General features: G+C 70.6%; 47 protein-coding genes (2 of these 47 cut by a window edge). 36 read left to right on the top strand and 11 right to left on the bottom strand.

The window, feature by feature from the left end:
• The 10 genes from STRTUCAR8_RS13545 to STRTUCAR8_RS13500 all read left to right on the top strand — a co-directional run.
• Nucleotides 1–903, top strand: partial view of an enolase C-terminal domain-like protein gene (locus STRTUCAR8_RS13545; protein ID WP_006376266.1) — the 3' portion only. Its footprint begins 213 nt before the window's first position; 903 of the gene's 1,116 nt are visible here — the last part of the coding sequence; the start codon falls outside the window, past its left edge; it ends in the stop codon at nt 901–903.
• Between the two features lie 104 nt (nt 904–1,007).
• Nucleotides 1,008–2,372, top strand: a complete 1,365-nt coding sequence (locus tag STRTUCAR8_RS13540; protein ID WP_006376332.1) for an ABC transporter substrate-binding protein — start codon at nt 1,008–1,010, stop codon at nt 2,370–2,372.
• Nucleotides 2,373–2,384: 12 nt separating this feature from the next.
• Nucleotides 2,385–3,305 (top strand): carbohydrate ABC transporter permease, encoded by a 921-nt coding sequence (locus STRTUCAR8_RS13535; protein WP_006376324.1) that lies wholly within the window; start codon nt 2,385–2,387, stop codon nt 3,303–3,305.
• 77 nt (nt 3,306–3,382) lie between these two features.
• Nucleotides 3,383–4,267: a carbohydrate ABC transporter permease gene (locus STRTUCAR8_RS13530; protein ID WP_006376237.1), complete on the top strand. Its 885-nt coding sequence runs from the start codon at nt 3,383–3,385 to the stop codon at nt 4,265–4,267.
• A gap of 67 nt (nt 4,268–4,334) precedes the next feature.
• Nucleotides 4,335–4,697, top strand: a complete 363-nt coding sequence (locus STRTUCAR8_RS13525; protein ID WP_006376295.1) for an L-rhamnose mutarotase — start codon at nt 4,335–4,337, stop codon at nt 4,695–4,697.
• Nucleotides 4,694–5,398: an SDR family NAD(P)-dependent oxidoreductase gene (locus STRTUCAR8_RS13520; RefSeq protein WP_006376223.1), complete on the top strand. Its 705-nt coding sequence runs from the start codon at nt 4,694–4,696 to the stop codon at nt 5,396–5,398. Before STRTUCAR8_RS13525 ends, STRTUCAR8_RS13520 begins: the two co-directional genes overlap by 4 nt.
• A gap of 2 nt (nt 5,399–5,400) precedes the next feature.
• Nucleotides 5,401–6,429 (top strand): aldo/keto reductase, encoded by a 1,029-nt coding sequence (locus STRTUCAR8_RS13515; RefSeq protein WP_044472131.1) that lies wholly within the window; start codon nt 5,401–5,403, stop codon nt 6,427–6,429.
• A gap of 142 nt (nt 6,430–6,571) precedes the next feature.
• Nucleotides 6,572–9,154 carry an excinuclease ABC subunit UvrA gene (locus STRTUCAR8_RS13510; RefSeq protein ID WP_006376314.1) on the top strand — a complete coding sequence of 861 codons (2,583 nt, stop codon included), beginning with the start codon at nt 6,572–6,574 and terminating at the stop codon, nt 9,152–9,154.
• A 301-nt stretch (nt 9,155–9,455) separates the two neighbouring features.
• Nucleotides 9,456–9,836 carry a VOC family protein gene (locus STRTUCAR8_RS13505; protein WP_006376259.1) on the top strand — a complete coding sequence of 127 codons (381 nt, stop codon included), beginning with the start codon at nt 9,456–9,458 and terminating at the stop codon, nt 9,834–9,836.
• Nucleotides 9,837–9,940: 104 nt separating this feature from the next.
• Nucleotides 9,941–10,366, top strand: a complete 426-nt coding sequence (locus tag STRTUCAR8_RS13500; protein WP_006376216.1) for a PPOX class F420-dependent oxidoreductase — start codon at nt 9,941–9,943, stop codon at nt 10,364–10,366.
• 36 nt (nt 10,367–10,402) lie between these two features.
• Here the strand turns inward: STRTUCAR8_RS13500 and STRTUCAR8_RS13495 are convergent, their stop codons facing one another.
• Together STRTUCAR8_RS13495 and STRTUCAR8_RS13490 are read right to left on the bottom strand one after the other, a co-directional pair.
• Nucleotides 10,403–10,897: a MarR family winged helix-turn-helix transcriptional regulator gene (locus STRTUCAR8_RS13495; RefSeq protein ID WP_044472130.1), complete on the bottom strand. Its 495-nt coding sequence runs from the start codon at nt 10,895–10,897 to the stop codon at nt 10,403–10,405.
• Between the two features lie 338 nt (nt 10,898–11,235).
• Nucleotides 11,236–11,676, bottom strand: a complete 441-nt coding sequence (locus STRTUCAR8_RS13490) for a hypothetical protein (RefSeq protein ID WP_006376194.1) — start codon at nt 11,674–11,676, stop codon at nt 11,236–11,238.
• Nucleotides 11,677–11,838: 162 nt separating this feature from the next.
• On the opposite strand from STRTUCAR8_RS13490, the gene STRTUCAR8_RS48215 reads away from it, so the two are divergent.
• Both STRTUCAR8_RS48215 and STRTUCAR8_RS13480 read left to right on the top strand, forming a co-directional pair.
• Complete coding sequence (locus tag STRTUCAR8_RS48215; RefSeq protein ID WP_048818754.1) at nt 11,839–15,411, top strand: ATP-binding protein; 3,573 nt, start codon at nt 11,839–11,841, stop codon at nt 15,409–15,411.
• A gap of 222 nt (nt 15,412–15,633) precedes the next feature.
• Nucleotides 15,634–17,112: a ricin-type beta-trefoil lectin domain protein gene (locus tag STRTUCAR8_RS13480; protein ID WP_044472129.1), complete on the top strand. Its 1,479-nt coding sequence runs from the start codon at nt 15,634–15,636 to the stop codon at nt 17,110–17,112.
• A gap of 90 nt (nt 17,113–17,202) precedes the next feature.
• On the opposite strand, the gene STRTUCAR8_RS13475 is transcribed toward STRTUCAR8_RS13480, so the two are convergent.
• On the bottom strand, nt 17,203–18,264 hold the full coding sequence (locus STRTUCAR8_RS13475) for a LacI family DNA-binding transcriptional regulator (RefSeq protein WP_006376335.1): 1,062 nt from the start codon (nt 18,262–18,264) through the stop codon (nt 17,203–17,205).
• Nucleotides 18,265–18,477: 213 nt separating this feature from the next.
• On the opposite strand from STRTUCAR8_RS13475, the gene STRTUCAR8_RS13470 reads away from it, so the two are divergent.
• The 5 genes from STRTUCAR8_RS13470 to STRTUCAR8_RS13450 all read left to right on the top strand — a co-directional run bounded on the left by STRTUCAR8_RS13470 (nt 18,478) and on the right by STRTUCAR8_RS13450 (nt 23,335).
• A complete protein-coding gene (locus STRTUCAR8_RS13470) occupies nt 18,478–18,741 on the top strand; it encodes a hypothetical protein (RefSeq protein ID WP_006376264.1) in 264 nt (87 codons plus the stop codon).
• Nucleotides 18,741–21,056: a heavy metal translocating P-type ATPase gene (locus STRTUCAR8_RS13465; RefSeq protein WP_006376265.1), complete on the top strand. Its 2,316-nt coding sequence runs from the start codon at nt 18,741–18,743 to the stop codon at nt 21,054–21,056. Before STRTUCAR8_RS13470 ends, STRTUCAR8_RS13465 begins: the two co-directional genes overlap by 1 nt.
• A complete protein-coding gene (locus tag STRTUCAR8_RS13460; protein ID WP_006376226.1) occupies nt 21,053–21,577 on the top strand; it encodes a copper chaperone PCu(A)C in 525 nt (174 codons plus the stop codon). Before STRTUCAR8_RS13465 ends, STRTUCAR8_RS13460 begins: the two co-directional genes overlap by 4 nt.
• Before the next feature lie 172 nt (nt 21,578–21,749).
• Nucleotides 21,750–22,415 carry a hypothetical protein gene (locus STRTUCAR8_RS13455; protein ID WP_006376289.1) on the top strand — a complete coding sequence of 222 codons (666 nt, stop codon included), beginning with the start codon at nt 21,750–21,752 and terminating at the stop codon, nt 22,413–22,415.
• Nucleotides 22,416–22,645: 230 nt separating this feature from the next.
• Nucleotides 22,646–23,335: a sigma-70 family RNA polymerase sigma factor gene (locus STRTUCAR8_RS13450; RefSeq protein WP_006376192.1), complete on the top strand. Its 690-nt coding sequence runs from the start codon at nt 22,646–22,648 to the stop codon at nt 23,333–23,335.
• Between the two features lie 86 nt (nt 23,336–23,421).
• Here STRTUCAR8_RS13450 and STRTUCAR8_RS13445 read toward each other — a convergent pair whose 3' ends face one another.
• Entirely contained in the window at nt 23,422–23,949 is a 528-nt protein-coding gene (locus STRTUCAR8_RS13445; RefSeq protein ID WP_044472128.1) for a copper chaperone PCu(A)C, read from the bottom strand.
• Nucleotides 23,950–24,120: 171 nt separating this feature from the next.
• Here STRTUCAR8_RS13445 and STRTUCAR8_RS13440 point away from each other — a divergent pair, with 171 nt between their 5' ends.
• The 12 genes from STRTUCAR8_RS13440 to STRTUCAR8_RS13385 all read left to right on the top strand — a co-directional run bounded on the left by STRTUCAR8_RS13440 (nt 24,121) and on the right by STRTUCAR8_RS13385 (nt 38,546).
• A complete protein-coding gene (locus tag STRTUCAR8_RS13440; RefSeq protein WP_006376293.1) occupies nt 24,121–24,876 on the top strand; it encodes an aspartyl/asparaginyl beta-hydroxylase domain-containing protein in 756 nt (251 codons plus the stop codon).
• Between the two features lie 235 nt (nt 24,877–25,111).
• Nucleotides 25,112–26,473: an MFS transporter gene (locus STRTUCAR8_RS13435; protein WP_006376217.1), complete on the top strand. Its 1,362-nt coding sequence runs from the start codon at nt 25,112–25,114 to the stop codon at nt 26,471–26,473.
• Nucleotides 26,474–26,543: 70 nt separating this feature from the next.
• Nucleotides 26,544–27,587: a beta-ketoacyl-ACP synthase III gene (locus tag STRTUCAR8_RS13430; protein WP_006376299.1), complete on the top strand. Its 1,044-nt coding sequence runs from the start codon at nt 26,544–26,546 to the stop codon at nt 27,585–27,587.
• A complete protein-coding gene (locus tag STRTUCAR8_RS13425; protein WP_006376224.1) occupies nt 27,584–27,823 on the top strand; it encodes an acyl carrier protein in 240 nt (79 codons plus the stop codon). Before STRTUCAR8_RS13430 ends, STRTUCAR8_RS13425 begins: the two co-directional genes overlap by 4 nt.
• A 30-nt stretch (nt 27,824–27,853) precedes the next feature.
• Nucleotides 27,854–28,744 (top strand): (3R)-3-[(carboxymethyl)amino]fatty acid oxygenase/decarboxylase, encoded by an 891-nt coding sequence (gene scoE / locus STRTUCAR8_RS13420; RefSeq protein WP_006376255.1) that lies wholly within the window; start codon nt 27,854–27,856, stop codon nt 28,742–28,744.
• Nucleotides 28,741–29,238 (top strand): (2E)-enoyl-ACP glycyltransferase, encoded by a 498-nt coding sequence (gene scoD, locus STRTUCAR8_RS13415; RefSeq protein ID WP_006376328.1) that lies wholly within the window; start codon nt 28,741–28,743, stop codon nt 29,236–29,238. The genes scoE and scoD overlap by 4 nt, the downstream gene beginning before the upstream one ends.
• Nucleotides 29,239–29,257: 19 nt before the next feature.
• Nucleotides 29,258–30,820 (top strand): fatty acid--CoA ligase, encoded by a 1,563-nt coding sequence (locus STRTUCAR8_RS13410; protein ID WP_006376310.1) that lies wholly within the window; start codon nt 29,258–29,260, stop codon nt 30,818–30,820.
• Nucleotides 30,821–30,893: 73 nt separating this feature from the next.
• Nucleotides 30,894–31,139, top strand: a complete 246-nt coding sequence (locus STRTUCAR8_RS13405; RefSeq protein ID WP_006376302.1) for a phosphopantetheine-binding protein — start codon at nt 30,894–30,896, stop codon at nt 31,137–31,139.
• On the top strand, nt 31,136–35,569 hold the full coding sequence (locus STRTUCAR8_RS13400; RefSeq protein ID WP_006376317.1) for a non-ribosomal peptide synthetase: 4,434 nt from the start codon (nt 31,136–31,138) through the stop codon (nt 35,567–35,569). Before STRTUCAR8_RS13405 ends, STRTUCAR8_RS13400 begins: the two co-directional genes overlap by 4 nt.
• A gap of 105 nt (nt 35,570–35,674) precedes the next feature.
• Nucleotides 35,675–36,718, top strand: coding sequence for an ABC transporter substrate-binding protein (locus tag STRTUCAR8_RS13395; protein ID WP_006376204.1), 1,044 nt, complete (start codon nt 35,675–35,677; stop codon nt 36,716–36,718).
• A gap of 56 nt (nt 36,719–36,774) precedes the next feature.
• Nucleotides 36,775–37,749: a FecCD family ABC transporter permease gene (locus STRTUCAR8_RS13390; RefSeq protein WP_044472127.1), complete on the top strand. Its 975-nt coding sequence runs from the start codon at nt 36,775–36,777 to the stop codon at nt 37,747–37,749.
• Nucleotides 37,746–38,546, top strand: coding sequence for an ABC transporter ATP-binding protein (locus STRTUCAR8_RS13385; protein ID WP_044472126.1), 801 nt, complete (start codon nt 37,746–37,748; stop codon nt 38,544–38,546). The genes STRTUCAR8_RS13390 and STRTUCAR8_RS13385 overlap by 4 nt, the downstream gene beginning before the upstream one ends.
• A gap of 581 nt (nt 38,547–39,127) precedes the next feature.
• Here STRTUCAR8_RS13385 and STRTUCAR8_RS13380 read toward each other — a convergent pair.
• Entirely contained in the window at nt 39,128–41,224 is a 2,097-nt protein-coding gene (locus STRTUCAR8_RS13380) for an RICIN domain-containing protein (protein ID WP_006376245.1), read from the bottom strand.
• Nucleotides 41,225–41,617: 393 nt separating this feature from the next.
• Here STRTUCAR8_RS13380 and STRTUCAR8_RS13375 point away from each other — a divergent pair, with 393 nt between their 5' ends.
• From STRTUCAR8_RS13375 to efeB, 4 genes are all read left to right on the top strand, one after another.
• The gene (locus STRTUCAR8_RS13375) at nt 41,618–42,646 is read left to right on the top strand and encodes a LacI family DNA-binding transcriptional regulator (protein ID WP_006376294.1); all 1,029 of its coding nucleotides are present in this window, start codon (nt 41,618–41,620) and stop codon (nt 42,644–42,646) included.
• Between the two features lie 111 nt (nt 42,647–42,757).
• Complete coding sequence (locus STRTUCAR8_RS13370) at nt 42,758–43,018, top strand: hypothetical protein (RefSeq protein ID WP_006376201.1); 261 nt, start codon at nt 42,758–42,760, stop codon at nt 43,016–43,018.
• A 167-nt stretch (nt 43,019–43,185) separates the two neighbouring features.
• Nucleotides 43,186–45,210 (top strand): iron uptake transporter permease EfeU, encoded by a 2,025-nt coding sequence (efeU, locus tag STRTUCAR8_RS13365; RefSeq protein ID WP_006376262.1) that lies wholly within the window; start codon nt 43,186–43,188, stop codon nt 45,208–45,210.
• Between the two features lie 38 nt (nt 45,211–45,248).
• Nucleotides 45,249–46,529: an iron uptake transporter deferrochelatase/peroxidase subunit gene (gene efeB, locus STRTUCAR8_RS13360; protein WP_006376208.1), complete on the top strand. Its 1,281-nt coding sequence runs from the start codon at nt 45,249–45,251 to the stop codon at nt 46,527–46,529.
• A 206-nt stretch (nt 46,530–46,735) separates the two neighbouring features.
• Here efeB and STRTUCAR8_RS13355 read toward each other — a convergent pair whose 3' ends face one another.
• From STRTUCAR8_RS13355 to STRTUCAR8_RS13340, 4 genes are read right to left on the bottom strand one after another with little or no spacing between them, the layout of a single operon-like run.
• Nucleotides 46,736–47,515: a D-Ala-D-Ala carboxypeptidase family metallohydrolase gene (locus tag STRTUCAR8_RS13355; RefSeq protein WP_006376193.1), complete on the bottom strand. Its 780-nt coding sequence runs from the start codon at nt 47,513–47,515 to the stop codon at nt 46,736–46,738.
• 45 nt (nt 47,516–47,560) lie between these two features.
• Nucleotides 47,561–47,977 carry a hypothetical protein gene (locus tag STRTUCAR8_RS13350; RefSeq protein ID WP_006376233.1) on the bottom strand — a complete coding sequence of 139 codons (417 nt, stop codon included), beginning with the start codon at nt 47,975–47,977 and terminating at the stop codon, nt 47,561–47,563.
• A gap of 33 nt (nt 47,978–48,010) precedes the next feature.
• Entirely contained in the window at nt 48,011–48,394 is a 384-nt protein-coding gene (locus STRTUCAR8_RS13345) for a hypothetical protein (protein WP_006376219.1), read from the bottom strand.
• Between the two features lie 26 nt (nt 48,395–48,420).
• Nucleotides 48,421–49,779 (bottom strand): GH25 family lysozyme, encoded by a 1,359-nt coding sequence (locus STRTUCAR8_RS13340; RefSeq protein WP_006376260.1) that lies wholly within the window; start codon nt 49,777–49,779, stop codon nt 48,421–48,423.
• A 585-nt stretch (nt 49,780–50,364) separates the two neighbouring features.
• On the opposite strand from STRTUCAR8_RS13340, the gene STRTUCAR8_RS13335 reads away from it, so the two are divergent.
• From STRTUCAR8_RS13335 to STRTUCAR8_RS13325, 3 genes are all read left to right on the top strand, one after another.
• On the top strand, nt 50,365–50,724 hold the full coding sequence (locus STRTUCAR8_RS13335; protein WP_006376247.1) for a CU044_2847 family protein: 360 nt from the start codon (nt 50,365–50,367) through the stop codon (nt 50,722–50,724).
• Nucleotides 50,664–54,890, top strand: coding sequence for an nSTAND1 domain-containing NTPase (locus STRTUCAR8_RS13330; RefSeq protein WP_234372453.1), 4,227 nt, complete (start codon nt 50,664–50,666; stop codon nt 54,888–54,890). Before STRTUCAR8_RS13335 ends, STRTUCAR8_RS13330 begins: the two co-directional genes overlap by 61 nt.
• Nucleotides 54,891–55,056: 166 nt before the next feature.
• Complete coding sequence (locus STRTUCAR8_RS13325; protein WP_006376189.1) at nt 55,057–56,061, top strand: expansin EXLX1 family cellulose-binding protein; 1,005 nt, start codon at nt 55,057–55,059, stop codon at nt 56,059–56,061.
• Nucleotides 56,062–56,069: 8 nt separating this feature from the next.
• Here the strand turns inward: STRTUCAR8_RS13325 and STRTUCAR8_RS13320 are convergent, their stop codons facing one another.
• The gene (locus STRTUCAR8_RS13320; protein WP_006376301.1) at nt 56,070–56,945 is read right to left on the bottom strand and encodes an LLM class flavin-dependent oxidoreductase; all 876 of its coding nucleotides are present in this window, start codon (nt 56,943–56,945) and stop codon (nt 56,070–56,072) included.
• A gap of 65 nt (nt 56,946–57,010) precedes the next feature.
• Nucleotides 57,011–57,671: the 3' portion of a glycoside hydrolase family 5 protein gene (locus STRTUCAR8_RS13315; RefSeq protein ID WP_044472125.1), read on the bottom strand. 437 nt of this gene lie beyond the right edge of the window; 661 of the gene's 1,098 nt are visible here — the last part of the coding sequence; the start codon falls outside the window, past its right edge; the stop codon is at nt 57,011–57,013.

Below are 57,671 nucleotides of genomic sequence, written 5' to 3'. Positions count from 1 at the left end.
GAGTTGGCGGGGCAGGATCCCCTGCAGCGGGAATGGCTCTGGCACCGGATGTGGGAGCTGGACCGGACGGAGGAGGTACCGCTCTATCTGCTGGGTCTGGTCGACACCGCGCTGTGGGACCTGGCCGGACGACTCGCCGACCGGCCCACCTGGCAGATGCTCGGCGGTTACCGCACCTCGATACCCGCCTACGCCTCCACTGTCACCTACTCGTCGGTCGAGGAGTACCTGGACATCGCGGACCAGGCCCTGGAGCTCGGCTACCCCGCCATCAAGCTGCACGCCTGGGGCGACGCCCGCCGCGACGCCCGCCTGTCGGTGGCTCTGCGGGAACACGTAGGAGACGACATCCCGCTGATGTTCGACGGGTCGGCGGGCTTCGACCTCCCCGACGCGGTCCGTCTCGGGCACGCCCTCTCGGACGCCGGCTACCTCTGGTACGAGGAGCCGATGAGGGAGTTCAGTGTCACCGCGTACAAGCGTCTCGCCGACGCGGTGGCCGTTCCCCTCCTCGTGGCCGAGACCTCCGACGGGGCGCACATGAACTCCGCCGACTTCATCCAGGCCGGCGCCGCCACCTTCGGAGTCCGCGCCTCCACGCAACTGCGCGGCGGCTTCACCGGCGCGATGCGCACCGCCCACCTCGCCGACGCCTACCGGCTGCGCGCCGAGGTGCACGGACCGGAGATCCCCAACCGGCACCTGTGCATGGCCATTTCGAACACCACGTACTACGAGTCGCTGGTCATGGGCAACCCCATCAGCCGCGAAAGTGGCATCGACGCCCAGGGGCTCGTCCATGCCCCCACCGGTCCAGGCGTCGCCCTTCCGGCGGGCCTGGACTACCCCGCCGTCCTGCAGGAATTCGTCGACAAGGAGACCGTCACCCCACCCCGGGCCTGATGTCCGGAGCCCCAGGCCCGACCGCCCGTCCAGAACACCCCGAACACCCCGAACGCGGTGCCTTCCAACCGCTGTGCGCCGTTTCCCAAGATCTGAGGTCAGTCATGAACGACGACGTTCCGGTTTCCTCCCGCCGCCAGCTCAGACACACGGCCGTCGCCGTCCTGGGCGCCGTCTCCCTGCTCGCGCTCGCTGCCTGCGGCAGCGCGGACCCCACACCCGCGGCGACTTCCTCCCCCGCGGCATTCAAGCCCGTGGAGCAGCAGGCAGGCAGTGAGATCACGGTCTGGGCGGACGCCGGCCGTGTACCCGGCGTGCAGGCGTACCAGAAGGCGCACCCGGACGTGAAGATGAAGATCGTCACGTACAGCGGCGACGCGAACGGGGCCAACGACCTGCAGACCAAGGTGCAGCTGTTCGACCGGACCGGCAGCGGCTGGCCCGACGTGGCCTTCAGCGCGAACGTCAACGACGGCAGCTGGGCCTCGCAGGGCAAGACGCCCTACGCCGCCCCCGTCAACCGGGACATCATCCGGAAGACCACCCTCGACGGCTTCGCCGACGGCGCGCTCAACCCGTGCACCTTCAACGGCGACACCTACTGCCTGCGCAACGACCTGGCGCAGAACGTGCTCTGGTACAACAAGAAGCTTCTGGACAAGTTCGGGTACTCCGTCCCGGCCACCTGGGAGGAGTACGAGGCACTCGGCAAGAAGGTCGCCGAGGAGCACCCCGGCTACCTGGTCGGAACCGCCGGGGACGCCTGGAGTCCCGAGGTGTACTTCTGGGCGAGCCAGTGCCCTGCCAGCACGGCGACCGGCGCCAAGCAGGTCAAGGTCGATCTGCGGGCTTCCCAGTGCACCAGGATGGCCGAACTGCTCGACAACCTGATCGCCAAGGGCTCGGTCTCCAAGGACACCGTCTTCAGCGCCGGCTTCATCAAGGACAAGGCGAACAAGGTCCTCATGCTCCCCGGCCCCTCCTGGTTCGGCCAGGTGCTCTTCAACTCCACCTTCAAGATCCCCAAGGGGCAGATTGCCGCCGCCTCACCGCTGAAGTTCGAGAGCGACGCCAAGAACTACACCGGCAACGTCGGCGGTGGTCTGTGGTTCGTCTCCTCCCACAGCAAGAACCTCAAGGCGGCTTCCGACCTGGTGACCTGGATGGCGACCTCCGACGACTACCAGGCCACCGCGGGCACGTATCCCGCGTACAAGAAGGCGGCCGTCGCCTGGCTCGCCGGCCAGAAGGAGACCGGTTACTTCGCCGAGGACGTCGGCCCGGTCTTCCAGGAGGCGGCCGAACTCGTCTGGCCCGGCTGGTCCGCCACCCAGTACAGCCAGGAGGCGATCTACTCCTCCACCGTGATCCCTGCCCTGAACTCGGGCAAGACCCTCACCGACACCCTCGGCACCTGGCAGACGGCCATCACCGACAAGGCCAAGTCCCTCGGCTACACCGTCAACTAGCGAAGCGGACCAATGACCACCCACCCCGCAACGGAGCGGAGCGGCCGCCGACGCGGCCGCTCGGCCCGCAACCCGGTCGGACGCGCCGGTTACGTCTTCGTCTCCGGCTACGTCCTCCTCCTGCTCGCCTTCGGCGTCCTGCCCACCTGTTACGCCGTGTGGCTGGCGCTGTCCAACTCCCGCAACCAGCTCGTCGGGATCGGCAACTTCACCCGCACGTTCACCGACTACCGCTTCGGTCCGGCCTTCCTCCACATCGGCCTGTACCTCGTGGTGTGGCTGGCCAGCCTGATGATCCTGGTGGTGCTGCTCTCCCTGATGCTGCACGGCCGCATGCGCAGGGCCTCCACCGGTCTGCGGTTCCTGTTCTACCTGCCGGGCGCCCTCGCCGGGGTGGCGAGTGTCCTGCTCTTCCTGATCCTTCTCGACCCGGCTGCCAGCCCCGTCGGCTGGCTGCTGAAGAGCTTCGGCTGGAACACCCTCGCCCAGGTCAACGCCCCCGGCCACCTGCCCGTGCTCTTCACCGTCATCGCCTTCTGGACCGGGGCCGGCGGCTGGATCGTGGTCATGTACGGCGCGCTCAACAGCATCCCGGACGAGATCCTGGAGGCCGCCCGCATCGACGGCGCCGGCACGCTCCAGATCGCCCTGCGCATCCAGATCCCCATGATCACCAAGTGGATCGCGTACATGCTGATCCTCGCCTTCGCGGCCGGCACCCAGCTCTTCGTCGAGCCACAACTGGTCTCTCTCGCCAGCTGGGGCATGATCCCCGACAGCTGGTCACCGAACCAGCTCTCCTACCAGTACGCCTTCCAGGCAGGCGACTTCAACGGCGCGGCGGCGCTCTCCGTCGACCTCCTCGTCCTGGGCCTCGCCTGCGCGGCGCTCGTCGTCTTCCGTACCGGCCTGTTCTCCAAGGACGAAGGATGACCACGCCTCCCGCGGCCGCGGCCCGCCGAACCCAGCCGCGTCACACCGCCGGCGACCGCACCAGCCCGAGGAAGCCAATGCGCCGGACGCGCCGCCCACGCCCACTGGCCGCCCGGCTGGCCTGGTTCGTCGTCATGGGCCTGTCCGTGCTGTTCTTCTGTGTGCCGGTGGTGTGGCTCCTGCTGGCCCCGACCAAGTCCGACGGCCAGATCGTGCGGGACAACCCGTTCTCCTTCGGCTCTCCAGGCGCGGTCGCCGACGCCTGGCACCATCTCTACGCGTTCCAGGACGGCGCGATCCTCACCTGGCTGCTGAACTCGGCGCTCTACACGTTCGGCGCACTGGTCATCACCCTCGTGACATCGATCCCCGCCGGGTACGCGCTGGCTCTCACCCGGTTCATCGGGCGCCGGATGCTGCTGACCATCACCATGCTCGTGATGCTCATGCCGACGGCCGCGATGGTGCTGCCCCTGTACCTGGGGATGAACGCCGTGCACCTGGACGGCACGATCTGGTCGGTGATCCTGCCCTTCTCCTTCTTCCCGTTCGGGGTCTACCTCACCTACATCTACTTCTCCGCCAACGTCCCGTCCGACCTGCTGTCCGCAGCACGGATCGACGGCTGCTCGGAATGGCAGGTCTTCCGGCTCGTCGCGATGCCGCTGGCCAAGCCCGTGATCGCCCTGGTCGGCTTCTTCAACTTCGTCGGCAACTGGAACAACTTCTTCCTGCCGTTCGTGATGCTGCCCGACAGCTCCCAGTACCCGGCGCAGGTGGGGCTGAACAACCTGCTCGCCGCCTCACCGCTGTTCAACACCTCCAGCGGCACGGGAAACCAGATCATGCGGCCCGAACTGGCCCTGGCCACCCTGGTGACCATCGTCCCCGTGCTGATCGTCTTCCTCTTCTCCCAACGGGCCCTGGTGTCCGGCATGCTCGCCGGCGCGACGAAGGAGTGAGGCGGCGGCCGCCCCTCGTCGATCCGGGCTGTCCGGCAACGAGGCCCACACCCACCGGAAGGACCCGATGAAACGCGTCGCCCAGACGATCCGCCTGCGGCCGGAGCACCGTGAGCTGTATCTGCGCCTGCACTCCGCGGTCTGGCCGGACGTCGAGACCGCGCTCAGGGCAGCGAACATCCGCAACTACAGCATCTTTCTGCGCGAGAACACGCTGTTCGGCTACTTCGAGTACCACGGCGACGACTTCGAGGCCGACATGGCGGCGATCGCCGCCGACACGGCCACCCAGACCTGGTGGAAGCTCACCGGCCCCTGCCAGGAGCCCTGGACCGACACCGGCACCGGGGGCAACTGGTCCGACCTGACCGAGATCTGGCATCTGCCCAGTCCCGCGAGACCTCCAACCCGCTCGGGCCCCGGCTCGTGACCGCCGACGAGGTCGGCTCCGTCGACGGCCTGGGCAGCCGGCGCCAGACCCTCGCAAGAGTGAAAGGCACCCCTTTGAGCAGTACGAGCGGCCTGTCGGGGCTCAAGGCCGTCATCGACCTCGACCCCCCTGGCGCCCCCGAGCCGTTGATCGCCATCAGGGCCGACCTCACTGACGACACATCGGTACGTACCGCCGTGGACGCCACGGCCGGGCAGCTCGGCGGCCTGGACATCCCGGTCAACAACGCGGGCATCGGCGCCGGCGGTACCGTCGAGGACAATCCGGACGCGGAGTGGCACCGCGTTCTCGACGTCAACGTCCTCGGGACGGTGCGCACCACCCGGGCCGCCCTGCCGTATCTGCGGCGCTCGTCGCACGCGGCGATCGTCAACACCTGCTCCATCGCGTCCGCCGCGGGCCTTCCCCGGCGCGCCCTGTACCCCGTCGGCAAGGGGGCAGTGCTGTCGCTGACCCTGGCGACGGCCGCGGACCGTGTTCGTGAGGGCATCCGCGTCGACTGCGTCAACCCCGGCACCGCCGACACACCCTGGGGGACCTGGCTCCTGGACACCGCGGACGAAGTGGCGGCGGCCGTCGTCCACCTGGCGAGCCCCGCCGCGGCCTCCGTCACCGGCATCGCCCTCGCCGTCGACGGTGCCATGCGGGGGCTGCGGCCGCGCCCGGCGGTCGGCGCATGAGCATGAGAGTGACCACGTTGGGCGCCACCGGTGTCAGGGTCACCGAGCTGTCGTTCGGAGCCGCCGGCATCGGCAACCTCTTCCGCCCGGTCACCGACGAGGCCGCCCACGCCACGGTGGAAGCGGCCTGGGACGCGGGCGTACGCACCTTCGACACCGCCCCGCACTACGGACTCGGGCTGTCCGAGCGACGTCTGGGCACCGCGCTGCGCGACCGCGACCGCGACACGTACACCGTCTCCACCAAGGTCGGGCGGCTGCTCGAACCCAACCCCGAAGGCAGTCGCGACGACGATCTCGCCCACGGCTTCGCGGTGCCCGCCGCACACCGCCGAGTCTGGGACTTCAGCTCCGACGGAGTCCTGCGCTCCCTCGAAGCCAGCCTCGACCGCCTCGGCCTGGACCGGGTGGACACCGCCCTGCTGCACGACCCGGACCACCACGCGGAGCAGGCTCTCACCGAGGCCTACCCGGCGCTGGAACGGCTGCGCGCCGAAGGTGTCGTCAAGGCGATCGGCCTCGGAGTGAACCAGTGCGCGCTCCCCGTCCGCTTTCTGCGCGAGACCGACATCGACGTGGTGCTGCTCGCCGGCCGCTACACCCTGCTGGAGCAGGAGGGGCTCGCTGAGGTACTGCCGGAAGCCGCCGACCGTGGCAGGAGCGTCATCGTCGGCGGGGTGTTCAACTCGGGTCTGCTCACCGACCCCGAGCCCGGGGCGACGTACGACTACGCGCCCGCCCCGCCGCACGTACTGGACCGGGCCCTGCGTATGAAGACGGTCACCGAACGCCACGGCGTACCGCTGCGCGCAGCCGCTCTGCGCTTCCCGTCGGGCCACCCGGCGGTCGCGAGCGTGCTGTCCGGCGCGCGCTGCGCCGAGGAGGTCCGCGACACGGTGGACCAGCTGCGGCGAACGGTACCGGCCGCGGTCTGGGACGGCCTGCGCGCCGAGGGGCTGCTGCCCCCGCACGTCCCCGTCCCCGCCACCCCACCGGTCGAGGAAGCCGGCCATGGGGCCGAACACGGCTGAGGTGCCAGCGCCCGTTGTTTGATTCCATGGAAGTAATATCTTAGGAATCATGTTCCGGTTATGCTGATTCGCCGGATGCTGTGAGCACTCGTCCGTCCCGGAGGCCGAAGACCACCGGACGACACGCTCAGGAGGAGAAGCGATGGCGCACGACGAGGTAGCAGGCGGCGACGGACGACCCGGAGCCTCGGGTGCACAAGGGGCGGGCGCGGCGGATCCGCCACTGTTCATCCAGGTGCACGGGGCGAAGGTCCACAACCTGAAGAACGTCGACGTGACGGTGCCGCTGCGCCGGCTCGTCGCGGTGGCAGGGGTGTCCGGCTCCGGGAAGTCGTCGCTGGCGATGGGGGTGCTGTACGCGGAGGGCTCACGGCGCTACATCGAGGCGCTGTCCACGTACACCCGCCGACGTATGTCGCAGGCGCCGCGTGCGTCGGTGGACAGCGTCGAGCACGTGCCCGCGGCCCTCGCCCTGCGGCAGCGGCCCTCGGTGCCCGGGGTGCGCAGCACCTTCGGCACGTCGACCGAACTGCTCAACGTGCTGCGCCTGCTGTTCTCCCGGCTGGGATCACACCTGTGCCCCAACGGCCACCGGCAGGACCCGACGATCGACGTGGCCGCGGGGCTGGACCTGACCTGCCCTGTGTGCGAGGTGACGTTCTACCCGCCGGGCGCGGAGTCGCTGGCCTTCAACTCGGACGGCGCATGTCCGCGGTGCACCGGTACCGGCACGGTCCGGGAGGTCGACGAAGCGGCTCTCGTCCCCGATCCGCAACGCACCATCGCCGAGGGGGCGGTGGCTCCGTGGTCGATGTTCGGGTTGACGGTGATGCCTCAGGTCGTCGCCGAGTTCGGGGTGCGCACCGACGTGCCGTACACAGAACTGACCGCACGCGAGCGCGACACCGTCATGCACGGCCCCGCGGAGCAGCGGCACATCAGTGTCCGGTCCAAGAACGGCAAGTTCTTCGAGCTGGACTTCACCTACCGCAACGCCCGCCGGGCCGTCGAGGAGGCGCTGAACAACGCCACCACCGAACGCGGGCTGAACCGTGTGAACAGGTTCATCAGCGCCCAGGTGTGTCCGGACTGCCACGGCACCCGGCTCAGCGAGCAGGCCCGTGCCACCCTCGTCGACGGCGTCGACCTCGCCGAAGCCACCGCGAAGACGCTCGACGAACTCGTCGACTGGGCCCCCGGCCTCGCGGATACCCTGCCGCCCGAGATGCGCCAGATGGCACGGAACATCGTCGCCACCCTGCTGGAGACCGCCCGCCGCCTGGTCGAACTCGGCCTCGGCTATCTCGCCCTGGACCGTGCGAGCTCCACCCTGTCGACCGGCGAACGGCAACGCGTCCAACTGGCTCGCGCCGTACGCAACCAGACCACCGGCGTGCTCTACGTCCTCGACGAACCCTCCATCGGACTGCACCCCTCGAACGTGGACGGCCTGCTCGGTGTCATGCGCGACCTGCTCCGCGACGGCAACTCCGTGGTCCTCGTCGACCACGATGTCCAGGTCCTGCGCGAAGCCGACTGGCTCATCGAGATCGGCCCCGGCTCAGGCACCGAAGGCGGGACCGTCCTGGCCACCGGTGACGTCGCCGCTCTCGGTAAGGACCCCGACTCCCTGATCGGTGGATTCCTCACCGGCCGCGAACCCGTCCTCGTCCGCCGACGGGCCGGCCGCGACGAGCTGTTCGACCAAGGCCGCATCCACCTCTCCACCCGGCCCCTGCACACCGTGCACGCCCTGGACGTCGACATCCCCCAGGGCCGCCTGACCGCGGTGACCGGAGTGTCCGGCTCCGGCAAGACCACGCTGATCCTCGAAAGCCTGGTTCCCGCGCTCCAGGCGAAAGCCGCCGGCAGAGCGCTGCCCGACCATGTGGCCGCGGTGGACGCGCAGTCGATCACCCGGGTGAACACGGTCGACGCCACCCCCATCGGCGTCAACGTCCGCTCCACCGTCGCCACCTACAGCGGCATCCTCGACGACCTGCGCCGCGCCTACGCCGCCATCGACGCAGCCAGGCAGCGGGGGCTCACCGCCGCGGACTTCTCCTACAACACCGGCTCCCTGCGCTGCCCCCGGTGCGAGGGCACCGGCCAGGTCTCCCTCGACGTCCAGTTCCTGCCGGATGTCGACATCGCCTGCCCCGTATGCGACGGCACCCGGTACGCCCCCGCAGCCGTTGACATCCGCCGTCCGACCGCCGGGAACCCGGAAGACGGAGTCTCCTTGCCCGAACTGCTCGCCCTCACCGTCAGGCAGGCGATCGAGCTGGTCGGAGACATCCGCCGCGTGAGAACCCGGCTCCAGGCCCTCATCGACCTCGGACTCGGGTATCTCACCCTCGGTGAGGACACGCCGGCTCTCTCCGGCGGTGAGGCACAGCGGCTGAAGCTCGCCACCGAGCTGACCCGGAACCAGTCCGACACCCTCTTCGTCCTGGACGAACCAAGCGTCGGGCTCCACCCCCTCGACATCCGCACGCTACTGAACGTCCTCCAGAGACTGAGCGACAACGGCGCCACGGTCATCGTCATCGAACACGACCTGGACATGATCGCCAACGCCGACCACGTCATCGACATGGGCCCCGGAGGCGGCAGTGCCGGCGGGACCGTCGTCGCCACCGGAACACCCGACGACCTCTCATCCGATCCGCACAGCGTCACCGCCCGCTATCTCAACCGCCATCTGCACCCGGCAGAGAGCTAGACCGAGCGGGGCCGAGCCCTGCCAGCCGGGTCGGCCCAGGCCGTGTCCGTCGCAGGCCGCGTCGCTTCAGTGGTCACGGTCGGAGACCGGTCTCGGCCGGCCACTGTCCGGCCCTCGGCCAGGTCCGGTCCGGTGAGCGGGGCTTCGCCTCGATCTCGGCCCGCTCCACGACCGCTTCCTCCTGTCGGCCCAGCCGGTCCGTTTCCTGTCCATGGAAGAATAATTGAAGGAAGTTGCTTCCATGGAATGTAAATGGTTTGCTGGACGCCGAGTCGACCCGCAGCCCCAAGGAGTGAGTGTCATGACCGCCCCCACCTTCAACTCGGTCGCCTGGTTCGAGTTCGGCACCGACCAGCCGGAGAAGGTCCAGGAGTTCTACGGCGAGCTCTTCGACTGGAAGTACGTCCTCAACACCAACACCCCGGGGGTCACCTATCACTCGGTGATGGCGCCGGGTGCCCCGCAGGTGTCGGGCGGTGTGTGGGACTCGCAGGGCGGCTTCCCCAACTACGCGATCTTCTACGTCCTGGTCCAGGATGTCGCCGCGACCGTCAAGCGCGGCAAGGACCTCGGCGCCGAGGTCCTCATGGAGCCGGTTTCCGACTCTGCCGGCTTCACCTTCGCCCGGCTGCGGGACACCGCCGGCAACCACTTCGGCGTCTTCTCCGCGCCCGCCCCCTGAGCGGCCCCTGGGGACCGCGCCCTCCCCGCTTCACGCTCGTGGCCGACGGCGGCCGCCGAAGACGGCCCACGAGTCAAGTCGTACGCACGCGAAAGGCAACCCCCATGCGGAAGATGACCGAGCAGCAGTGGCGGGCGTTCGTCACGCACGGCACTCGCACCGGCAAGCTGTCCACCGTCCGCGCCGACGGGAACCCCCATGTGACACCGGTCTGGTTCCTCCTCGACGGCGACGACATCGTGCTCACCACCGAGAAGGACGGCGTCAAGGGCCGCAACCTCACCCGCGACGGACGGTTCGCCCTCTGTGTCGACGAGGACCGGCCACCGTACGCTTTCGTCCTGCTCCAAGGACGGGCGGAGATCTCCGAGGACCCCGACGACATGCTGCGCTGGGGCGGACTCCTCGGCGCCCGCTACATGGGTGACGGCCGCGCCGAGGAGTACGCCGTACGCAACGGCGGCCCCGGAAATCTTCTCGTCCGAGGCCGAGTCGACAAAGTCATCGCCTTCGCCGGTATCTCCGACTGAATCGGGGGCTCACCGGCACCGCCGGCCCGCCGCGGCTCACGATGCGGGTCGGCCGGGCTGCTTCGGTGTCCGCGCGGCGGCCTTCCGTTCCGCGTCCAGGGTGCGGCCGGCTGCCCGCAGCGTGCTGAGGACGGCGGTCACCTCGCGTACGGACCGCTCGGGAATCACCGACCCGATACGCAGTTCCAGCTCCTCCTCGAAGACCTTCAACGCCCCGTCCACCAGCTTCCGGCCCGCGGGCGTCAGCTCGACGATCGAGGAACGGCGGTCGTCCGGATTGGCCCGCCGCTCGCACAGGCCGGCCGTCTCCAGACGGTCGACCACCTTGCTCGTGCCGCCCACCGTGATCGAGAACTTCTCCGCGATGTCCTGGATACGGCGACCGGGCTGCCGCAGCAGCAGGTGCAGCACCTCGAACGAGGTCAGCGGCAGGTCGTACTCAACCTTCAACCGCCCCTCGATGCCGTCCCACAGCTCGATCTCCAGCGAGACCAGTTCGCGGTACAGCAGCTTCAGGTCAGCGTCAGCCATCACTCGTCTTCCGGCGAATCATCTTCCATGGATGGTTAATCGTAGGCGTTGGTGATGCACTTCAGACGCATACATGGTGGATTTCGGGAGACGGCCGATGTCGGTCACGCGCCCTGCGGCCGTGGGAACAGCACGTTGCTGCTGGGGTGTTCCACATCTGCGGCGAGACGTGCGGGCCTGATCTCCATGCCGGTGTGCCCGTCCTCCACGCGGAGAACGGGCACACCTGGGCCCCTGCTGCCCCCACCGCACCGGCCCCTCCTCCGGGTGCCGTGGTCCCCGCCGTCACTGTGCGCTACGGGATGTCGCCGCCGGGGCCGGTTCCTCGGGCGGGGTCGCTAGAACAGCGACACGCAGGAGTTGCCGTCACCGACGAAGCAGACGTACAGCTTCACGTCGCGGACGTTGTGCCCGTTGCCGCTGACGGAGGCCGAATTGCCGTTGGCGCCGTCGCTGTCCGAGCCGAGCTTGGTGTAACCGTGGTAGTTCCAGCCTCCGTTCTCCCACTTCTGGTAGGTGGTGTAGAGCCCCGCGCCCTTGCCGTCGGCGCAGTTGTCCGAGACGCTGAAGTTCCAGTTGGTGTCGTAGAGCCCGTAGCCGCCGGCTGATCCGACCTGCCAGTAGTTGTAGGAGCCGTCGACGGAGGCGCACCCGTCCCACGTGCTCTTCCAGTAGTTCGCCGCCTGAGCCTGGCCGGAGAAGGCCATGACCAGGCCTGCGGCGGCGGCAGCGATCGCGATCTTCTTCTTGACGCCTCTGAACGTGATGCCGTTGACCACGGCTGTCCTCCTGGATGTCGATGGGTGAGCGGGGTCTTCGTCGTGCTGTTCCTGTCCTGGACCACGGTGCTCGGCCGACCGTCGGGGAACCTTGTACGAACGTTGAATTGGCTGGTCGAAGGCGCCGTGCCAAGGTGAGCACCTGTGACTCAAGGGGGCGCCGTGACGGTTGAGTTCGATGTGCTCGGCAGCGTCGAGGCGCGGGTGGACGGCCGGATCGTCGACCTCGGTCACGCCCGGCAGCGATGCGTGCTCGCGGTGCTGCTCGTCGAAGCCAACCGGGTGGTCTCGGTGGACCAGCTTCTCGAGCGTGTCTGGGCCGACCGTCCTCCACAGCGGGCCCGGAACACGCTCTACGGTTACGTCTCCCGTCTGCGGCAGGCTCTCGCCGTCGCCGAGGGGGCGGAGATCGTCCGACGGTCAGGTGGCTACGTCCTCGACGTCGAGGCGACCTCGGTGGATCTGCACCGGTTGCACGACCTCGCCGGACGCGCCCGCGTGGCCGTCCGGAACGAGGAGGACGAGCAGGCCGCGGCCCTGTTCGGGCAGGCACTCGGCCTGTGGCGGGGAGACGCCTTCGCGGGTCTGGACACCCCGTGGTTCAACGTCCTGCGCGACCACCTGGACAAGGAACGGACGGCGGCCGAACGGGACCACACCGACGTCCGGCTCCGCTGCGGTCACCACACCGGACTGCCTGCCGAGTTGTCCGCCCGGGTGAGGGCACACCCACTGGACGAACGACTGGCCGGCCAGTTCATTCTCGCCCTGTACCGCGGCGGGCGCCCGGCCGACGCCCTCGGCCACTACGAGCGCACCCGGCTCCTGCTGGCCGACGAACTCGGCTGTGATCCCAGCCTCCCGCTGCAGCGACTGCACCAGCAGATACTCACCGTCGACCCCGCACTGAACGTCCCGGCCGCCGACCCCGAGGCCAGACGCGCCGCGGGATCCGTACGCGCCCTTGTGCCGCGCCCCGCGCCCCTGTCCCTGTCGGCGTCCACCGGGCGCGACGGCGGCGCACCGCCCGGTCCCTCGGCTTCGCGGCGGCTCCGGACAGGGCGTCAACTGATCGGACGGGTAACGGAGTTGGCGCTTCTCGACAGCGCGATCGAAGACGCCCTGGCCGGGGCGCCAGGGGTGGTCGAGGTGGTCGGGGAACCGGGCATCGGAAAGACCCGGCTGCTCGGTGAACTGGGCGAGCGCGCTAGGCGGCGCGGTTTCGTGTCCCTGGCCGGACGCTGCGTGGAGTTCGACCGGGCTCCGTACGGGGCGTTCGTGGACGCCCTGGACGACCACCTCGGCAACGTGGACTTCCGTCGGCTCCGGACGGACGGAGCACCGGCCGGCGCGATGGCCCTGCTGGGCACGGTCTTCCCCGCGATCGGTGAGCGTTTCCCGGCCGGCCCGGAGCCGGTGACGGTCGAACGGTACTGGTTCCACCGGGCGGTGCGGACGTTACTCGAGGCCGTGAGCGCGGACGGCGGTCTCGTGGTCAGCCTGGACGACCTGCAGTGGACGGACGAGGGTACGGCCGAGCTGATCGACCACCTGGTGCGGCACCCGCCGAGGACACCGCTGCTGCTCGCCCTCGCCTACCGGCCCCGGCAGGCCCCGCCGCGACTGGCCGCGGCGCTGGCACGGGCCGGAACGGAGGGACGACTGGCGAGAGTCGAGCTGGGCCCGCTGTCCCCGGCCGAGGGAGCGGAACTGTGCGGGGCCAGAACGGATCACTGGCGTTTCAAGCGACTTTACGAGGCCAGCGGCGGCAACCCGTTCTACCTGGAGGCGCTGACCCGGAGCACCGCCGGTGAAGGCTCGCCGGCGGCCGCGGCCGACCTCGGTCCCCTGACCGGAGATCTGCCGCAGTCCGTGCGTGCCGCACTGCTCGAGGAGTTGGGGTGTCTGTCGGCCACCGCGAGGGTCTGTACCCAGGCGGCCGCGGTGCTCGGCGACTCCTTCGAGGCCGACATGCTGGCGGTCGTGGCCCGGACCGGTGAGGCACAGACCCTTGCCGCCCTGGACGAGATCGCGGAACGGGACCTCGTCCGCCAGATCGGCTCCACGCGCCAGTTCCGGTTCCGGCATCCGCTGGTGCGCGCGGCGGTGTACCAGGGGGCGGGCGCCGGTTGGCGGATCGAGGCGCACACCCGGGCCGCGGAGGGCCTGGCCCTGCACGGCGCACCACTGACCGCCCAGGCCTCGCACGTCCAGCGTTCGGCACGCGTGGGGGACGAACACGCCGTCGACCTACTCGTACGGGCCGCCCGTCAGGTGATGACGATCGCACCGGCCACGGCCGCGCACTGGACGCGGGAAGCCCTGCGGTTGCTCGGCGAGCGGAGCCGGCAGCGGCCCGAACTGTGGCTCCAGCAGGCCAATGCGCTGGGCATGGCCGGACGACTGCTGGAGAGCCGCGACATCCTCCGGACGGCCGCCTCCCTCCTGCCCGCGCGAGCACACGACCAGCGGGCCCGGTTGACCGCCCTGCGCGCCACCATGGAGTGGGCGCTCGGCCGGTACGACGAGGCCACGGCGCTGCTGCTCCGGGAGCTGGCGGACCACGACGGCCGATTCGGTCCCGAGACCGCCGACCTGGAGTTGGGCGTCGCGGTGGTGGCGCTGCGTAAGAACGACTTCTCCACGGCCGTCCACTGGGGCGAACGCGCGTTGCACTCGGCGGAGCGTATCGGCGACCCGCTGCAGACCACGTCGGTCCGCGCGCTGCTGGCTCTGGCGCTCACCTCCGCCGGCGACGCCCGGTCGACCGGCTACCTGGACCTGGTGGTGGAAGCGTTCGACGACGCCGATGACGAGCAACTGGCCGGGCGGTTGGACATCATCGTCATGACGGGCTGGGCGGAGTTGCTCCACGAACGCTACGACACCGCACTGCGCCATCTCGCCCGAGGCCTGGAGCTGTCCCGTCGCACCGGCCAGAGCCTCGTGCTCGCCGATCTGTTCGCCGCCTCCGCCTACGCCCTCATGTGGCTCGGGCGTCTGGACGAGGCGGCGACGTACGCCGACGACGCCCTGGAGGCGGCATCACTCGTCGGCAGCAGCGAGCCACGCTCGCTGGCAGAGGTGGTGAGCGCGGCGGTCCTGATGTGGCGGGGAGACTTCGCCGGAGCACTGAAGATCTGTGAGGAGTCACTCGCCCTGGTCGGCCCCGCACCGGGCGCGCGCCGCTCGGCGATCGTCGGGATGCTCGGCCATACGCTGCTGCTCAACGGCGATCCGGCCGGCTGCGTCAGCAAGGTGCTCGAAGCGGGCGGCGGCCCGCACCTGCTCGGGTTCGAAGCACCTGTCCGCCCGACGTGGTTCCAGCTGCTGACGGTCGCGAACCTGGCCCTGGGTGACGTGACCGCCGCCGAGAGCTGGGCCGACCGCGCAGCCGCCGCCGCAACCCCCGACGGGCCGCCCGGGCGGCGCGGGTTCGCGCTGCTGGCCCGCGCCGAGGTGCAACTCGCCCGGCAGGACCCGGCAGCGGGGCCCACCGCGTGCCGGGCCGCCGCGGAGTTCCGTACGGCCCGGATGCCTCTCAACGAGGCCATGGCCCGGCTGGCAGCCGGGACCGCGCTGGCTGCCTCCGGTCGCCAGGCCGAAGCCGTCGCCCAGGTGGAACAGGCGAAGGCCCTGTCCGTCACCTGCGGGGCTCTAGCCCTGTGTGAACTGGCTGATCAGGAACACCGGCGAATCGCCGGCCCGCCCCTGCCTCCGGCCACCGACAGCTGACGTTCCCGAACGGCGCGGGCCGGCGAAGGAGTCTGTCGCGTTTCGGAAACGTCACGAGTCTTGTCACCGGGGCGGGCGACGTGTCACTGTCCGGCCATGGTTACGTAACCATGGCCGGTTTACACGGGTCCGAGTAGCTGAAACCGGACCATGGTTCATCACCGAGTCGACTCAGGTGACGAACCCGCACTCCGACCTCCGATTTCCGTCACTGGAGACGACATGACCAAGACCCCGACGAGGTCGAGACGACTGGCCAGTGTGCTCATGGCCGGCCTCGGCGCGACCCTCATGTTCCTGACCGCTCCCGCCCCCGCCCTCGCTCAGTCGGCCCCCTCGCACGCGCCGGTGAAGCCTGCGAAGCCCGCGGCCAAGGGTGGTACCAGCGACTTCCGCGGCGTGAACTGGGCGGACCCGCGGGACAACTACGCCAGTGACGCCGTAGTGCCCAGCGGACTGTCGGTCACCGACAACTACCGCACGGTGTACCGCACCACGGACAAGATGGTGCGCGGCTTCAAGAAGAACCTGGGCGCCAACACCCTGCGGCTGCCGATCAACCCGGCGAGCGTGGGCACCACCTGGTGGAAGTCGTACCGCGCGACGATCGACGCGGCCACGGCCTACGGTGACAAGGTCATCGTCAGCTACTGGGAGGCCGACAGCAGCAAGGACGGGCTGGTCGACGACACGGCCGCCTGGAAGAAGATGTGGAACACGGTCGTACGGGAGTACAAGCACAACCCGCGCGTCTACTTCGAGCCCATGAACGAGCCGCACGGCTACACCCTGGACCAGTGGGTGTCCGTCACCAGCGGCTGGCTGGCCCAGCACAAGGACGTCCCGCGTGGCCGTGTCGTGATCAGCGGCACCGGCTACAACGACAACGTCACCGGTGTCGGCGCGGCACCCGCCCTGCGGGGAACGCTGCTGTCGCTGCACTTCTACGGCTTCTGGGCCAGCTACACCACGCAGGCGGAGTGGACCGCCGACCTGGGCGCCCGTCTCGGCAAGTACACCAACCGGACCATCATCGACGAGGCCGGCTCCCCGATGACCATCGGTCTGAACTACGGGGCGTGGAACGGCAACATCTACACCTCGTACCTCGCGGCCGTGGCCAACACCGCCCGCAGCAAGGGCATGGGGCTGGTGTACTGGCCGGGCCTGCGTAACGGCGACGCCTACTCGATCGAGTCGCTGGACGCCAAGGGCAACCTGGTGGACAACAGCGCCACCGGAGTCGCGCTGCTGCGCTGGGGCTACGGCTTCGGCAAGACCCCGCCCGTCAACAACCTGCCGCCCGCGCCTCCCGGTGAGGTCCTGCGCGGGGTGGGCTCCACCCGCTGTGTCGACGTGCCCGGCTTCAGCACGACCAACGGCACCCAGCTCGACCTCTGGGACTGCAACGCCGGCGGCAACCAGATCTGGAACTGGAACGCGGACAACCAGCTCACGGTCTACGGCAACAAGTGCATGACGGTGGGAGGCACCGGCACCACGGCGGGCGACCCCGTGGTCATCACCGACTGCACCGGCGCGGTGGCACAGCAGTGGAACGTGAACGCGGACCTCTCGGTGACCAGCGTCGCCAACCCGGCGCTCTGCCTGGACGCGGCCGGAGCGGGCACCGGCAACGGCACGTCGGTCGACGTCTGGTACTGCAACGGAAGCACCAACCAGCAGTGGGCCAGAAGCTGATTCCGGCACCTGTTCGCCTCGATCACTGATCCGAACCTGACTGATCCGAACCGTACGGGCCCTGAAAGCACATCTCAGGGCCCGTACGGTTCAGCGCCGCCGTGCTTCGCCTTCCGGTGAGGCCGGCGGCGCTTCCGTACTCGCGCGGACCACCAGCCGGGTCGGGACCAGGGTCTTGTCGATCAGGTCGGGCCCGGTGCGTCCGATCTTGTCCAGCAGCTTCTGGAGGCTGAGCCGGCCGACCGCGGCGAAGTCCTGCCGGACGGTGGTCAGCGGTGGCCAGAAGGCATGGGCCTCCTCCATGTCGTCGAACCCCACCACGCTGACGTCCTCGGGAATCCGGCGGCCGAGCTCGTGCAGGGCACGCATGACACCGAGCGCCATGTGGTCGTTCGCGGCGAAGATCGCCGTGACCTCCGGCCTGCGCCCCAGGGCCAGCCCGTGCCGGTATCCGGACCGGGTGGTCCAGTCGCCGTACAGCACCGGGGGCGGCACGATCCCGGCCTCCTCCAGGGTGCGCCGCCAGGACTCGACCCGGTGGGCCGCGGAGAACGAGGCCGGGGGGCCCGCGATGTGCCACACCTGCCGGTGGCCGAGTTCCAGCAGGTGTTCCGTCGCCTGCCGGGCGCCCTGTGCCTGATCGGTGTCCACCACGGTGTAGCCGGGGCCGGTGTCGGAGTCGACGACCACCATCGGGACCCCCGGGGGGAGGCTGAACTCCGCGTCGTCCAGGAAACGCGCCTCGAAGACGAGGATCACTCCGTCGACGGCCGCGTCGCTGAGCCGGTCGTAGGCACCGGAGACCCTGCCCATGGTCGGGTCCGGTACGGGGATGAGGGTGACGGCGTACTTGGCGAGCGCGGCCTCGCTGGTGATGGCGTCGAGCGTGCGTGTGTTCCCGTACGTCCTGAGCGTGAAGGTGATGACACCGATCGTGTTGAACCGCCCGCTCCTGAGCGCGCGTGCGGCTCCGTTCGGCCGGTAGCCCAGGGCCTGCATCGACTCCACGACCCGCTGCCTCGTCGCGGGGTCGACGTTCGTGTGGCCGTTGGACACGCGTGAAACCGTCTGCGGCGCGACACCGGCGTGCCGGGCGACGTCCGCCATCGACGGCCGGGGCCGGCCGGACATGGGCTTTTCCCCAATCGCCATGATCCCTTGATTCCCTTGTTCCCCTGTTTGTCGGGTCCTGACAACCAGCCTAGGCCCACTTCCCGCGCGTTCGCGGGGCGAGACGCCCGCGACCTCTGCTGTGACTGGCGCCACACGAGACCCCCGGAACTCGGTCCGGCCCCGCTCCGACTACTCGTTCGGTACGGCGCGACTCCGAACGACGCCGTACGACATGACCTGGAGACGCGGTTGATGGACGAGTCCCGGCAATCCTCATCGAGCGCGAGCGGCATGGGCGAGGTGGTGCGGAGGGCGGCGCCCCCGCCCGCGCTCTGCGGCTTCCTTCTGCTGCTGGCCCTGATCTTCACGGTGTCCTACGCCGTCGGCGTCGGCGCCGGCCCTGTCGCACCCGGCATGCACGGCACCAGCGGCGGTGACGGCAGCGGTGACGGCAGTGGCGGGGGCGGCACGGGAGGCACCGGGGGTATGGACGACATGCAGGGGGGACACGGCTGATGGGCGCGGAACCGGGGACTGCGGGGACCGTCCTGCTGACGACCGATCTGACCGTCGGCGGCATGACCTGCGGCGCGTGTGTGACCCGCGTCGAGAAGAAGCTCGGCAAGCTGGACGGGGTCACCGCGACCGTCAATCTCGCCACCGGAACGGCCCGTGTGAGTCACCCGGCGGACATCGGCCCGGACGAACTCGTCGCCACCGTCGAGAAGGCCGGATACACGGCCGCCCTGCCCGAGCCACCCGGGAAACGGGAGCCCGCCGACGACGGCGCCGACGACGGCGACGAGTCCGAGGGTGCCCGGCAGGAACGGCACCGGCTGGTCGTCACGGCCCTGTTGTCCGTCCCCGTGCTCGTGCTGTCCATGGCGCCCGCTCTGCAGTTCCGCAACTGGCAGTGGCTGTGCTTCGTGCTCGCCGCGCCCGTCGCCGTGTGGAGCGCCTGGCCCTTCCACGTACGGGCGGTACGGGGGCTGCGGCACTCGGCGGCCACCATGGACACCCTGGTGTCGCTGGGCGTGGTGGCCTCCTTCGCGTGGTCGACGTACGCGCTGTTCCTCGGCGGGGCCGGCGACCCCTGGATGCGGATGCCGTTCACGCTCGTGCCCGCCGCCCCGGACGGGGTCGCGCACCTCTACCTCGAAGCGGCCGTCGGCGTGACGCTGTTCGTGCTCGCCGGGCGGTTCCTGGAGGCCCGGGCGCGGCACGGGACCGGCGAGGCGCTGCGGTCACTGGCCCGCCTCGCCGCCAAGGAGGTGTCCGTCCGGGAGGACGACGGACACGAACGGCTCATCCCCATCGAGGAGTTGAGGGCCGGCCAGGTGTTCGTCGTGCGGCCGGGCGAACGGGTCGCCACCGACGGGCAGGTCACCGGGGGCAGTTCGGCCGTGGACCTCTCCCTGGTCACCGGTGAGAGCGAGCCCGTGGAGGTCGGGCCCGGTTCGGCCGTGGTCGGCGGGGCCGTCAACGCCGGCGGGCTGCTCCTCGTACGGGCCACAGCGGTCGGTGCGGACACGCAGCTCGCCCGGATCGCCCGGCTGGTGACCGAGGCGCAGGCGGGAAAGGCGCGGGCGCAGCGGCTGGCCGACTCCGTCGCCGGGGTGTTCGTGCCGATGGTGCTGGCGCTGGCCGTCACCGCGCTCGGATTCTGGCTGGGCGCCGGAGCCGATCCGCAGGCGGCGCTCACCGCGTGTGTGGCGGTACTGGTCGTGGCCTGTCCCTGCGCCCTCGGGCTCGCGACGCCGACCGCGCTGCTGGCCGCCACCGGCCGGGGAGCCCAGCTCGGCGTGCTCGTCACCGGGCCGCAGGCGCTGGAGGGACTTCAGCATCTCGACGTGGTCGTCCTCGACAAGACCGGCACCCTGACCACCGGCCATATGACCGTCGCCAAGGTCACCGCCCCGCCGGACGGGCTCGGGAGCGACGCGGCACTGCGCTTGGCGGGGGCCGTGGAACAGGGCTCGGAGCATCCGCTCGGCCGGGCGATCTCAGCCCACGCGCGCCGGGAGTCGGGCGCGCGGCGGCTGCCGGACGTGAGCGAGTTCGTCGCCCTGCCGGGACGCGGTGTGCGGGGGCTGGTCGAGGGACGGCTGGTCGAGGTCCTGTCGCCCGACGACGACCTGCCCGCCGCGCTCGCGCAGGCCCTGGCGGGCGCCGAGTCCGCCGCCCGTACGCCTGTGACGGTCCGGGTGGACGGCACGGTCGAGGCGCTGATCGAGATCGGGGACGTAGTACGGCCCGGCAGCTATCGCGCGGTGGACCGGCTGCGGCGGCTCGGCGTACGGCCCGTGCTCGCCACCGGCGACCGCGAGGCACCTGCCCGTGCCGTCGCCGACGCGCTCGGCATCGAGGAGGTGCACGCCCGCTGCACACCCGAGGGAAAGGCCGACCTGGTACGGGAGTTGCGGGAACAGGGTTACCGGGTCGCGGTCGTCGGCGACGGCGTGAACGACGCCGCCGCGCTCGCGGGTGCCGACCTCGGGATCGCCATGGGCTCGGGCACGGACGTGGCCATCGGCGCCGCCGACGTGACCCTCGTCCGCGGTGACATCGAGGCCCTCGCGGACGCGGTGCTGCTGGCCCGGCGCACGCTGGGCACGATCCGTGAGAACCTCGTCTGGGCCTTCGGCTACAACGTCGTCACCGTCCCGCTCGCCATGGTCGGCCTGCTCAACCCGATGCTGGCCGCCGCGGCCATGTCGGCGAGTTCGGTGCTGGTCGTCGCCAACAGCCTGCGCCTGCGCGGCTGGCAGCCCACGCTCTCACCCTCGCGCTCCACCTCGACCGCACCGGCTTCCCGGAGAGGTGCCCGATGACCGAACCGCGCCTGTGGCGCCCGACCCGCCGCCGGCTCACCGATTCCCTGTCGGCCGTGCTCGCGCCGGTCGCCGTGTGCGGGCTGGCGCTCGGCGGGCTGAGTACGTGGACCGCCTTCGGCAACGCAGGCAGCCCGGCCCGGATCGAGGTCACCGGCGGCAGGATGTTCACGCCCTCGGGAGCCACCCCGGTCACGGCGGCCTTCTTCCGGATCACCAACAGCGGGGGAGCGGCGGACCGGCTGCTGAGAGTGACGTCCACCGAGGTCGGCGCGGGCGAGGCCGTCCTGAGCCGGCACGTCATGAACAGCTCCAACACCGCCTCCGACCTGACGGTCGGCTCCGTCGCCGTGCCGGCGGGCGAGAGCCTCGCCATGTCACCGGACGGCCTCGACGTGATAGTGCCGGTGAGGAAGGGCTGGCAGCCGGGCGACCTCGTCTCGTTCACGCTGCACTTCGAGCACGGCGGGGCCGTGAAGACCCTGGCGGTGGTGGTCCGGCCGGGCGAGGGCGGTATCTGACGTTTCTGGGGACGCCAGCTGACGGCTCTTCCGTAGAAGTCGGCCGGACCGTCCTTCGAGTTCCGGCGGGTCCCTGTGTTCTGTATCACTCCCCTCTGGGTGAGTTGGGGGCCCGGGTCCCGTGCGTACCCACCTGTGACGAGCGGAGCCCGGATGCGAGGATGAGGCCGTCATGACTGCAGGGCGGGGTGTGCGCACGGTACGAGCCGCGGTGTTCGCGGCCGTCTGTGTGCTGCTCGCTGCCCTCGGACACGTACTCATGTCGGGCTCCAGCGTGCCGTGGTGGACGCTGTCCGCCGGCTTCGGCGCCACGAGCGCCGTCGGCTGGACCCTGGCGGGCCGTGAGCGGGGGCTCCCGCTGGTGGTGTCCGTCGTGGTCGTCGTGCAGGGGGCACTCCACTCGGCCTTCTCATGGGGCGGGTCGGCCGCGTCGGGATCCGGCACGGGTGGCATGTCCGACGGCTCGATGTCCATGGGCTCGATGGACGCCATGGACATGGGCTCCGCGCATATGGGTTCCGCGCACATGGGCCACGTGGGCCACATGGCTCACGGCACCGGCGGTACGTCGTCGCTGGGCATGCTCGCCGCCCACACACTGGCCGCCCTGCTGACCGGTCTGTGGCTGGCGTACGGCGAGCGGGCCGCCTTCAGGCTCCTGCGGGCCGTCGCCGGTTGGCTGGCCGCTCCGCTGCGGCTGCCCCTGCTCGCCCTGCCCGTACCACCGCGCCGGCCCAGTCTGCGGCCGACGCGTGAGCGTGCCGAGCGGATCCCGCGGCTGACGCTCACACACACGATCATCTCTCGGGGGCCTCCGGCCGGGACCGCTGTCGTCTGAGACAGCAGGCTCCCCGAGGCCGTCCCGCCGGTGCCGCGTCTGTCGGCACCGCAGACGCGCGGATGCGCGGACACGCGGCTTCGGGCGCGGGGTGTGCACGTCGTACGCCCCTTCCCCCTTCCGTCCCGGGACCCTCCGCAGCGGTTGAGCTCACGCCCGGCGTGCCCAGCGCACGCTCGTAGGTGTGCCGCCGCGCGGACCGGTCCCGGACCACCCGAGAAGGACATCAGGTGATCACTCCTGTCCTCCCCTTGTCGCCCTTGTCGCCCCTTTCGCCTCTGGCGTCCAGGAAGCGCGACGCGGGTCGCACGGCGTCCGGTCGGCCCGTCACGACGGCGACGCCCGACGACCCGGCCACCGCCTATGCCCTCGCCGCCCGGGCCGGCGATCCCGACGCCGTCGACCATTTCGTGCGTGCCCTGTACTCGGACGTCGTCCGCTACGTCACCTACCTCTCCGGCGACCGCCAACTGGCCGCCGATCTCGCCCAGGACACGTTCCTGCGGGCGCTCGGCGGCCTGCACCGGTTCGAGGGCCGCTCGTCGGCGCGCACCTGGCTGCTGTCCATCGCGCGCCGCACGGTCATCGACAGCCTGCGGTACGCCGCCACCCGGCCGCGGGCGGCGGACGTGGACGACTGGACGAGCTGGGCGGAGCGTGCCCAGCCCATCGGCCTGCCCGGCTTCGACGACGGGGTGGCCCTGCTCGACCTGCTGGACGCGCTGCCCGTCGAGCGCCGCGAGGCGTTCGTCCTCACCCAGTTGGCGGGGCTGCCCTACGAGGACGCCGCCGTCGCCGGGGGCTGCCCGGTCGGGACGATCCGCTCCCGGGTGGCCCGCGCCCGCGCCACCCTCATCGAACTGCTCGACGAGGCCGAGGCAGTTGAGGCGGACCGGGTCCCGGCTGCCGTCGCCGCGTAAGGGAGGGGCGTCGGTGTCCCACGGGGCCGGGGGACACCGACGCTCCAGTCCTGGCGCTGGCCCGGCCCCGCTCCCGGCCCCGTGGCTCACCTCGCGGGCGCCGCCCCGACCACGGTCGCCCGGACGGTGACCTTGCCGCTCCGCTCGAACCACAGGACGTAGGGCACGCGCCGGCCGGGTTTCAGGACGGGCGGGTCCAGGATCCCGACCAGGACCCCGCCGGGTGCCATGCGTAGCGTGCCGCCCGCGGGAACCTCGACGGACCTTACGGAGTACGTGCGTTCGGCGCCGCCACGGATCACCGTGCGGCGCAGGATGCTGACGCCCAGGTCCGGTGAGTCCGCGTACAGCAGGCTGTCCTTCGACGGGCCGGTGTTGCGGATCTCGAAGTACGCGCGGGTGGCGCCGGAGCCCGCGGGTACCGCGACCACGCGCGCGTCGACGACCCTGATCCCGGGCGGTGGCTCGCCCGCCGCGCCGGTCGCGGTGTAGCCCGCCAGCAGGACCAGCGCACCGGCGGCGGCGCCCAACGGTGGCACCACGGCCCACAGGGCGTTGGCGAACCGGGTGTTGCGCGTCCGGCGCGGCACGCGGATCACACTTCTCTGCTCCATGTGGGAGTGGTCGGGGCGTGGGTCCGTCTGGTTCCCGGCGCCTGTCGAACCGGCCGGTTTCCGCAGGGAATTCGAGGAAGCCGGGAACTCGGGCCCGCCCCCGGCCGACTACTGGTCCGACAGGGCGGCTCGTCACCCGCCTGACCGCCACCCCACGGAGCTGAGAGCCGAGTGACACCCGAGATAGAGAACGCCTTCGCCGCGATCAGGGCCGAGTTCGGTACGGAGTCGATCACCAGGGTCGAGCAGATGCTGGAGCCGGGCGGCGGCGGCGAACGGCATCCGGCGCAGAAAGCGGCGAAGTGGGTCCTGCCGGGACTGTCCGCGACTCCCTGGCACGACCCCTACGCCTACGACGAGATCGTCCCGGTCGTGCGGGCGCTCGAAGACGCTCATCAGTCGATCAGAACAGAGCTGGACGTCGCCTGGGCGGGGCGCCGGGAGGCGTTCTCGGACTACGAGCACTATCTGACGCGCCAGGACAACTGGCAGGCCCTCTATCTCTTTCGCGGCGGTGGCCTTGTCACGGAGTCGGCAGCTCTGGCTCCGACCGCTTACCGGTTACTGAAAGAAGTCGCCGTCGACACGGAGAAGATCTGTCCCCTCCTGGAATGTCATTTCTCCACGCTGCTGCCCGGCGCCGCCATCGACCCCCACTGCGACCTGTGGAACTTCAGCATCAACCTCCATCTCGCCGTGGACATCCCCGACGGATGCGGTATCACGGTGGCCGGAGAGACCCGGTCCTGGGAGGAGGGCAAGTGCCTGCTCTTCGACTACTCCTTCGAGCACGAGGCGCGTAACGAGGGCACGCGCCCGCGAACCTGCCTGCTCATCGACCTCTGGCACCCGGAAACGACCCTCCCGGAGCGCCGGGCACTGGTCGCCCTCATGACCGAGATCCGCCGGCTCATGGGGGAGGACTGAAGGGCTTATCCGGAGGACGGAATTCAGAAAAACATTCAGAAAAAAGGTCCCGGCAATCAATGACTGTCGGCTCTGAGTGCTGCCTCGATACGTTATTCGGTGAGTGATTCCGGACGGGAAGTCCGGCATTCCCAAGCGGGATTCCTGCTGCTACGGTGACGCAAAACGAACGGCCTTTCGGGAATTCCTTCCGCATGGAATCCCGGCGGCTCTGATTGCGAGGGGGTGACCGATCGTGTCTCTTTTAGTTCTGGCGTTGGGGCAGCTCGTCATCTCGCTCGACTACAACATCGTGTACGTCGCCCTGCCGGACATCGGCGCCGGGCTCGGCTTCTCCGACCACGATCTGCAGTGGGTGGTCAGCGCCTACGTCGTGTCCACGGGAGGTTTCCTGCTGCTGGGCGGCCGGGCCGCCGACCTGTTGGGCCGGCGCCGGATGTTCGTCCTCGCCGCACTGCTCTACGCGGGATCGTCGCTGGTGGGCGGGTTGTCGGAGACGCCCGGTGTGCTGGTCGCCGTGCGGGCGGTCCAGGGCATCGGCGGATCGCTGCTGTTCCCGGCGACGTTGTCGCTGATCAACACCCTGTACGAGGAGGGACCCGCCCGGAACCGGGCCCTGGCGGTGTGGGGTGCGGCGGGGGCCGGCGGGCTCTGCTTCGGGTCCCTGCTGGGCGGGGTGCTGGTGGAGGCCTTCGGCTGGCCGTCGGTGTTCTTCGTCAACGTGCCGATCGCCGTGGTGCTCGCGGTGGCCGGCCGGCTGCTCTTCCCGGCGGACGGGCCGCGGGACCGTACCCGGCGCTTCGACGTCCTGGGCGCGCTCACCGCCACGGGCGGGATCACCCTCCTGGTGTATCTGCTGGTGCAGGCCCCGGCGGAGGGCTGGACCACACCCGCGGCCCTCATCAGCGCGGCGCTCTCGGCCGGGCTCCTGACCCTGTTCGCCGTAGTGGAACGGCGGTCGCCCGAACCGCTCGTACCGGCAAGGATGTTCGCGCACCGGGGCCTGCCGGCGGCGATGGGAGTGACCGCGCTGTTCAGCGCCACGTTCAGCTCGGTGCCGTACTTCCTCACCCTCTACTTCCAGACCGTCCACGGCTACAGCTCGGTCGCGACCGGGCTCGCGTTCCTCGTGCCGGCCGTCGTGGTGGCCGTGGGCACCCAGGCCGGGGAACGGGCCGTCGCCGCCTTCGGGATGCGCCGCACGCTGGTGGGCGGGATGACGGTGGGTGCCGCCGGAGCGGCGGCGCTCGGCCTGGCGCTCACTTCGGACGGCTCGTATCCGAAACTCCTGCCGGGGATCGTGCTGTTGGGGCTCGGTCAGGGCGCCGCATGGACGGGGATGTGGATCGCCGCGTCCGCCGGGGTCGCACCCGGTGACCAGGGGGTGGCCTCCGGGCTGGCGTCGACCACCCTGCAGGTGGGCGGTGCGGTGGGACTCGCCGTCCTGGTCGCGCTCGCCGGGGGAGTGGGACAGAGCGCCACCGGGGCCGGGCTGCTCGACGGCATCCGTACGGCCGCGTTCGCCATCGCGCTCGGCATCGGCTGCGGGGCGCTCGCGCTCGCGATGCTCATGCGGCGCGGGACCCCGAGTCCGTAGGTCTCCCTCCCGGCCTCCCCTTCCTCTTCCCCTTCTGTGCCGCCACTTCTCCTGTGCCTGGAGTGCCTTCATGTTCCATGCTGCCACCGGTTCCTCGGCGCCGCCCGCCGCCGTTCTGTGCGGGCTGGCCGGCTGGGTGCCGTCCCGGGTGGTGACCAACGCGCACCTCGCGCGGCGGCTCGACACCGACGACGCCTGGATCCGTACCCGTACGGGGATCCGGCAGCGGCACGTCATCGACCCCGGGCAGGCGACCTCCGACCTCGCTGTCGAGGCCGGCCGCCGGGCCCTCGCCTCCGCCGGGACGGGTCGTGCCGACGCTGTCATCGTGGCCACGTCGACCCCGGACCGCCCCTGCCCGGCCACCGCGCCCGCGGTCGCCGCACGCCTGGGGCTGAGCGGGGTGGCCGCCTTCGACATCGGCGCGGTGTGCACCGGGTTCGTCTACGGACTCGCCTCGGCCGCCGGACTCATCGCGGCCGGTGTGGCCGAACGGGTCCTGCTCGTCGGGGCGGACGCCTACTCCACGATCGTGGACCCGCTCGACCGGGCCAACGCGATCGTCTTCGGCGACGGCGCCGGAGCCGTCGTCCTGCGCGCCGGACATGCCGACGAGCCCGGCGCGGTCGGCCACTTCGACCTCGGCAGCGACGGCGCCCACGAGGACCTGATCACGGTCGCGGCCGGCGGCTCCCGCCAACGCTCGCGGCCAGGTGAACCCAGCCGCGAGGAACGGCACTTCGCGATGCGCGGCAAGGAGGTCTACCGGCACGCGGTGACCCGCATGGCGCAGTCGGCGCGGGCCACCCTGGACCGGGCCGGCCGGAAGACCGACGACGTCGACCTCTTCGTACCGCACCAGGCCAACCTGCGGATCCTGCACTCGGTCGCCGACGACCTCGGGCTGCCGCGCGAGCGGTGCGCGGCCCATGTCGAGTCCGTCGGCAACACGGGTGCCGCGTCCATCCCGCTCGCCCTCGCCGACGTGTCGGCACGACAGGCCGTCCAGCCGGGCGACCGGCTCCTGCTCACCGCCTTCGGCGGCGGCCTCACCTGGGGCTCCTGCCTGCTGACCTGGCCCACTCTTCCCCGACCGGAACGGACGTCGTCATGAGCACCACCTACGAGCAACTCGTCGGCCTTCTCACGAAGTTGCACGATGCCCCGGCCGACCGAATCCGACCCGGGGCGACCCTCGGAGAGCTCGACGTCGACTCGCTGACGACAGTCGAGATCAGCATCCGTATCGAGCGCGACCTCGGCGTGACCGTCGGCGACGACGAACTCGAACCCGAACTCACCCTCGGCGACATCGTCGGGCTCATCGACGCCCGCCGAGCCACCGTCTGACCCCGCCCGACCATGGAAGGAAGCACCGGTATGGAGATCAACGAACAGCCTGGCGGCGCGATCGGCGCCGAGGTCGAGGGCTTCGACCACACCACCGCCTCGGACGCCGACATCGCCGCGCTCAAGAACACCGTCTACACGAAGAAGATCGCCGTCCTGAAGGGACAGCACCTCTCCCCCCAGGAGTTCCTGGCCCTGGGCAGGCGGCTGGGGCGCCCCGAGACCTACTACGAGCCGATGTACCAGCACCCGGAGGTCCCGGAGGTGTTCGTCTCCTCCAACGTCCCGAAGGACGGCAAGCAGATCGGCGTACCGAAGACCGGCAAGTTCTGGCACGCCGACTACCAGTTCATGCCGGACCCCTTCGGAATCACCCTCATCCACCCCCAGGTCATTCCGGAGAAGAACCGCGGAACGTATTTCATCGACATGGGCCGGGCGTACCAGAATCTGCCCGAGGAACTGAAGAGGGAAATCGCCGGAACACGGTGCAGGCACTCGGTGCGCAAGTACTTCAAAATCCGGCCGCACGACGTCTACCGGCCTCTCTCCGAGATCATCGACGAGGTCGAGCGGAAAACCCCGGCCGTCGTCCAGCCCACCACCTTCACCCACCCCATGACCGGCGAGACGGTCCTTTACATCAGTGAGGGCTTCACCGTCGGCATCGAGGACCAGGACGGCGACCCGCTCGACGAGGAACTGCTCAAGCGGCTCTTCGACGCCACCGGCCAGCTCGACGAGACGTTCGAGCACGAGGGTATCCACCTGCAGAGTTTCGAGCGGGGTGACCTGCTGGTCTGGGACAACCGCAGCCTGATCCACCGCGCCCGGCACACGACCACGCCCGAGCCGACCGTCTCCTACCGCGTCACCGTCCACGACGAACGCGGGCTGCACGACGGGATCCGGGTGGCATGACTGACGAAGCCCTGCTGGCCCGGGTGCTGGCGCCCTACAAGGAACACTGCAAGTACCTGCGTTCGGCCGTCGTGACGGAAACCGACGGACGGGCCTCGGCCCACTGCGAGTTCGAGATTCCCGAGTCGTGCTACATCGACGACACCGGCCATCTGAATTCCGTCGAGGTGAACATCTGCTACAACCAGATGATGTACTACCTCGTCGCCAGGTCGGTACGGGACGGGCTGGGCACGGGATTCGCATCATGGACGCTGGACGACTTCTTCGCGCGCCAGCTGCCGGACATCCTCATAGCCCGTTTCTCGTCCAACTTCAGACGCCCGGTCAATCCCCGTGCATTCTCCGGGGAACTGGAGTTCCGTTCCGTCACCCGGCGCACCCCGGCCGGCGGCAGCCCGTTCCTGCACGCCGAGACCACCTTCCGCTACCGGGACGCCGAGTCGGGCCGCTGCGACGGCGAGGCGACCCTGGCGTTCGTCAACGTCCCCTGACCCAAGGCGAGAGAAAGCCATGACCATGGACACGCTCCACCACCCGGAGCTCCGGACCCTCGTCCGGACCACGAGCTTCCACGCCCGGCACCGGCCGACCACCCCCGCGATCCTCTGCGACGGCCGCACCCTGACCTACGAGGAACTGCACCGCGAGAGCAACCGCGTCGCCCACGCTCTCCTGGCCGCCGGACTCACGGCCGGCGACCGGGTCGCGTACCTCGGCAAGGAGTCGGAGCACTACTACGAGATCCTCTTCGCCTGCGCCAAGAGCGGCACCGTCCTGGTCCCCGTCAACTGGCGGCTCGCCGCGCCCGAGGTCAGCCACATCCTCCAGGACTCCGGCACCCGACTCCTCTTCCTGGAGGACGAGTTCGCCCCGATCGTCGAGAAGATGCCGACCGCGCCCCCTGAGACGGTCGTCGCACTCGGCGAGTCCTTCACCGCCTGGAAGGCACCCCACCCCGACACCGAACCACCGGACACCGCCACCCCGGACACCCCGGTCGCCCAGCTCTACACCAGCGGCACCACCGGCCTGCCCAAGGGCGTCGTCCTCGCCCACCGCAGCTTCTTCGCGATCCGGGACGCCCTGGCGAGCGAGGGCCTCGACTGGATCGACTGGCGCGCCGGCGACATCGCGCTGATCGGCATCCCCGGCTTCCACATCGGCGGCCTGTGGTGGGCGACGCAGAACCTCGACGCGGGCACGACGATCGTCGCGATGCGCGCCTTCGCCGCACGCGAGGCCGTCGACCTCATCCGCGACCTCGGCATCACCACCGCCTGCGTCGTCCCGGCCATGCTCCGCATGATGCTGACCGAACCCGGCGTCGGCGCCGAGGACTTCACCACCCTGCGCAAGACGGTCTACGGCGGCTCCCCGATCTCCGAGGCCCTGCTGGAGGAGAGTCTCGCCGTCCTCGACTGCGAGTTCGCCCAGATCTACGGCCTCACCGAGACCGGCAACACCGCCGTCTGCCTGCCCCCGGCCGCCCACGTCCCCGGCGGCCCGCTCATGCGGGCCGCCGGACGGCCGTATCCGGGCGTACGCGCCAAGGTGATCGACGGCGAGGGGCGCGAACTACCGCCGGGCGCGGTCGGCGAGGTCTGCCTGGCCACGCCCGCCCGGATGGTCGAGTACTGGGGACTGCCCGACCGGACCGCCGAGACCCTCGTGAACGGCTGGATCCACACCGGGGACGCCGGGTTCGTCGACGAGGACGGCTACGTCTTCATCCGCGACCGCATCAAGGACGCTGTCCTCGTCGCCGGCGAGAACGTCTACCCGGCCGAGATCGAGAACGTGCTGGAAGCGCATCCCGGGGTGGCCGAGGCCGTCGTCGTGGGCGCGCCCGACGAGCGCTGGGGCGAGTACGTGCACGCCTTCGTCGTCCCCGACCCCGAACAGCCGCCCACCGCACGGGACTTGCACACCTTTCTCGTCCCGAGGCTGGCGAGCTTCAAGCTGCCCGCCCGCTACGAGTTCATCGACAGGGTCCCGCGCAACCCCAGCGGAAAGATCCTCCGCCGCGAACTGCGCGACCGCTTCTGGGGTGACTCCGCCCGCAAGGTCAACTGACCGGCCCTCCCTCGGCAAAGACCTGCGACCTCACACCTGCGACCTCACACCTGCGACCTGGAGAGAGAACGACATGCCTGCTCCCCTCACGCTGGAGGGTTTCCGTGCGGACCTGGCGGAGTACCTGTACCTGCGGCCCGACGAGGTCGACCTCGACGACAACCCCCTCCACGCCGGACTCGACTCGCTGCGCATCGTCACCCTCGTGGAGCGGTGGCGGGCGACGGGCGTGGAGGTCACCTTCGTCGAACTCGCCGAACGCGCCTCGTTCGGTCAGTGGTGGCAGCTGCTCTCCGCACGTCAGGAGACAGCGAGGTGACGGAGCGTCAGTCGCTGCTCGCCGCGCAAGAAGGCGTCTGGACCGGCCAGTTGCTCGACCCGGACAGTCCGGCGTTCAACACGGCCGAGTACGTGCACATTCACGGCCCGGTCGACGCGGCCGTCTTCGACACCGCCCTGCACCACGTGGTCGCGGAGACGGAGGCCCTGAACGTCGCCTACGTGGCCGACGGCCAGGGCCGGCCCTGGGAGACGGCCGCCCCCGTCGGCGACTGGACGCTGCACACGGCCGACCTCACCGCCGAGCCCGATCCCCGCGCGGCGGCCCTGGCCTGGATGGACGAGGACATGGCCCGCCCCGTCGACCTGGCCCACGGCCCGCTGTTCGGCCATGCCCTGCTGCGGATCGCCCCGCAGGAGTACCTCTGGTACCACCGCGTCCACCACATCGCCCTCGACGGCTTCGGCCTGTCGCTGGTCGCCCGCCGCGTCGCCGACGTCTACACGGCCCTCGTCGCGGGCGAGCCGGTGGGGGACAGCGGCTTCGGCACCCTGGCCTCGGTCCGGGAGGAGGAGAGCGCCTACCGCGACTCGCCCCACCTCACCAAGGACCGCGCCCACTGGGCGGGCCGGTACGCGGACCGACCGCCCGTGGCCACCCCCGCCGACCGGTCCGCCCTGCCCGCGCACACCTTCCGCCGACGGGTCGTCGATCTCGGCGCGGCACGGACGGAGAGCCTGCGGGCCGTCGCCCACGACCTGCGAGTCACCTGGTCCGAAGTCCTGCTGGCGGTCACGGCGGCCCGGCTGCACCACATGACCGGCGCTCCGGAGATCGTCCTCAGCCTCCCCACGATGGGCCGCCTCGGCTCCGTATCCCTCCGGGTGCCGTGCATGGTCCGCAACATCCTGCCCCTGCGCGTCCCCGTCACCCCGGCGGACACCCCGCGCGACCTCGCCGCCCGCGTCTCCCGCGAACTGCGCGCCGGTCTCCCGCACCAGCGGTACCGTTACGAGCAGCTGCGCCGCGACCTCGGACTCGTGGGAGGGCAACGCCGGTTGTCGGGCCCGGGCGTCAACATCATGCCGTTCGCGTACGACCTGCGGTTCGCCGGACACCGCAGCACGGTCCACAACGTCTCCGCCGGGCCTGTCGACGACCTGTCCGTCAACGTCTACGACCGCTCCGAGGGCACCGGCCTGCGCATCGCCGTGGACGCCAACCCCGACCTCTACGACGAGGCCGACGTCACCGCGTTCCAGGAGGGGCTTCTCGCTCTGCTGGACGAGGCGGTCACCGACCCCGACCGGCCGCTCTCGGGCCTGCGGGCGCGTGAGTCCGTCCCCGTCTCCGTTCCCGTTCCCGTCCTGGACGGCGGGCCGCTTCCGGGCCCGGCGCTGCCGGTGCTCGGGCTGATCGCCGACCAGGCCGCCCGGCGCGGCGCGGCGGTGGCCGTCGAGCACGACGGCCGCAGCGTGACGTACGCGGAACTCCTCGGCTCGGCGCGTGAACTCGCCCGCCGACTCGCCGCCCGCGAGGTGGGCCCCGGGGACCTGGTGGCCGTGACCATGCCACGCGGCATCGACGCGATCACCGCCATCCTCGGCACCCTGCTCACCGGCGCCGCCTACTGCCCCCTCGACCCGACCGCCCCTCCGGCGCGCAGAGCCGAGCTACTGAAGGACACCCAACCCACCCTGACCCTGACGGCCACCACGTACGCCGAGGTCATGGCGAATGCCGGCCCGGCGCCCGGCGCGGGTGGGCCTGGCGCCATGGGGGACGGCTCCCCGGTGCCTGGCACGGTCGGGCCGGGTGGGCCCGTGCCGGACGGGCCCGATTGCGTGGGCGTCGTGGCGGATGGCCCGCCGGCACCCGGTGCGGCGGCCTCGGCGACCGCTCCGGCGCCGGACGGTCTCGCGTACGTCCTGCACACCTCCGGCTCCACCGGGCGTCCCAAGGGTGTCGAGGTCGGGCACCGGGCACTCGCCCGCTTCGTCGCTGGTGCCACGCACCGTTACGGTGTCCAACGCGCCGACCGTGTGCTGCAGTTCGCCCCTCCGCACTTCGACACCAGCGTCGAGGAAATCTTCCTCACCCTGTGCGCGGGCGCCACGCTCGTCGTGCGCGGCGACGACATGACCGACTCGGTCCCCGCCTTCCTCGACGCGTGCGGCCGCTCGCGCATCAGCTTCCTCGACCTGCCCACGGCCTACTGGCACGAGGTGGCCTACGCCCTGTCGACCGGCGCCGCCGTGCTGCCCGCCGGGGTGCGGACCGTCGTCATCGGCGGTGAGGCGGCCCTGCCCGAACGCGTCGACCGCTGGCGCAAGGCCGTCGGCACGTCGGTCCGGCTGCTCAACACGTACGGCCCGACCGAGGCCACCGTGGTCGCCACCGTCGCCGACCTCCACGACCCCGGCCTCGCCCACGGCGACGTGCCCATCGGACTCCCGCTCCCCGGCACGCGGGCGGCGGTGGTCGGCGGCGAACTCCACCTCCTGGGCGACAACCTGGCCCTCGGCTACCGAGGAGGCCGTTCCCCGGACGCCGACCGCTTCGCCCCCCTCCGCGCACTCCCCGGAGCCCCGCGCGCCTACCGCACCGGCGACCTCGTACGGATCGGCGACGACGGCCAACTGCGGTACCTGGGCCGGTCCGACACCGAGTTCAAGATCAGCGGGCAGCGCGTGCACCCGGCCGAGGTCGAGAGCGCCCTCCTCGCCCACGTGGGAGTGCGTGACGCCGCCGTCGTGGGACAGGTGCTGGCGGACGGGACGCGGCGGCTGGCCGCGTACGTCGTCCCGGACGGGCCCGCCCCGGCCGTGACCGCGATCAGGGACCACCTCCGGACCACGCTGCCCCCGGCGATGATCCCCTCGGCGGTCGAGTTCCTGGAACGGCTGCCCCGGACGAGCTCGGGAAAGACCGACCGGAAAGCACTCGCCGCGTTGGCACCCGGCCCCGGCGAACAGGCCGACGCGCCCGACAGCACCCTGGAATCCGTCATCGCCACCGTCTGGCGTCAACTGCTCGGCGTGGCCTCCGTCGCCGCGCAGGACGACGTCTTCGACCTCGGCGCCCAGTCGCTCCAGGCCATCCAGGCCGCCAACCGGCTCGGCGTCGAACTTGGCCGCGAGGTCAAGGTCGCCTGGCTCTTCCAGTACCCCAGGGTCGCCGAACTCGCACGCTTCCTGGGGCAGCGGGCACTCCCCGCGACTCCCGGACTTCCGCCCGCCCTGCTCGCGGACACCGTCCTCGACCCGGACATCCGCCCCGGCGCCGGACCCCGACCGGGCGGAACACCGGAGCGGGTCCTGCTGACCGGCGCGACCGGTTTCGTCGGCGTACACCTGCTCGCACAGCTGCTGACGAACACCGAAGCCGAGATCGTCTGCACCGTACGGGCCCCGAGCCCCGCCGAGGCCACCGCCCGTGTCCGCCAGGCCCTTCAGACCCACCGGATCCACCTCACGGACAGGCAGCACGCACGCGTCACGGCGATCTCCGCCGACCTCTCCCGCCCCCGACTGGGCCTGCACGAGGCGCGGTTCGCCGAACTGGCCCGCACCTGCGGGGCGATCCTCCACAACGCGGCGACCGTCAGCATCATGCGGGACTACGCCACACTGCGCGCCGCCAACACCGGGTCGACCAGGGAACTGCTGCGCCTGGCGGCCGTACGCGCGATCCCCCTGCACTTCGTGTCGACGCTCTCCGTCGCCCCGCCGCTCGCACTCGCCCCCGAAGTGCCGGAGGCGTTCTTCCCGCCCCACCCCGGACTGCGCTACGGCTACCAGCAGTCGAAGTGGGCGGCCGAGCGACTGCTCGAACAGGCCGCCGCGCGGGGACTGCCGGTCACCGTGCACCGGCTCGGCCGGATCGTCGGCCCGGCCGCCACCGGCCATGTGAACGAACGGGACTTCCTGTGGAGCGTCCTGCGCGCCGGGATACCCGCCGGCATCGTCCCCGAGCTGTTCGAGGAGGAGACCTGGACACCCGTCGACCACATCGCCGAAGCCCTCGTCCGTCTCTGCCTCGGACCGGCGGGCGCGGTGGCGACCGTCTACAACCACGCCGCCACACCACCGGTGCGGCTCAGCGACGTCTACGACTGGCTGGAGGAGTACGGCTATCGGCTGGGGCGCCTGCCCCTGGACCGGTGGCGTGCCGAACTGCCGCGTTCCTCCGGCGTCGCGGCGACCACGCTCGCCTTCTTCGACTCCTGGGAAACGGCACCCGAAGTGGCACCCGAAGCGGCGCCCGACCCCGACGGCGTCCCCGGCCCCGACCTGCGTCTGGGACGCGTGCGCGCCGACAACGTCGTGACCGGGCTGCGCGGCAGCGGCATCACCTGCCCGCCCGTCGACCGGGACCTCGTCTTCCGCTACCTCGACCACTGCGTCACCACCGGCGCCCTGCCCGCCCCGGCCCGCCGGGGCAGCCAACGGGCAACTCCCGCGAAGTAGTCGGTCCCCGCCGGGAACTCATCGGCTCCGCCTCCCGACTACTGCGACAGAGCCCGCCGTCCCACGAACACCCGCCCCACGAACACCCCGCCGCAAGGAGCACGCATGTCGAAGAAACGGCCGGCCGCCATCGCCCTGGCCGGCGCCCTGTGTCTGGTCACCTCGGCCTGCGCCGGCTCCTCGACCGCCACGGACAGCGCCGCCGACGGCAAGGTGGAAGCGGCCGCCGCGAAGTCCGGCTACCCGGTGACCCTGGAGAACTGCGGAGTCACGGAGAAGATCACCGAGGAGCCCGGCCGGGTCGTCGTCATGAACGGTGCCTCGGTCGCCGAGGTCTCCACGCTCCTAGCCCTCGGCGTCCAGGACAGAATCGTGGCCAACCAGCAGAGTTACGGCATGTCGGAGGTCGCGGGCCGCGCCGCCGCCATCAAGGCGCTGCCCAACGGCGACGTCAAACTCAACGACGCCTACGACGTCCCGCGCGAGGCGATGATCGGGCTGCGCCCTGACCTGGTGCTGTCGACGACGTCGTACGGCTTCGACGAGAAGAACGGCTTCGCCACCCGCGAGCAGCTGAAGCAGGCCGGCGCCAACACCTATGTCTCGCCCCAGGGTTGCGACCAGGACACCACCAGGATGACCATCGCCGACAGTTACACCCTGCTGCGCGACATGGGCAGGATCTTCGACCGGAGCGACCAGGCCGAGAAGATCGTCGCCGCGTCGGAGAAGCACATCGCCGAGGTCGCCGCGAAGGTGAAGGGCGAGAAGCAGCCCAAGGTGATGGTCCTGTTCTCCAACATGGCCATGGGCGGCAACGACTTCAGCTCGGTCGTCGCCAAGGGCATCTACAACGACATCCTCGCCAAGGCCGGCGGCTCCAACGCCTTCGAGAACGCCTCCCAGACCTCCTTCGCCGACCTGAGCAAGGAGAAGGTGGCAGCGACCGACGTCGACGCGCTCGTCGTCATCGGCTACAACGACCCCGACCCGGCTGCCTACGCCAGGAAACTGCTGAAGGAGTTCCCCCAGTGGCCGGCCGCGAAGAACAACACGTACATGGCTCTGTCGGACTCGATGTACCTCGGCCCCAGCAACGACCTGGCGGTCGAGAAGATCGCCGCGATGCTGCACCCCGACAAGGTCTGAACGGCCTGCGGCTGTCCCTGGCCGCAGGAGTCCTGCTCGTCCTGCTCGCCGCGGTGATGGTGGTGGCGGTGAGCATCGGCGCGGTCAACATCCCCGTCGGTGACGTGTGGGGGATCCTCCTCCACCACCTCACCGGCCGGGGCGCCACCGAGGATCCCGCGATGGACCAGATCGTGTGGACCTTCCGGGCCCCCCGGGTCGCCCTGGCGGCCCTCGTCGGCGCGGGCCTGGCGGTGGCCGGGGCGGTGCTGCAGACCCTGGTCACCAACCCCCTCGCCGACCCGGTCGTCCTCGGCTTCTCGTACGGCGCCTCGCTCGGCGCGGTCCTGGTCATCACCCTCGGGGGTGTCGCCCTGGGTGGCCTGGGCGCTCTCGGTGTCTCGGGGGCGGCTTTCGTCGGGGCTCTGGCAGCGGGGGCCCTGGTCTTCGTCCTGGGGCAGCGACAGGGCCGGCTCGCCCCCACCAGGGTCGTGCTGGCAGGGGTGGCCGTCGGCTACGTCCTGCTCTCGATGACCAGCTTCGTCCAGCTGCTGGCGACGCCGACCGAGCTGCGTACGGTGATGTTCTGGATGCTCGGCAGTGTCGCCGGCGCCCAGTGGAGCCAACTGCCCACCGTCACGGTCGTCGTGCTCGGGAGCACCGTCCTGCTGACCCTGTTCGGCCGGCGGCTCAACGCCCTGCTGGCCGGGGACGAGTCCGCCACCGCACTCGGCGTGGACGTCGACCGGCTGCGGGCCGTCCTGCTCGTCATCAGCGCGCTGCTCACCGGCACGGTCATCGCCGTAGCGGGCGGAGTGGGCTTCGTCGGCCTGATGATCCCCCACCTGGTCCGCCTCACCACCGGCGCCGACCACCGCAGACTCATCCCGCTGACGGCACTCCTGGGCGCCGTCTACCTGGTCCTCGTGGACCTGCTCTCCCGCACCCTCACCCGCCCCAACGAACTCCCGCTGGGCATCCTCACCGCCCTGCTCGGCGCCCCCTTCTTCCTGTGGCTGCTGCGCCGCAACAAGGGCCTGGACAGCGCATGAAACTGACCGTGGACCAACTCCACATCACCCTGGACCGCCGACCGATCCTCCGCGCGGTGAACCTGGAGGCCGCCAAGGGCGACATCGTCGGGCTCGTCGGCCCCAACGGCAGCGGCAAGTCCACCCTGCTCCGCACGGTCTACCGCTCACTGCGCCCCGCCGCCGGAGTGGTCAGGGTGGGCGACGACAACGTATGGGAACTCTCCACCCGCACCGCCGCCCGCCGCACGGCGGCCGTCCTCCAGGACTCCGGCACCACCACCGGCCTGACGGTGACCGAGATCGTCGCCCTCGGCCGCACCCCCCACCACGGCCTGATGAGCCGGGACGGCTCCGAGGACCGCGAGGCCGTCGCCGAGGCGGTGACCCGGTGCGGTGTCGCCCCCTTCGCGGACCGGGACTACGCGACCCTCTCGGGCGGCGAACGTCAACGCGTCCTGCTGGCACGCGCGTTGGCCCAGCGACCGCAACTGCTCGTGCTGGACGAGCTGACCAACCACCTCGACATCCGCGCCCGTTTCGAGCTTCTGGAGCTGATTCGCAGCACGGGAATCACCACCCTGGCCGTCCTGCACGACCTCGACCTCGCCGCCCGCCTCTGCGACCACCTCGTCGTGCTCCACGAGGGCGAGGTGGTGGCGGCCGGACCGGTCCTGGAGGTCCTGACCCCGGAGATCCTCCGTGACGTCTTCGGCGTCCGGGGCGAGACGGAACGCCACGCGGACGGCGTCGTCCGCATCACCTATGCCGCTCAGCCGCTCGCCGCCGCCCGGGAGGCCGAGCCGGCGGATCGGTGAACGCGGACGGGGGTGCGTGGCGGCCGGATCCCTGTGCAGCGGTTACTGGGGTGGTGACTGGTGAAAAGGGGCGGTACCAGTGTTTCGGGACGTTCGGGACAGTGACGGAGTTCGTCGCGCTGCCGCCTTCGTAGGGGGTGAAGGCGAAGCCGTTGTTCCCCCCGGGCGTTCACGGTGAGGCCCAGCGGTACGACGTCGCTCGGATCCTCGGACCGGTAGACGGGGGTGTCGGAGTACTCGATGGTGGTGTCCATGCCGGTGGCGCGACCGCCCGGTCCGGGCGCACCGTAGCGGACGCGACCGCCCCAGGTGACGTCGGCCGCGTCGGGCAGCGCTTGTGGGGCAGGTATGCGCGGCGCCAAGCGAAAGTAAGGTTCGCCGCAGCGGGGCCCGATCGGGGATCAGTCGCGTAGATCCCGTGATCTCGCGCAGACGGATCGGCAGACGGATCGGCAGACGGATCGGCGGGCGGACCGGAGGACCCGGCCCGCCCGCCGACGGGGAGCGAACGACGACGTCAATCCGTCCACCCGTCCACCCGTCAGGCCGTCAGGCCGTCAGGCCGTCAGGCCGTCAGGCCGTCAGTTGAGCGTCCACTTCTGGTTGGTTCCGCCATTGCACGTCCACAGGTCGACCTTGGTCCCGTTGGCGGTGCCGTTGCTGACCGCGTCGAGGCAGAGGCCGGACTGGTTGTTGGTGATGGTGCCGTTGGAGTTGACGGTCCACTTCTGGTTGGTGCCGCCGGTGCAGTCCCAGATGATGACCTTCGTGCCGTTGGTGGTGCCGTTGTTGTCGGCGTCGAGGCACTTGTGGCCGTAGACCACTAGTTCGCCGCGCGAGGTGGACGTGAAGGTCTGGTTGTGCCCGCCGAAGCAGTCCCACAGGGCGAGTTGGGTGCCGTTGGTGATGGTGTTCCTGGCGAGGTCGAGGCAGCGGCCGGAACCGGTGCCGATGATCTCGGCGCCGTTGGTGCCCGCGATGTCCGACACGAGGACGGCGTCGAGGTCGGGCGCCCAGCCGCCGCTGTTGGAGAACTTCAGGGTGTTGGCGCCCTTGGCCGCGCCCACCAGGACGGAGACCGTGCCGGGGGTGGTCCAGGAGCCGGTCGGCGGGAACGAGACCACCGTGGGCTGCTGGCCGTTGACCTGGAGCGTCGCCGTACGGGCGGCGCTGTCGCCGTTGACGTAGGCGATGGTGGCGAGCTTCACTCCGGAGGCCGAGGCGTTGACGTTGTTGAACGTCAGGGTGTTGGCGGAGCCGTTGCCGATCGAGCCGGTCAGCGAGCCGCCCGAGCAGTTGGCGCAGGTGGCGGTGGCGGCCGTACCGGCAAGGGAGTTGGCCGAGGCCTCCGCCTCGTAGGTGGTGCCGGCTGCCTCGGTGCCGGAGACGGTGAGCAGCACCGCCTCGCCGGCCGGGACCGCGGTCGTGTAGCTCGTCGCGGAGTTGCCCAGGTTCGTCGCCGTCCACACGTCACGTACGGCGGCGGAGGCCGTGGTCAGGCCAAGGTCGGCCCAGCGGGCGGTGACGGAGGCGGCCGAGGAGGTGCGGTTGAGCAGCAGCACCGCACGCTTGCCGGTGCCCGACAGGACCTTGCTGTAGACCTGCAGGCCCTTGGTGTCCTCGGCGACCTTGACGCCCTGGAGGCCTCGGGCGTCCTGGTCGATGGCGATGACCTCGGGGTTCTTGAGGATCGACGCCGTCGTGGAGCTCATGGTCGCGAGGTTGTTGCCGGCCAGCAGAGGGGCGCCGGAGATCGCCCACAGGCCCATGTGCGTACGGTTCTGGGCGGCGGTGAAGCCGCTGATGCCGACCATCAGCATGTCCGGGTCGTTGTAGTACCCGGTGTGCTGGGACGAGGGATGCAGCGTCTTGTCGAAGTTGGTCAGCATGTTGGCCGTGGACGGACTGTTGCCCCAGAAGAGGATGTCCGTGCTGGTACGCCACATCGGGGCCGTGCCCGCGCCCCAGTTCCAGGGGTTGCCGGTGCCCCACTCGCAGAACGACAGGACCAGCTTGTGGCCGGTGACCGCGGCGGCGGCGTCGTTGGCGGCGCTCATCGCCTTGTACGTCGTCTCCTGGTCGAGGCCCTCGGCGTTGCCGCCGCACCAGTCGACCTTGACGAAGTCGTAGCCCCACTCCTGGAACGTCTGCATGTCCTGCTGGTAGTGGCCCTCGCTGCCCGTGTTGGGCGCCGCGGGCCTGGTGGTGGGGTAGTAGTAGCCGCAGCCCTGCTTGCCCGCGTCGGTGTAGATGCCCGCCTTCAGGCCCTTGCTGTGGATGTAGTCGGCCATGGCCTTCATGCCGCCGGGGAACAGGCTCTCGTCGGTGACGATCTTCCCGTTGCTGTCCCGGGCGCCCTGCCACCAGCCGTCGTCGATGTTGACGTACTTGTAGCCGGCGGCGGCCATGCCGGACGAGACGAGGGCGTCGGCCTGGGTCTTGATGGTGTTGTAGTCGATGCTGCTGGCGAAGCTGTTCCAGGAGGCCCAGCCCATCGGCGCCGAAGGAACCGCGACCTGGTTCGTGCTCACCGCGACCGGCTCGGCCGCACCGAGGTCCGCCGACGGCGCGCGGCCCCCGCCCACGGCGAACAGCCCGGCGACAGTCAGACCGAGGACCGACACCTGGACGGCGACACGTCTCGTCCAGCGGGTCACGGTGGTTCTTGTTGATGGCATGGAACAAACCCGTCCTGTGTGTGGATGAGCGGTATGTGGTTGCGCGGCCGGGACGCTCTTGTGGACACGAATGTTAACGTTCACATTTTTGCGCCCGGGGGCGGCGACAGGCAGTCTTTTGGCGGTTGGTGGTCGCCAGTGGGGCAGTTGGCGGTTGAAGTGCAGGCGTGCGGGGTGGAGTGCGCGCGGTGGCGCAGTCGCCAAGGGAGGCGGACCTGCGGCGGACCAGGATCTCTGCGTGCCTCGCGTCGTTGAGGCAGGAGAAGTGTGAACGGTAACATTTGGCTCCCGCAATACTCCGTGCGGAACTTTCTCCTGGCGGTACCGTCAGCCCTGGCGGTCCCCCGTACCGACGCAGTACCGAGCCAGTACCGACGAGGAGCCGTCCCCACCATGCACAGGACCGTCAGCATCCGGGACGTCGCCAAGGAGGCGGGCGTGTCCCACCAGACCGTCTCCCGGGTCGTCAACGGTCACCCCAAAGTCAGGGAGTCGACCCGGGCCCGCGTTCTGCGTGTCATCGCCGAGCTGGGCTACACGCCCAACCGGATGGCCCGGGCCCTGGCCGGCGGTGCGGTGCGCTCGGTGACCGTGCTGACCTCCGACACCTCCTTGTACGGGGCCTCGGCGACCCTGAAGGGCATCGAGGTGGCGGCACGGGCGGCCGACTTCGCGGTCGGGATCAGCGTGCTCGACGCAGGCTCGGCCCAGCAGCCCGCGGATGTCGCGGCCCGGGTCAGCCGGCCGGGGGAGGCGGTGCTGGTCATCGCCTTCGACGCACCGGGCGTACGGGCATGGCAGGCACTGCCCGCCGGGTTCCCTGCAGCGGCGGTGGTGGAACGCCCCGAGGACGGCGCCCCCGGGGACCGGCCCGAGCTCTGGCTGGACGACCGGGCCGCCGCGGCCCAGGCCACCCGTTATCTCCTCGGCCTCGGCCACGAGACCGTGCACTACGTGGCGATCCCGTCCTCCACCACCCGTACCGGCCAGCGCACCGCGGGCTGGCGCGACGCCCTCAGGGCGGCCGGCAAGCCCCTCCCGGAACCGCTCGACGCCGGCTGGAGCCCGCGCTCCGGCTACCTCGCCGGCCGCTCACTGCTGGTCGACCCGTCGGTCACGGCCGTGCTCTGCGGCAACGACGACCTGGCACTCGGCGTCCTGCGCGCGGCCAGGGAGGTGGGCAGGGACGTGCCGGGCGACCTGAGCGTGGTCGGCTTCGACGACGCCCCCCACTCCGCCTACGCCCACCCCGCCCTGACCACCGTCCGCCTCGACTTCGAAGGCCTCGGCCGGGGCTGCTTCGGCCTGCTCCACCGGCTCCTCGAACCCGACACCGCCCCGGCCCTGCCCCTGTGGGCCGAGCCGGAACTGATCGTGCGGGAGAGCAGCGGCCCGGCTCCGGCACGGCGGAACCGGGGTTGAGGGTCTGACCCGGCGGTCGACCCGGCCCTGGACATTTCGCCGGACACCCCGGTCGTCACCCCACTGTGCGGTGCCCTCGCCGCCCACGGCCGCCCCCGCGACATCCAGGGCATGCCCTTCGGTACGGACGCCGGCCAACCGGCCCGGGCCGGGATGTCGTCGGTGGTGTTGGGCCCCGGCACGGTGACGGACGCCCACGCCGTGGCCGAATCGGTGGACCTGGCGGAGGTGGAACCGGCCGCGCGCGCCGTGGTGGAGACGGCGGCGGCCACCGGTCCCGGACGGGCGGACGCGGTGGACCTCTACCACTACGGCCTGCTCCCGTACCCCGTGCTGGACCGCGTCCCCAGGGCACTCGGGGCGCGCGGCTGACGGCCCCTCGGTGACCTGACGTACCGCCAGCTGTTCTTTGCTCCGCCGTGGCCTTCGCATGGCTGATCGACTACGCATATGTGGTCATGATGGTCGGCGGAAGTAAGGCATGCCTTGGCTAAGTCGTGCCGTTTGGGGCTGGGACGTGCCAGGAAGGGCCGCCGCACATGTGGGACGACGCGTTTCCGAGTTTCCTGATCGGGCTGCGGGAGGGACTCGAAGGCGGACTCGTCGTCTCCGTCCTGGTCGCCACCCTGGTGCGTGCCGGCGCGAAGTCCCGGCTGCCGCAGGTCTGGACCGGCGTCCTGGCGGCGGTCGCGCTGGCGATGAGCTTCGGCGCGGTCCTGACCTTCACCGCCGCCTCACTGTCGGCGACCGCCCAGGAGGCGTTCGGCGGTGCGCTCAGTGTCGTGGCCGTCGCGTTCGTCTCCGTGATGGTCTTCTGGATGCGCCGCTCGGCACGCGGCCTCTCCGGCGAGATCAGGGACAAGGTCACCGACGCGCTGACGACGGGCGCGGGCGTGCTGATCGTCACCTCGTTCCTGGCGGTGGGCCGGGAGGGCCTGGAGACCGCGCTGTTCCTGTGGACCACGGCCCGCGCAGCCGGCGAGTCCACGGGCCCGCTGACCGGCGCGGCCATCGGTCTGCTCCTCGCGACGGGCCTGTGCTGGGGCCTCTACCGCCGGGTCCTGAAAATCGACCTGACGAAGTTCTTCACCACCACCGGCGCCGTCCTCATCGTGATCGCGGCGGGCGTCCTCGGCTACGGCCTGCGCGACCTGCAGGAGGGCGGGGTGCTGCCCGGGAAGACGTCGTACGCCGTCGACCTCGCCGGCAGCGTCGACGCCGGCTCCTGGTACAGCACCCTGGTCCAGGGCGTGTTCAACCTGACGCCGACGATGACCTGGCTGCAGGTGACGGCCTACGTCGGCTACCTCGCCGTGGTGATGACCCTCTTCGTCCGAGGGGTACGTGCCCCGGCGGCGAGGCCGGTCGCGGCGGAACCCGGCCCGGCGGAACCCGCCCGGCGCCGCCGCCCCGTCTGGGTGGTGCCCGTCGCCGTGGTCGCCGTACCCGGGGTTCTCGCCGGACTCCTGGTCGCCTTCGGCGACTCCAAGCCGGCCGGCGCCCAGACGGTGGCCGTGTCCGAGACGGAGTGCGGCAACGGCTTCACCGCGCCGAAACCCGGCCGGCAGACCTTCCAGATGCACAACACCGGCGAGAAGACCGCCGAGGTCTACCTCGTCGACCCGGCCACCCAGGCGGTCTACGGCGAGATCGAGGGCCTGGCCCCCGGCACCACCCGCGACCTCGTCGCCACCGTCACCGGCGGCTCGTACGCCTGGCGCTGCGTGCCCACCAGCGGAAAGGCGGTCACCTCGCGGGCGGTCAGGGTCGGCGGAGGCGGCGGCAGTGCCGGAGCGGTCGTCCCCGTCTCCGCGGAGGACCTGGCCGGACCCCTGAAGTCCTACAAGGCGTACGTCGACCGGGGTCTGACCGCGCTCGTCGCCCGGACCCGCCGGATCGCCGACGACATCGACGCCGGCCACCTCGACAGGGCCCGCACGGACTGGCTGACCGCACACCGCACGTACGCCTCACTCGGCGCCGCCTACGGCACCTTCGAGGACTTCGACCAGAAGATCGACGGCAGGCCCGACGGCCTGCCGAGCGGGGTGCGCGACAAGGACTTCACCGGCTTCCACCGCATCGAGTACGGGCTGTGGCACGGGCAGGACGCGAGCGAGCTGAAGGCCCCCGCGCGACAACTCGCCGCGGATGCCGCCGGGTTGCGCAAGGCCTTCCCCACCCAGGACTTCGACCCCGGCGACCTGCCCCTGCGCACCCACGAGATCCTGGAGAACACGCTCCAGTTCGAGCTGACCGGAGACGCCGACCAGGGCAGCGGCACCGAACTCGCCACCACCGAGGCCAACCTCACCGGCACCCGCGAACTCCTCACCGTACTGCGCCCGTTGCTGACCACCAGGGCCCCGCACCTGCTCACCGCGGTCGACGCCGACATCGCGCGACTCCAGAGACTGCTCGACTCGGCGCACCACGGCACCGCCTGGACGCCCGTCGACAGGCTCGACGCGACGACCCGGGCCCGGCTCGACGGTGTCACCGGGCAACTGCTGGAGGACCTGGCGCCGGTGCCGGACCTGCTGGAGATCCGGAAGTCCGCCTGATGCCCGCCGACGTCACACCTGAGAGAGGGAACCGCCCCATGCCGTCCGCCGAAACGCCCCGTCCGCAGGGCGGTTGCCCCGCCGGTGCGGGCCGTCGCTCCTTCGTGAAGCGGGCCCTGGGAGCCGGGGCCGCGGGCGCCGCGCTGGCCGGCGGCGGGTTCGCGCTGAGCCAGAGCGGTACGACCGAGGCTCAGGCGGCGGAGACGAGCAGCGCGGGACCGGTGCCGTTCCACGGCACGTACCAGGCGGGCATCGTCACCCCGGCGCCCGCCGCCGCCACCTTCGTCTCCTTCAGGGTCGTCGCCGACGACCGCGCCGAACTCGCCGACCTGCTGCGGACCATCACCGCCCGGGCCCGGTTCCTCACCACCGGCGGTACCCCCGCCGACCTGGGCGTCGGCGCACCGCCCTCCGACAGCGGCATCCTCGGCCCCGAGGTCCCCGCCGACGCGCTCACCGTCACCGTCGGCGTGGGCGCCTCCCTCTTCGACGACCGCTACGGCCTCGCCAGGGCCAGACCCCGGCACCTCACCCCCATGCGCACGTTCCCCAACGACAACCTGAACGCGGCCGAGTGCCACGGTGACCTCTCGCTGCAGATCTGCGCGGCCCGCCAGGACGTCGTCCTGCACGCCCTGCGCGACATCGCCCGGCACACCCGTGGTGCCATGCAGATCGAGTGGCGTATCGACGGTTTCCAGAACGCCCCGCGCCCCACCGGCGCCCAGCGCAACCTCCTCGGTTTCAAGGACGGCATCGCCAACCCCGACGTCACCTCGGCCCGGGAGACCAAGCGTCTGGTCTGGGTCGGCGACGGACTGGGCGAACCGGCCTGGGCGAGCGGCGGCAGCTACCAGGTCATCCGGATCATCCGCACGCTCGTCGAGTTCTGGGACCGGGTCTCGCTCACCGAGCAGGAGAAGATGTTCGGCCGCCGCAAGGACACCGGCGCCCCGCTGGACGGCGCCCAGGAGACCGACACCCCCGACTACGCCAAGGACCCCCAGGGCGCGGCGATCCCGCTCGACGCCCACATCCGCCTGGCCAACCCGCGCACCTCCGCCACCGACGCCTCCCGCGTCCTGCGGCGCGGCTACAACTACGACCGGGGCGTCGACGCCGTCGGCAACCTCGACATGGGCCTGGTCTTCTGCTGCTACCAGCAGGACGTCAGGCGCCAGTTCGAGGCGACGCAGACCCGCCTGATCGACGAACCCCTCGTCGACTACATCTCCCCGACCGGCGGCGGCTACTTCTTCGCCCTGCCCGGTGTCCACGACTCCACCGACTGGCTGGGCCGCGGCCTCCTCGCGACCTGAGAGCCCCGAATCCCCTGGCTGCCGCCGGTCAACGGGAGTTGCCGGGTGCCCTGCGGACCGACGGCGGCCGGGGTCTCGTCGACCTGCTCCAGGCCTGGCACCCTTTCGAGCAGGACGTGCCGACACCGCGTCAGCCCCGGGTACCGTCGCGGCGGTACCCGGGGCTGACCACGGCTCCGGATGGTCGATCGTCCGGGGCGGCGGTGTCAGATCGTGCCGCTCTCCCACCACCAGTCACGGCCGAGGTCGGCCCTGCTGTCGACGTGCTGGTGGTCGACGGTGTACCTCTCCAGCCCGGAGAACCCGCAGGTCTCCGCCTTCTGGTAGACGGTCTTGGTGGCCACGCCGGGCACGTCGAGGTCGGCCGCGGTGCCGTACAGGTGCATGCTGTCGCTCGCCCCGCCGATGTCGGCGTTGTGGGCGATGCTCCGGAAGCCGGAGTTGACAGTGATCGGCTTGTCGCCCAGCTTCTTGCGCAGCGCCTCCAGCTTGTACATGCAGCGGCGGGCGTTCTCCTTCACCTGCGCCGCGCTCACCTTGCCGCCGTTGAAGTTGCCGCTCGCCTGGTCGTAGAACTCGCTCCAGTTGAAGTGGAGCGTGGAGCCGTCCGACTGCTCCAGCGCGTTGAGCTTCGCCTGGGTGTTGGGACCGGCGCTGCCGTCGGCGGTGAGACCGTACGCCGCCTGGAACCGCTTGACGGCGGCCTCCGTACCGGGGCCGAAGTCCCCGTCGATGCCGACCCGGTTGTGGGCGGCACTGTCCGACGCCCAGCCCGCGATCCTGATCTGCAGCTCGGTCACGTCGGCGCCGTTGTCGCCCTGGTTCATGGTGCGCGACCACGAGTAGGCCTGGGCGACGCCCGAGAACAGCAGCTGACCGAACGTGGCGGCGGCGCCGGCGGCCAGCGTGCCGCGCAGCATGGTGCGGCGGTCGAGCGAGCGGCTGCCGACGGAGCGGCCGTCGGCGGAACGGAAGAGGAAGGTCATCGTCGTCCTTTCGGAACGGTGGTGCGAGAAGGAGCGGAAAAGAGGTCAGTAGGCGAGCTGGAAGTCCACGTCCTGCGCGCCGGTGTCATAGGGGCCGACGCGCAGGACGAAGCGGGTGCCGTCCTTGACGTCGGTGGCGACCGTCGCCCACGGGGTGCCGTGGAGGGAGTACGTGTTGTCGTGGTTGCACTTGGTGGTGTGGTCGACGAACACCACGCAGGCGTACAGGAAGCTCTGGTCGTCCGTGGTGAGCCGCATGTTGATGTCACCGCACCGCGAGGACGTGGTGAAGGGGCCGTACTCCCTGGGCCCGTCCCCCTTGTAGCGGTAGTTCAGGTTCTTCGCGCCGCCGTAGCAGGTGGTCGCCGCGGCCGAGGCCTGTGCGGCGGCGGGCGCGGCACCCGCTCCCAGCAGTGCGGCCACGGTGACGAGAGCTGAGGCGAGCATCCTGGTCCTGATCATGGTGGTCTCCGTTCGGTGAAGTGGGTGAGCGGGTCAGAAGGCGATCTGGAAGGTGGCGGAACTGCCTTCCAGATCGACGCCGTTGGGCACGGTGAACTTCGTTCCGTTCAGGACGTCGGTGGCGATGGTCGTCCAGCTCCGGCCGATCTTGGTCCAGTAGTTGCAGGCGCCGACCTTCGCGAACTGCACGCAGGCCCAGCCGAAGTCGGCGTCGCCGCCGGTCATGCGCATGTTGATGTCCGTGCAGCGGCTCGTGGTCACGTACGGGCCGAAGTCGCGCACCTCCCCGTAGTGCACCGTGACCGCTCCGCCGTAACAGCTCGTGGCGGCGGTGGCGGCCGAGGCGGGCGCCGGAACGGTGAAGCCCAGGGCGACGAGCAGGGCGACGAGGGACGCGCGGGTGAATCGGTCGAGCATGGGGTTCCTCCTCGGTACGGCCGGGATCACCGGTTGGCCAGCCGGTCCAGGTCGGCCTGGGTGCCGTTGAACACGTCGGCGGTCGCCGGTGCCTGGATGCCGGGGAAGAGCGCGGCGTCCGTGTACTGCCACATCGCCCAGGTCGTCGAGCCGTTGGGCAGCGGCGGCTGGGTGATCGACTGGCGGTAGTCCGCGAGTTGCAGCGGATACCGGGCGAAGGCGGTGGTCGAACTCAGGCAGTCGTCCAGGACGGACTTCTGGGTGTAGATGACCGGTGTACGGCCGAAGGCCGCCTCCACCCGGTCGAGCCAGGCTTTGGCGTCGTCCACCGTGCCGTAGGTGGGACAGCGTCCGCTGCCGTCGTCCATGCGTTCCAGGTCGAAGACCGGCGGCAGGTCGCCCGCCCGCTGCCCGGTGTACCCGGTCGCGCGTACGGCGGCGATGAACCGGTCGGCCTGGGCGCCTCCCGTTCCGGCCGCCGTACCCGTGTAGAAGTGGTACGGCGCCACGGCCAGCCCCGCCGCCCGCGCTCCCTGGAGGTCGGCGGTGAGGTACTCGTCGGTGACGTTCATGCCCCGGGTGGCCTTGACCGTCGCGAACTCGACGCCCGCCGCCCGCACGGCCTTCCAGTCGATCGGCGCGCCGCCGGGGTGCTGGTACTTGGCGGTGTCGAGGCCGTCGATCGGGTACCCGGCGGGGCGCGGTGGCGTGCAGTACGTGTTACGGCTGGACCAGTCCACCAGCTTCGCCCAGGTGTTCGGGCCCACGGTGCCGTCGGCGCCGAGGTTGGCGCAGTGCTGGAACTCGACGACCCGGGACTCCGTACCGCCCCCGAAGTCGCCGTCGATCGTCAGCGGCGGGTAGTGGAACGCCTCCATGGCGAGGTTCAGCCGGCACTGCACCTCCTTGACCTCGGTGCTCTTCGCACCCCGCTTCAGCGTCGGCCGGGTGTCGGTGTGGCCGCACACGGTGGCCTGCGCCGTGCCGGACGTGCCCTGGGTCGCACAGGTGTGCGGCTGGGTGGCCCAGGTGTTCAGCGCCGCCCAGGTCTGGGGGCCCAGCACCCCGTCCACGCCCAGCCCGGCACACCGCTGGAATTCCTTGACCCGTGTCTCCGTCGCCGGCCCGAAAGAGCCGTCCGCCGCGATCGGCGTGTACCGGCTCGGCTTCGTCGCCAGACTCAGCTCGCACTGCGCCTCGACCGCCGAGTCGCCCGTCGCTCCCCGTTCCAGGGTCGGCTGCGCGCTCGTATGCCCGCAGACCGCGACCGCGGTCGCCGCCCCGGCCTGCGCCGCCTGCGCCATCTGTACCGCCGTGGGCCCGTACAGGGGCAGGACCGCTGCCACGGCGAGGGTCAGACCGCGCAGAAGCGTTCTTGGTCCCATCAGGATTTCCCCCTACCTGTCTTGCTGTTCGTCTTGCGTATGGCTTGTGAATGACGTGCGAGTGGCCGGTTGTCCCCGGTCGGCGGCCATGCTGGCAGCGGCCGTCCCGCAGCGGATCCTTCTGCTCCGGATCGGGACGCCGGGACATTCGCACACCTGTGACCTGCGGGGACGGACCGCTGTTGGGACGAACCTGGGACGCGGGCACCGCAAGCCGCACCCGGAGCCGCAGCTCCTCGGCAGGGTCGACGGGGCGCACGCGCGGGCGAGTTCATCGACGGCGAGCCGTGCCTGGAACTGCCGCTGCACACGCGCGTCCCCCGGGATGCAGCAAGGGCGAAGAGGGAGCAGCATGGGATGCAGAGGAATCGTTTCGACCGGACTCGCCCACCGGCTCGGTCACTCGTCGAACGTTCCGGAAGTACACGCCGGATCAGGAATGGCCCTTCAACGGTCAATCAATTTCGTCCCGCGTTCCTCCAGCGCCTCTCCAGGATCCAAGAACGTCGCCGGACGTACTCCACGTGAGGCTCGGGAACGCGTCGGTCAGGTACTGATGACAAGTACCGGGGACGAGGAGGCGTCGTGACAGCCCTGACGCGGATTCAGCTGGAGGGCGGAGGCTGCGTCCTGGTCGAGCGGACGGCCGCCGCGTCGGACGGCCCGGTGAAGGCCGGCCGCATCGGTGACGCGGTCCAGGAGCTGCCGGTGACCCTGCAAGGGGCGCTGGAACCGGTCACGGAGGTGGCGCGGGCGGCGCTCGACCAACTGCGCAAGGCGCGCCCGGACGAGATCGCGATCGAGTTCGGGGTGGATCTCGCGGTCGAGGCCGGAGCCGTGATCACCAAGAGTCAGGCCGGTTGCCATCTGAAGGTGACGGTGTCGTGGACGAACGACAACTCCGTTCGTCCGTACGGGGACGAGAGCGCGGGCCGATCCCGATGACCAGCGCGGACGCGGACCGGAAACCGGCCGATGGTGTCGCGTCGGATCTGCTCGCCGCGGTGGCCCGGATCCTCGGACCGGACGAAGCGGTCGCCGGGGTGGGATTCCTGGTCGCCGAGGATCTCGTGGTCACCTGCGCACACGTCGTCGCAGCGGCCGGGGGCGCCCCCGGAGAGAGCATCCAACTCTCCTTCCCGCACGTGAAAAGCGCGGACAAGGTGGAGGGACAGGTCGCCGGAGAGCTGTGGCGCGCCGTCGAGAACGAGGACGTGGCGTTCATCCGGCTGAGCAGGACACCGGCAGGAACCCGGACACTTCCCCTGGGATCCGCGGGGGACTGCAGGGGACACGACGTGCGCTCGTTCGGATTCCCCACCCAGGCTCCGCCGGAGGGCCACTTCGGCTACGGGAAATCCGGAGATCTGCTGCCGGGCTCCGACGACAGGAGCGCGCATCTGCAACTCACCGACGCCAACGACCTCACCACCGGCTTCAGCGGCGGACCGGTCCTCGACGACGACACCGGTCTTGTCGTCGGCATGCTCACCGAGATCGCCGCGCCCGACGCCTACGAGAGGGGCCAGGGCATCGCGTACGTCACCCCGACCCAGGTGCTGCGGGAGATCCTGCCGGAACTCGCCGAACGGGAGCTGTGCCCCTACCGGGGGCTGGAGCCGTTCACCGCCGAGCACGCCCGGTGGTTCGAAGGCCGCCAGGAGGCGGTACGACAGGTCCTGGCGAACCTTGCGCAGCAGCGACGGCTGACCCTGCTGCTCGGGCCGTCGGGGTCCGGCAAGTCGTCGCTGATCCAGGCGGGGGTGCTGCGGGCACTGGCCGCGGGCGAACTGGCCCGCAGCGACCGGTGGTTGCCCGTCCTCACCCGGCCGGGGCAGAACATGCTCGCCGAGATCGAACGGGCGGGACTGCCGGGGGCGAGCAGCGAAGGGATCGTCGCGGCCGTCAACCAGCGGCTCGCGGCCGATCCCAGTCATCAGCGCGTCCTGCTGGTCATCGACCAGTTCGAGGAGCTCCTGGTGCAGTCCACCAACGGACGGCTGCGGGACATCCTGGCGGTGCTGGACGAGGTCACGACGGTGGCCGACGCCTACACCAAGGTCACCGTGATCCTGATCATGCGGGACGACTTCTACCCTCAACTGGCCTCGCTCGCGCCCAAGTTGCTGGAAGCCGCGATGCCGGGACTCCTCAACGTGCCCGGCACACTGAGCCAGCAGGACCTGCACGACATCATCGTCCTGCCGGCTCTGGACGTGGGCCTCCACTTCCAGCCCGGACTGCCCGAGCGGATCATCGGCGACGTCCTGGACATCACCCCGAAGGCGGCCATCACCCGCGAGGCACCGGTCACCGTACTGCCCCTGCTGGAGATGACGCTGGCCCAACTGTGGGACCGACGGCAGGACGGGTACCTCATCCACGAGGCGTACCGGCGTATCGGAGGGGTCAGCGGGAGCGTGACCACGTGGTGCGAGAGCGCCCTCGACGAGTTGTCCGCCGAGCAACGGCTCATCGCCCGGCGGGCGTTGACCTCGCTGGTGCACCCCGCCGACCCGAGCCACAACGTGACGGCCGTACGGACACAGGTCCCGCTCCACGAACTGCGCGACCTGGCCGCCGACCCGACCGACACGGCGACGGGTCAGCCGGCGGCCGTCGACGCGGTCATCGCCGCGCTCGCCCGTCGGCGCATCATCACCACGCAGACGCTCCAGACCCCGCAACGCCCCGGCGCCCCTCCCGGGGAACCGGTGGCAGAGCTGATCCACGAGGCGCTCATCCGTGACTGGGGGGCACTGCGGGAGTGGGTCGACCAGGATCACCGGTTCCAGGAGTGGCTCGACCGCACGCGCCAACGGCAGGACCGGTGGGCCACGGAGAAGGACGCGGGGGACCTGCTGGGCGGCTCGGCACTCGCGGAGGGCGTCGAGTGGTCGCGACGACGCCGGCTCCCGGTGGACATCGAGGCGTTCCTGACGGCGAGCAGACAGCGCCAGCGGGCCGGCATCCGCCGGAGCAGGAGGCTCAACGCTGTGCTCGGTGGGCTGCTGGTACTCGCCCTGCTCGCCGGGCTTGGGGCCATCTGGCAGTGGCGCACGGTGACTTCGGCCCGTCAGGCAGGGGTGTCGCGCCAACTCGCCGCCCAGTCCGACGAACTCATCGGCACGAATCCCGAACTCGCCTCGCTGCTGGCCGTGAAGGCATACGACAGCAGCCATACGTCCGAGGCCCTCGGCAGCCTCCGCAGCGCCGCGGCCCTGCCGACGCACCGCCGCCTCACCGGCCACACCGACGAGGTACGCGCGGTGGCCTTCAGCCCGGACGGACACACTCTCGCCAGCGCCGGCGCCGGCGGATCAGTCCGACTGTGGGACGCGAAGACGTTCAAGTTCCGCACCACACTCGGCGGACACGACGGGGCGGTGAACGCTCTGGCGTTCAATCGCGACGGCAGCATCCTCGCCACTGGTAGTGACGACAAGACCGTTCTGCTGTGGGACGTGGAAACCCGTAAACCCATCGCCACTCTGAAGAAGCACACGGGAGCGGTGAACGCGGTGGCCTTCAGTCCCGATGGTCGCACTCTCGCCACTGGTAGTGACGACAAGACCGTCCTGCTGTGGGACGTGGAAACCCGTAAACCCATCGCCACTCTGAAGAAGCACTCCGGAGCGGTGAACGCGGTGGCCTTCAGCCCCGACCGCGACACCCTTGCCACTGGCAGCGACGACAAGACCGTCCTCCTGTGGGACCTGGACAGCCGCCGACCCCGCGCCAAGCTCAAGGAGCACACCCAGTCTGTGACCTCGGTGGCCTTCAGCCCTGACGGCCACACCCTCGCCACAGCCGACGGCTACGACGCCATCTTGAGGAACGCGGTCAGCGGAAAGAAACGTACCGTCCTCTACAGGACAGCGCTCATGGTGGCCTTCAGCGCGGACAGTAAAACCTTTGCCACTGCCACCGACCGCTTCGTAGACGTGTGGGACGCGGCCACCGGTGCGCTCAGGACCACCCTCGCCGGACATCACAACGTTGTTCTCGGGCTGGCTTTCAGTCGGGACAGCCACACTCTCGCCACCGCGGGCCGCGACAAGGTGGTAGGCCTGTGGGACCCGGCCGCCAGCAACAACCGCACCACACTCACCGGACACAGCGATGCGGTGAACGCGATGGCCTTCAGCCCCGACGGCCGTGCCCTCGCCACCGCCAGCGACGACGAATCGGTCCGCCTGTGGGACCCAGCCACCCGTAAAGCCCTACTGAAGCCCGAAGAGCACACCGAAGTGGTGAATGTGGTGGCCTTCAGCCCCGACGGCCGTACTGTCGCCACGGGGAGCGACGACAAGTACGTCCGCTTGTGGAGCGCCGCCGCCGACAAACCTCCCGTAAAACTCACGGGACGCGACGCCGCGGTGTGGTCGGTGGCCTTCAGCCCCGACGGCCGTACTCTCGCCACGGGGAGCGACACCAAGTACATCCGCTTGTGGGACCTGGCCACCCGCAAGATCCGCCGGACACTCACCGGGCACCACGACGGGGTGAACGCGCTGGAGTTCAGTCCCGACGGTCGCACGCTCGCCACGGCAGGCGGCGATTCCAGAGTGCTGATCTGGGACCTGGCCACCGGTAAGGTCCGCGTCACCCTCACAGGACATGACGCTCCGGTAAACGCCCTGGCGTTCAGTCCTGACGGCCGGGTCCTCGCCACCGCCAGCGACGACGGAACAGCACGCGTGTGGGACGCGGTCACCGGTCGGGCGCGCAGCATTCTGACGAAGCACGTGGGATGGCTGTCCGCCCTGGACTTCAGCCCTGACGGCCGCACTCTCGCCACGGCAGGCGGCTACGACGGCACTGTCCGACTGTGGGACGCGGACACAGGCAGCGCCGTCAACAGCTTCGTCGGGGCGAACTACCCGTCCGGGGTGTCCTCGCTGGTGTTCAGCCCCGACGGCCGCACCCTGGCCACCTCCAGCGAAGACGGGACAGTACGGCTGTGGGTTGTCAGGGATGTCATGACCACCCTCGACCCCGACCAAGCGATCAAGCAGATCTGCCGCACGGTCCACCGCGACCTCACCTCCGAGGAACGTGCCGCCTACCTCCCCGACCCGTCAACAGACCCCGTCTGCCCGAAGGACTGAGAAGCGCCCCGCTTCCAGGCCGACCAGCCCCCGTCGGCCCCTGAACCGTGGGATCCGCGAAACCACGGCAACCTTTTCGGGCGCGGTGGAGACTGAGGGTCGGAGGCTGCCTCAACTGGAGCCCCGCATCGAGCACCTGTACTTCCGGACCAGCTAAGGACCTGCCGTGGCGTCCCGTTCCTCACGACGTTCCCAGCGCCGTTCGCCCCGTCGCCGGCGCGGCGTTCTCGTCTGTGCCGCCGCCGCGGCCGTCGCGATCGTCATATCCCTGGTCGTGGCTCTACGCCCCGACCATCAGGCTGACGACGGGGCCGGGACGGTCGCGTCCGCCGCCGGCGCCCGGGTGATCGTCCCGCCCACCACGCCGGAGCCGACACCGTCACCGACGCCCTCGGCCACCCGCTCCCCGGCCCCGAAGGCCACGCCGACCGTCGCGGCCGCCGCGAAGCCGAAACCGAAGGCCACGCCCAAGCCCCCGGCCACGGGTGGCGGGAGTGGCAGCGGTAGTGGCAGCGGTGGCGTGGCGGCCCGCCCGGCCTCCGGCTCGGCGCCGTTGGCGGGGCGGATCCAGCCCGGTACCACCTACACGGGGGTCGCCACCTTCTACGACACCGGAAGCGGCGACGGCGCCTGTCTGTTCGGGCCGACCAGCGACACGATGACCGCCGCGATGAACACCGCCGACTACGAGACGTCCATGGCGTGCGGGGCGTACATTCTCGTCCGCGCGGCGAGCGGGGCCTCCGTCACGGTCCGGATCACCAACGAGTGCCCCGGCGACTGCCTCCCCGGGCAACTCGACCTCAGCCCCCAGGCGTTCGCCAAGCTCGCCGCGCCCGTTACCGGCCGGATCCCGATCACCTGGAGCCTGCTGAGCCCCTCCGCGGCCGACCCGGTCTCGATCCGCTACAAGACCGGGTCCAGCAAGTACTGGTGCGGCATCCAGGTGATCGGCCACCGCAATCCGCTGGCCCGCCTCGAAGTCAGGACCGGCAGCGGCTGGGTCCGGCTGGCGCGCACCAGCTACAACTACTTCCTCTCCGAGCAGGGGACCGGGTGCGGTGGTGCGATCAGGATCAGCGACATCTACGGGGAGCAGCTGACCATCGACGGGATCACGGTGCGGCCGGACGTCGTCCAGCCCACCCGCGTCCAGTTCGCCGCGCACTGACCCACCGGTCAGCGACGCCCCAAGGCCCCCAGTACGGCTTCGAGTTGGCGCAACGGCTCGGCACCGGCGATACGGAGTACGACCGTGTCCGCGCCGGCCGCCGACAGCGCGGCGATGTCCTCGGCGGCCTCCGGGGCGGTGCCGGACACGGTGAACACGTCCTCCTGGGGGCGGTCCAGCCAGCCGGCCTGGCCCTCCGTCTGCGGGTGCAGGGCCCGTGCCACCTCGTCGGGGTCGTCGCCCACGCAGGCGAAGGCCAGCACCGTGAGGGTGTGGTCGGGGCCGGCGCCGCCCTTCGCGGTCAGCGCCCGGGTGTTCTCCAGGTCGCGCGGGCCGTGGCCCTCGGCGATCAGGGTGCCGTCGGCGACCTTGCCGGACAGCTCCAGCGAGAGGGGGCGCACCACACCCGCGACCACCGGCGGCGGTTCGGTGGCCGGGTGTACCAACTGGACGCCGTCCAGGCGCACTTCGCGGCCCGCCAGCTCGACCCGCTCCCCGCGCAGCAGGGCCCGCACGGAGGTGATCGTCTCCTCCAGCAGGGCCAGCGGTGAGCGGGGGGCGACGCCGACCGAGGCCATCCACTCCCGCACCCCGTGCCCGATCCCGGCGACGAGCCGGCCCGGGAACACCCGGGCCAGCGTCGCCAGTTCCATCGCCAGCAGCGCCGGGCTGCGCAGTGGAGCCGGGGCGATCCCGATGCCCACCCGCAGCCTTTCCGTCGCGCCGAGGGCCACGGCGGCGGCGGACACACCGCCGTTCCAGCCGAGGTCCTCGACCACCCACAGGTCGTCCACGCCGAGGGCCTCGGCCTGCCGCGCGAACCCGGGCAGCCCTTCCGGGGCCCAGTCGCGGTCGTACATCACACCGATCCGAAGGTTCGTCATGCTCCTGAACCTATGATCCGGACCGGCGCCGATCAACGAGGTATCAGCCGGACGGTGGCCGTCGTTCAGCCCTTGACCGGCTTGCCGCGGCCCCAGCCCCAGGCGAGGCGGTCGGCGCCGGACTGGTTGGTGGTGGCCAGCCAGGGGCGGTTGGGGTCGCCGACCAGCTTCTGGATCGAGTACATGTCGTCGGTGCGCAGGCCGGGCCAGTAGACGGAGCCCATCTTCAGCTCGCGGAAGACGTCGGTGACGGCCTGCATGTAGTTGACGAAGTTGTTGTCGGGCAACTTCTTGTTGTAGTCGAGGCCCGTCGTCATGAAGGCCCCGAACTCGTCCGCGACGGTCCGGTTGGCGCAGTCGCCGATACGTACCTTCAGGTCGGCCACCCACTGGTCGTAGGTCGCGTACTCCTTCCAGAAGCCGTAGTGGTGCAGCGACAGGTAGGTGCCCTTCAGGCGCGGGTCGGCGCAGACGGACGTGACGTGGTCGTTGTAACCGGCGCCGCTGACGAACACCTGGTTGCGGGGCACGGACTTGTAGGTCGCGAGCCACTTCGCCGCGATGTCGGCCCACTCGGTGTCGGTGTAGCCGTGCGGCTCGTTCATCGGCTCGAAGTAGACGTGCCTGTCCTTGCTGTAGGCCTTGACGACCCTGTTCCACATGGGCCAGTAGGTGGCCGTGTCGTCGATGAAGCCGTCCTTCTGGGCGCCGGTGCCCTCCCAGTAG

Origin of the sequence: Streptomyces turgidiscabies Car8, from assembly GCF_000331005.1 — a bacterium.
Taxonomy (GTDB): Bacteria; Actinomycetota; Actinomycetes; order Streptomycetales; family Streptomycetaceae; genus Streptomyces; species Streptomyces turgidiscabies.
This window is presented reverse-complemented; position numbering and strand designations above follow the sequence as displayed.

What these genes read in the sequence shown, in the direction of transcription:
- STRTUCAR8_RS13540 (WP_006376332.1), top strand. Translation starts at nt 1,008, where the DNA reads ATGAACGACGACGTTCCGGTTTCCTCCCGCCGCCAGCTCAGACACACG.
- STRTUCAR8_RS13535 (WP_006376324.1), top strand. Translation starts at nt 2,385, where the DNA reads ATGACCACCCACCCCGCAACGGAGCGGAGCGGCCGCCGACGCGGCCGC.
- STRTUCAR8_RS13530 (WP_006376237.1), top strand. Translation starts at nt 3,383, where the DNA reads ATGCGCCGGACGCGCCGCCCACGCCCACTGGCCGCCCGGCTGGCCTGG.
- STRTUCAR8_RS13525 (WP_006376295.1), top strand. Translation starts at nt 4,335, where the DNA reads ATGAAACGCGTCGCCCAGACGATCCGCCTGCGGCCGGAGCACCGTGAG.
- STRTUCAR8_RS13515 (WP_044472131.1), top strand. Translation starts at nt 5,401, where the DNA reads ATGAGAGTGACCACGTTGGGCGCCACCGGTGTCAGGGTCACCGAGCTG.
- STRTUCAR8_RS13510 (WP_006376314.1), top strand. Translation starts at nt 6,572, where the DNA reads ATGGCGCACGACGAGGTAGCAGGCGGCGACGGACGACCCGGAGCCTCG.
- STRTUCAR8_RS13505 (WP_006376259.1), top strand. Translation starts at nt 9,456, where the DNA reads ATGACCGCCCCCACCTTCAACTCGGTCGCCTGGTTCGAGTTCGGCACC.
- STRTUCAR8_RS13500 (WP_006376216.1), top strand. Translation starts at nt 9,941, where the DNA reads ATGCGGAAGATGACCGAGCAGCAGTGGCGGGCGTTCGTCACGCACGGC.
- STRTUCAR8_RS13495 (WP_044472130.1), bottom strand. Translation starts at nt 10,897, where the DNA reads ATGGCTGACGCTGACCTGAAGCTGCTGTACCGCGAACTGGTCTCGCTG.
- STRTUCAR8_RS13480 (WP_044472129.1), top strand. Translation starts at nt 15,634, where the DNA reads ATGACCAAGACCCCGACGAGGTCGAGACGACTGGCCAGTGTGCTCATG.
- STRTUCAR8_RS13475 (WP_006376335.1), bottom strand. Translation starts at nt 18,264, where the DNA reads ATGGCGATTGGGGAAAAGCCCATGTCCGGCCGGCCCCGGCCGTCGATG.
- STRTUCAR8_RS13470 (WP_006376264.1), top strand. Translation starts at nt 18,478, where the DNA reads ATGGACGAGTCCCGGCAATCCTCATCGAGCGCGAGCGGCATGGGCGAG.
- STRTUCAR8_RS13465 (WP_006376265.1), top strand. Translation starts at nt 18,741, where the DNA reads ATGGGCGCGGAACCGGGGACTGCGGGGACCGTCCTGCTGACGACCGAT.
- STRTUCAR8_RS13460 (WP_006376226.1), top strand. Translation starts at nt 21,053, where the DNA reads ATGACCGAACCGCGCCTGTGGCGCCCGACCCGCCGCCGGCTCACCGAT.
- STRTUCAR8_RS13455 (WP_006376289.1), top strand. Translation starts at nt 21,750, where the DNA reads ATGACTGCAGGGCGGGGTGTGCGCACGGTACGAGCCGCGGTGTTCGCG.
- STRTUCAR8_RS13445 (WP_044472128.1), bottom strand. Translation starts at nt 23,949, where the DNA reads ATGGAGCAGAGAAGTGTGATCCGCGTGCCGCGCCGGACGCGCAACACC.
- STRTUCAR8_RS13430 (WP_006376299.1), top strand. Translation starts at nt 26,544, where the DNA reads ATGTTCCATGCTGCCACCGGTTCCTCGGCGCCGCCCGCCGCCGTTCTG.
- STRTUCAR8_RS13425 (WP_006376224.1), top strand. Translation starts at nt 27,584, where the DNA reads ATGAGCACCACCTACGAGCAACTCGTCGGCCTTCTCACGAAGTTGCAC.
- scoE (WP_006376255.1), top strand. Translation starts at nt 27,854, where the DNA reads ATGGAGATCAACGAACAGCCTGGCGGCGCGATCGGCGCCGAGGTCGAG.
- scoD (WP_006376328.1), top strand. Translation starts at nt 28,741, where the DNA reads ATGACTGACGAAGCCCTGCTGGCCCGGGTGCTGGCGCCCTACAAGGAA.
- STRTUCAR8_RS13410 (WP_006376310.1), top strand. Translation starts at nt 29,258, where the DNA reads ATGACCATGGACACGCTCCACCACCCGGAGCTCCGGACCCTCGTCCGG.
- STRTUCAR8_RS13405 (WP_006376302.1), top strand. Translation starts at nt 30,894, where the DNA reads ATGCCTGCTCCCCTCACGCTGGAGGGTTTCCGTGCGGACCTGGCGGAG.
- STRTUCAR8_RS13395 (WP_006376204.1), top strand. Translation starts at nt 35,675, where the DNA reads ATGTCGAAGAAACGGCCGGCCGCCATCGCCCTGGCCGGCGCCCTGTGT.
- STRTUCAR8_RS13390 (WP_044472127.1), top strand. Translation starts at nt 36,775, where the DNA reads ATGGTGGTGGCGGTGAGCATCGGCGCGGTCAACATCCCCGTCGGTGAC.
- STRTUCAR8_RS13385 (WP_044472126.1), top strand. Translation starts at nt 37,746, where the DNA reads ATGAAACTGACCGTGGACCAACTCCACATCACCCTGGACCGCCGACCG.
- STRTUCAR8_RS13380 (WP_006376245.1), bottom strand. Translation starts at nt 41,224, where the DNA reads ATGCCATCAACAAGAACCACCGTGACCCGCTGGACGAGACGTGTCGCC.
- STRTUCAR8_RS13375 (WP_006376294.1), top strand. Translation starts at nt 41,618, where the DNA reads ATGCACAGGACCGTCAGCATCCGGGACGTCGCCAAGGAGGCGGGCGTG.
- STRTUCAR8_RS13370 (WP_006376201.1), top strand. Translation starts at nt 42,758, where the DNA reads ATGCCCTTCGGTACGGACGCCGGCCAACCGGCCCGGGCCGGGATGTCG.
- efeU (WP_006376262.1), top strand. Translation starts at nt 43,186, where the DNA reads ATGTGGGACGACGCGTTTCCGAGTTTCCTGATCGGGCTGCGGGAGGGA.
- efeB (WP_006376208.1), top strand. Translation starts at nt 45,249, where the DNA reads ATGCCGTCCGCCGAAACGCCCCGTCCGCAGGGCGGTTGCCCCGCCGGT.
- STRTUCAR8_RS13355 (WP_006376193.1), bottom strand. Translation starts at nt 47,515, where the DNA reads ATGACCTTCCTCTTCCGTTCCGCCGACGGCCGCTCCGTCGGCAGCCGC.
- STRTUCAR8_RS13350 (WP_006376233.1), bottom strand. Translation starts at nt 47,977, where the DNA reads ATGATCAGGACCAGGATGCTCGCCTCAGCTCTCGTCACCGTGGCCGCA.
- STRTUCAR8_RS13345 (WP_006376219.1), bottom strand. Translation starts at nt 48,394, where the DNA reads ATGCTCGACCGATTCACCCGCGCGTCCCTCGTCGCCCTGCTCGTCGCC.
- STRTUCAR8_RS13340 (WP_006376260.1), bottom strand. Translation starts at nt 49,779, where the DNA reads ATGGGACCAAGAACGCTTCTGCGCGGTCTGACCCTCGCCGTGGCAGCG.
- STRTUCAR8_RS13320 (WP_006376301.1), bottom strand. Translation starts at nt 56,945, where the DNA reads ATGACGAACCTTCGGATCGGTGTGATGTACGACCGCGACTGGGCCCCG.